The 57671-nt window shown below is 70.9% G+C and carries 46 protein-coding genes and 1 pseudogene (2 of these 47 running past the window's edge); 17 read left to right on the top strand and 30 right to left on the bottom strand.

Annotated features, from left to right (window positions below; translation table 11 throughout):
• The 4 genes in view from ACFWYW_RS01015 to ACFWYW_RS01000 are tightly spaced (each overlapping or abutting the next) and all read right to left on the bottom strand, a layout consistent with a single transcriptional unit that may run on beyond the window.
• Positions 1-414, bottom strand: the 5' end (the start) of a protein-coding gene (locus ACFWYW_RS01015; protein ID WP_379608955.1) for a mannitol dehydrogenase family protein. It extends 888 nt beyond the left edge of the window; only the first 414 of its 1302 coding nucleotides appear in the window; it begins with the start codon at positions 412-414; the stop codon falls past the left edge of the window.
• A complete protein-coding gene (gene manD, locus ACFWYW_RS01010) occupies positions 411-1619 on the bottom strand; it encodes a D-mannonate dehydratase ManD (protein WP_379608954.1) in 1209 nt (402 codons plus the stop codon). The genes ACFWYW_RS01015 and manD overlap by 4 nt, the downstream gene beginning before the upstream one ends.
• Positions 1616-2341, bottom strand: coding sequence for a 6-phosphogluconolactonase (locus ACFWYW_RS01005; RefSeq protein ID WP_379608953.1), 726 nt, complete (start codon positions 2339-2341; stop codon positions 1616-1618). The genes manD and ACFWYW_RS01005 overlap by 4 nt, the downstream gene beginning before the upstream one ends.
• Complete coding sequence (locus tag ACFWYW_RS01000; protein ID WP_379608952.1) at positions 2341-3540, bottom strand: AGE family epimerase/isomerase; 1200 nt, start codon at positions 3538-3540, stop codon at positions 2341-2343. Before ACFWYW_RS01000 ends, ACFWYW_RS01005 begins: the two co-directional genes overlap by 1 nt.
• Before the next feature lie 81 nt (positions 3541-3621).
• On the opposite strand from ACFWYW_RS01000, the gene ACFWYW_RS00995 reads away from it, so the two are divergent.
• The 3 genes from ACFWYW_RS00995 (at position 3622) to ACFWYW_RS00985 (ending at position 7418) form a co-directional block, all read left to right on the top strand.
• Complete coding sequence (locus ACFWYW_RS00995) at positions 3622-4605, top strand: LacI family DNA-binding transcriptional regulator (protein WP_379608951.1); 984 nt, start codon at positions 3622-3624, stop codon at positions 4603-4605.
• 539 nt (positions 4606-5144) lie between these two features.
• A complete protein-coding gene (locus ACFWYW_RS00990) occupies positions 5145-5909 on the top strand; it encodes a sugar isomerase domain-containing protein (protein ID WP_379608949.1) in 765 nt (254 codons plus the stop codon).
• 24 nt (positions 5910-5933) lie between these two features.
• A complete protein-coding gene (locus ACFWYW_RS00985) occupies positions 5934-7418 on the top strand; it encodes a sodium:solute symporter family protein (protein WP_379608948.1) in 1485 nt (494 codons plus the stop codon).
• Positions 7419-7462: 44 nt separating this feature from the next.
• Here ACFWYW_RS00985 and ACFWYW_RS00980 read toward each other — a convergent pair whose 3' ends face one another.
• Positions 7463-9439, bottom strand: coding sequence for a M14 family metallopeptidase (locus ACFWYW_RS00980; protein ID WP_379608947.1), 1977 nt, complete (start codon positions 9437-9439; stop codon positions 7463-7465).
• 141 nt (positions 9440-9580) lie between these two features.
• On the opposite strand from ACFWYW_RS00980, the gene ACFWYW_RS00975 reads away from it, so the two are divergent.
• Complete coding sequence (locus ACFWYW_RS00975) at positions 9581-10222, top strand: cupin domain-containing protein (RefSeq protein WP_379608945.1); 642 nt, start codon at positions 9581-9583, stop codon at positions 10220-10222.
• Positions 10223-10226: 4 nt separating this feature from the next.
• On the opposite strand, the gene ACFWYW_RS00970 is transcribed toward ACFWYW_RS00975, so the two are convergent.
• The 6 genes from ACFWYW_RS00970 to ACFWYW_RS00945 are packed head-to-tail and all read right to left on the bottom strand — an operon-like array spanning position 10227 to position 19805.
• Positions 10227-12161 carry a family 10 glycosylhydrolase gene (locus ACFWYW_RS00970; protein WP_379608944.1) on the bottom strand — a complete coding sequence of 645 codons (1935 nt, stop codon included), beginning with the start codon at positions 12159-12161 and terminating at the stop codon, positions 10227-10229.
• 22 nt (positions 12162-12183) lie between these two features.
• Complete coding sequence (locus tag ACFWYW_RS00965; protein WP_379608942.1) at positions 12184-13851, bottom strand: glycosyl hydrolase family 28-related protein; 1668 nt, start codon at positions 13849-13851, stop codon at positions 12184-12186.
• Between the two features lie 11 nt (positions 13852-13862).
• Entirely contained in the window at positions 13863-16694 is a 2832-nt protein-coding gene (locus tag ACFWYW_RS00960; protein ID WP_379608941.1) for an alpha-L-fucosidase, read from the bottom strand.
• A 50-nt stretch (positions 16695-16744) separates the two neighbouring features.
• Positions 16745-18103, bottom strand: coding sequence for a pyridoxal phosphate-dependent decarboxylase family protein (locus ACFWYW_RS00955; protein ID WP_379608940.1), 1359 nt, complete (start codon positions 18101-18103; stop codon positions 16745-16747).
• A gap of 16 nt (positions 18104-18119) precedes the next feature.
• Positions 18120-18896, bottom strand: coding sequence for an SDR family oxidoreductase (locus tag ACFWYW_RS00950; protein WP_379608938.1), 777 nt, complete (start codon positions 18894-18896; stop codon positions 18120-18122).
• 48 nt (positions 18897-18944) lie between these two features.
• Positions 18945-19805, bottom strand: coding sequence for a 3-methyladenine DNA glycosylase (locus tag ACFWYW_RS00945; RefSeq protein WP_379608937.1), 861 nt, complete (start codon positions 19803-19805; stop codon positions 18945-18947).
• A gap of 55 nt (positions 19806-19860) precedes the next feature.
• Between ACFWYW_RS00945 and ACFWYW_RS00940 the strand changes: the two genes are divergently transcribed.
• Positions 19861-21963, top strand: coding sequence for an ATP-dependent RecD-like DNA helicase (locus ACFWYW_RS00940; protein WP_379608936.1), 2103 nt, complete (start codon positions 19861-19863; stop codon positions 21961-21963).
• A 406-nt stretch (positions 21964-22369) separates the two neighbouring features.
• On the opposite strand, the gene ACFWYW_RS00935 is transcribed toward ACFWYW_RS00940, so the two are convergent.
• Positions 22370-23617, bottom strand: a complete 1248-nt coding sequence (locus ACFWYW_RS00935) for an FAD-dependent monooxygenase (protein WP_379608935.1) — start codon at positions 23615-23617, stop codon at positions 22370-22372.
• 81 nt (positions 23618-23698) lie between these two features.
• Here ACFWYW_RS00935 and ACFWYW_RS00930 point away from each other — a divergent pair, with 81 nt between their 5' ends.
• Together ACFWYW_RS00930 and ACFWYW_RS00925 are read left to right on the top strand one after the other, a co-directional pair.
• A complete protein-coding gene (locus tag ACFWYW_RS00930; protein WP_379608934.1) occupies positions 23699-24301 on the top strand; it encodes a TetR/AcrR family transcriptional regulator C-terminal domain-containing protein in 603 nt (200 codons plus the stop codon).
• A gap of 266 nt (positions 24302-24567) precedes the next feature.
• Complete coding sequence (locus ACFWYW_RS00925) at positions 24568-24966, top strand: hypothetical protein (RefSeq protein ID WP_379608933.1); 399 nt, start codon at positions 24568-24570, stop codon at positions 24964-24966.
• A gap of 230 nt (positions 24967-25196) precedes the next feature.
• On the opposite strand, the gene ACFWYW_RS00920 is transcribed toward ACFWYW_RS00925, so the two are convergent.
• From ACFWYW_RS00920 to ACFWYW_RS00890, 7 genes are all read right to left on the bottom strand, one after another.
• Positions 25197-25547, bottom strand: a complete 351-nt coding sequence (locus ACFWYW_RS00920; RefSeq protein WP_379608932.1) for a nucleotide pyrophosphohydrolase — start codon at positions 25545-25547, stop codon at positions 25197-25199.
• Complete coding sequence (locus ACFWYW_RS00915) at positions 25544-25996, bottom strand: hemerythrin domain-containing protein (RefSeq protein WP_379608931.1); 453 nt, start codon at positions 25994-25996, stop codon at positions 25544-25546. The genes ACFWYW_RS00920 and ACFWYW_RS00915 overlap by 4 nt, the downstream gene beginning before the upstream one ends.
• Positions 25997-26090: 94 nt before the next feature.
• A complete protein-coding gene (locus tag ACFWYW_RS00910; RefSeq protein WP_379608930.1) occupies positions 26091-27419 on the bottom strand; it encodes a family 2B encapsulin nanocompartment shell protein in 1329 nt (442 codons plus the stop codon).
• Positions 27416-29566 carry a germacradienol/geosmin synthase gene (locus ACFWYW_RS00905; RefSeq protein ID WP_379608929.1) on the bottom strand — a complete coding sequence of 717 codons (2151 nt, stop codon included), beginning with the start codon at positions 29564-29566 and terminating at the stop codon, positions 27416-27418. Before ACFWYW_RS00905 ends, ACFWYW_RS00910 begins: the two co-directional genes overlap by 4 nt.
• Positions 29566-30954 carry a family 2B encapsulin nanocompartment shell protein gene (locus ACFWYW_RS00900; protein WP_379608928.1) on the bottom strand — a complete coding sequence of 463 codons (1389 nt, stop codon included), beginning with the start codon at positions 30952-30954 and terminating at the stop codon, positions 29566-29568. Before ACFWYW_RS00900 ends, ACFWYW_RS00905 begins: the two co-directional genes overlap by 1 nt.
• Positions 30951-31904, bottom strand: a complete 954-nt coding sequence (locus tag ACFWYW_RS00895; protein ID WP_379608927.1) for a 4-hydroxy-3-methylbut-2-enyl diphosphate reductase — start codon at positions 31902-31904, stop codon at positions 30951-30953. The genes ACFWYW_RS00900 and ACFWYW_RS00895 overlap by 4 nt, the downstream gene beginning before the upstream one ends.
• Positions 31901-32956, bottom strand: a complete 1056-nt coding sequence (locus ACFWYW_RS00890) for a polyprenyl synthetase family protein (RefSeq protein WP_379608926.1) — start codon at positions 32954-32956, stop codon at positions 31901-31903. Before ACFWYW_RS00890 ends, ACFWYW_RS00895 begins: the two co-directional genes overlap by 4 nt.
• A gap of 164 nt (positions 32957-33120) precedes the next feature.
• On the opposite strand from ACFWYW_RS00890, the gene ACFWYW_RS00885 reads away from it, so the two are divergent.
• Both ACFWYW_RS00885 and ispG read left to right on the top strand, forming a co-directional pair.
• A complete protein-coding gene (locus ACFWYW_RS00885) occupies positions 33121-34857 on the top strand; it encodes a 1-deoxy-D-xylulose-5-phosphate synthase (RefSeq protein ID WP_379608925.1) in 1737 nt (578 codons plus the stop codon).
• Positions 34854-35948, top strand: coding sequence for a flavodoxin-dependent (E)-4-hydroxy-3-methylbut-2-enyl-diphosphate synthase (gene ispG, locus ACFWYW_RS00880; protein WP_379608924.1), 1095 nt, complete (start codon positions 34854-34856; stop codon positions 35946-35948). Before ACFWYW_RS00885 ends, ispG begins: the two co-directional genes overlap by 4 nt.
• 7 nt (positions 35949-35955) lie before the next feature.
• On the opposite strand, the gene ACFWYW_RS00875 is transcribed toward ispG, so the two are convergent.
• Both ACFWYW_RS00875 and ACFWYW_RS00870 read right to left on the bottom strand, forming a co-directional pair.
• A complete protein-coding gene (locus tag ACFWYW_RS00875) occupies positions 35956-36114 on the bottom strand; it encodes a hypothetical protein (protein WP_379608922.1) in 159 nt (52 codons plus the stop codon).
• Positions 36115-36181: 67 nt separating this feature from the next.
• Positions 36182-36979 (bottom strand): NAD(P)H-binding protein, encoded by a 798-nt coding sequence (locus ACFWYW_RS00870; protein ID WP_379608921.1) that lies wholly within the window; start codon positions 36977-36979, stop codon positions 36182-36184.
• A 105-nt stretch (positions 36980-37084) separates the two neighbouring features.
• Between ACFWYW_RS00870 and ACFWYW_RS00865 the strand changes: the two genes are divergently transcribed.
• Positions 37085-38377, top strand: coding sequence for a sulfatase (locus tag ACFWYW_RS00865; protein ID WP_379608920.1), 1293 nt, complete (start codon positions 37085-37087; stop codon positions 38375-38377).
• Here ACFWYW_RS00865 and ACFWYW_RS00860 read toward each other — a convergent pair.
• The 4 genes from ACFWYW_RS00860 to ACFWYW_RS00845 are packed head-to-tail and all read right to left on the bottom strand — an operon-like array spanning position 38354 to position 43853.
• The gene (locus tag ACFWYW_RS00860; protein ID WP_379608919.1) at positions 38354-38746 is read right to left on the bottom strand and encodes a VOC family protein; all 393 of its coding nucleotides are present in this window, start codon (positions 38744-38746) and stop codon (positions 38354-38356) included. The genes ACFWYW_RS00865 and ACFWYW_RS00860 overlap by 24 nt on opposite strands.
• On the bottom strand, positions 38730-40034 hold the full coding sequence (locus ACFWYW_RS00855) for an ATP-binding protein (RefSeq protein ID WP_379608918.1): 1305 nt from the start codon (positions 40032-40034) through the stop codon (positions 38730-38732). The genes ACFWYW_RS00860 and ACFWYW_RS00855 overlap by 17 nt, the downstream gene beginning before the upstream one ends.
• Positions 40031-40705, bottom strand: a complete 675-nt coding sequence (locus tag ACFWYW_RS00850) for a response regulator transcription factor (RefSeq protein ID WP_379608917.1) — start codon at positions 40703-40705, stop codon at positions 40031-40033. Before ACFWYW_RS00850 ends, ACFWYW_RS00855 begins: the two co-directional genes overlap by 4 nt.
• Positions 40706-40757: 52 nt before the next feature.
• Positions 40758-43853 (bottom strand): bifunctional cytochrome P450/NADPH--P450 reductase, encoded by a 3096-nt coding sequence (locus ACFWYW_RS00845; protein ID WP_379608916.1) that lies wholly within the window; start codon positions 43851-43853, stop codon positions 40758-40760.
• A gap of 530 nt (positions 43854-44383) precedes the next feature.
• Between ACFWYW_RS00845 and ACFWYW_RS00840 the strand changes: the two genes are divergently transcribed.
• The gene (locus ACFWYW_RS00840; RefSeq protein WP_379608915.1) at positions 44384-45034 is read left to right on the top strand and encodes a TetR/AcrR family transcriptional regulator; all 651 of its coding nucleotides are present in this window, start codon (positions 44384-44386) and stop codon (positions 45032-45034) included.
• Positions 45024-45473, top strand: coding sequence for an NUDIX hydrolase (locus tag ACFWYW_RS00835; RefSeq protein ID WP_379608914.1), 450 nt, complete (start codon positions 45024-45026; stop codon positions 45471-45473). Before ACFWYW_RS00840 ends, ACFWYW_RS00835 begins: the two co-directional genes overlap by 11 nt.
• On the opposite strand, the pseudogene ACFWYW_RS00830 reads toward ACFWYW_RS00835, so the two are convergent.
• A pseudogene (locus ACFWYW_RS00830) lies at positions 45458-46436 on the bottom strand (aldo/keto reductase). The gene ACFWYW_RS00835 and the pseudogene ACFWYW_RS00830 overlap by 16 nt on opposite strands.
• A 298-nt stretch (positions 46437-46734) precedes the next feature.
• Between ACFWYW_RS00830 and ACFWYW_RS00825 the strand changes: the two are divergent.
• Positions 46735-48003 (top strand): D-arabinono-1,4-lactone oxidase, encoded by a 1269-nt coding sequence (locus tag ACFWYW_RS00825; RefSeq protein ID WP_379609346.1) that lies wholly within the window; start codon positions 46735-46737, stop codon positions 48001-48003.
• An 11-nt stretch (positions 48004-48014) separates the two neighbouring features.
• Here the strand turns inward: ACFWYW_RS00825 and ACFWYW_RS00820 are convergent, their stop codons facing one another.
• Both ACFWYW_RS00820 and ACFWYW_RS00815 read right to left on the bottom strand, forming a co-directional pair.
• Entirely contained in the window at positions 48015-48197 is a 183-nt protein-coding gene (locus ACFWYW_RS00820; RefSeq protein ID WP_379608913.1) for a hypothetical protein, read from the bottom strand.
• A gap of 342 nt (positions 48198-48539) precedes the next feature.
• The gene (locus tag ACFWYW_RS00815) at positions 48540-49262 is read right to left on the bottom strand and encodes a helix-turn-helix domain-containing protein (RefSeq protein WP_379608912.1); all 723 of its coding nucleotides are present in this window, start codon (positions 49260-49262) and stop codon (positions 48540-48542) included.
• A gap of 200 nt (positions 49263-49462) precedes the next feature.
• Between ACFWYW_RS00815 and ACFWYW_RS00810 the strand changes: the two genes are divergently transcribed.
• The 4 genes from ACFWYW_RS00810 (at position 49463) to ACFWYW_RS00795 (ending at position 53744) form a co-directional block, all read left to right on the top strand.
• Entirely contained in the window at positions 49463-50596 is a 1134-nt protein-coding gene (locus tag ACFWYW_RS00810; RefSeq protein WP_379608911.1) for a serine hydrolase domain-containing protein, read from the top strand.
• A 556-nt stretch (positions 50597-51152) separates the two neighbouring features.
• Complete coding sequence (locus tag ACFWYW_RS00805) at positions 51153-52136, top strand: GlxA family transcriptional regulator (RefSeq protein ID WP_379608910.1); 984 nt, start codon at positions 51153-51155, stop codon at positions 52134-52136.
• 221 nt (positions 52137-52357) lie between these two features.
• Positions 52358-52966, top strand: coding sequence for a cysteine hydrolase family protein (locus tag ACFWYW_RS00800; RefSeq protein ID WP_379608909.1), 609 nt, complete (start codon positions 52358-52360; stop codon positions 52964-52966).
• Positions 52967-53141: 175 nt separating this feature from the next.
• Positions 53142-53744, top strand: coding sequence for a DUF6461 domain-containing protein (locus tag ACFWYW_RS00795; RefSeq protein ID WP_379608908.1), 603 nt, complete (start codon positions 53142-53144; stop codon positions 53742-53744).
• 398 nt (positions 53745-54142) lie between these two features.
• On the opposite strand, the gene ACFWYW_RS00790 is transcribed toward ACFWYW_RS00795, so the two are convergent.
• Positions 54143-56992 (bottom strand): BTAD domain-containing putative transcriptional regulator, encoded by a 2850-nt coding sequence (locus tag ACFWYW_RS00790; RefSeq protein WP_379608907.1) that lies wholly within the window; start codon positions 56990-56992, stop codon positions 54143-54145.
• Positions 56993-57240: 248 nt separating this feature from the next.
• On the bottom strand, positions 57241-57671 hold the final stretch of the coding sequence (locus tag ACFWYW_RS00785) for an amino acid adenylation domain-containing protein (RefSeq protein WP_379608906.1). 8110 nt of this gene lie beyond the right edge of the window; only the last 431 of its 8541 coding nucleotides appear in the window; its start codon lies beyond the right edge, outside the window; it ends in the stop codon at positions 57241-57243.

Here is a 57671-nt window from a genome sequence, read left to right as displayed (position 1 = left end):
CGCGTCCGCGGCGGCTCTGGCCCGCAGGCCGCGCACCAGCCGGTCGACGGCGGGCCCCGCGCGGTATCCCTTCTCGGTGATCGTCACCGTGACCACCTGGGTGCCCGGCGCGGCCAGCCGGTCGGTGAGCAGGTCGTCGCCGGGCCGTAGCACCTCGGTGACCGCGCCGACGACGCGCAGGTCGCCGCCGGCGCGCACGCTGTAGAGGCCGTCCTGCGGGCCGAGCTGCTCGGCCACGGCGGGACCGCGCATGGTGGCGCCGCAGATCCCCCACCGGTCGTCACCGGTGGCCGCCATCGCCTCCTCGGTGAAGACGGCCTGGTGCGCGCGGGCGAAGGCGCCGATCCCGAGATGCACGATCCCCGTCGCGCCCGGCCGGAAAGCCCCCTCGTACGAGGTACGGCTGAGCCTCACCAATGGTGCATGCTCCCGTCAAGCAGCCGGTTGACCGGCAGGTAGGCCGGGTCGTACGGGTAGCGCGCGGCGAGCTTCTCGTCGATCTCCACCCCGAGCCCCGGCTCCTCACCCGGATGCAGGTAACCGTCGGCGAAGCGGTAGCCGTGCGGGAAGACCTCGTCGGTCAGCTCGGTGTGGCGCATGTACTCCTGGATGCCGAAGTTCGGCACCGCCAGGTCCACGTGCAGCGCGGCCGACATGCACACCGGCGACAGGTCGGTGGCGCCGTGCGAGCCGGTCCTGACGTGGTAGAGGGCGGCCAGGTCGAAGATGCGGCGCAGATGAGTGATGCCGCCCGCGTGCACGACCGTGGCCCGGATGTAGTCGATGAGCTGCTCGGTGATGAGCTGCTGACAGTCCCAGATCGAGTTGAACACCTCGCCCACCGCGATCGGCGTCGTGGTGTGCTGCCTGATGAGCCGGAAGCCCTCCTGCAACTCGGCCGGGACCGGGTCCTCGATCCAGAACGGCGCGTACTCCTCCAGGCTCGCGCCCAGCCTGGCCGCCTCGATCGGGGTCAGCCGGTGATGAACGTCGTGGAGCAGGTGAAGGTCGGGGCCGAAGCGCTCACGCACGGCGGCGAACAGCTCCGGGACCATGCGCAGGTACCGCTCGCTCGACCAGGTCGCCTCCACCGGCCGTCTGGCGGCGGCGGGCTCGTAGAACATCTTGTCCTGGCTGACGCCGTAGGTGACGGGAAGACCGGGGACGCCGCACTGCACGCGCACCGCCTTGTAGCCGAGCTCGGTGTAGCGGGCCACCTCGTCCAGGACTTCCGGGACAGTCTCGCCGTTGGCGTGGCCGTACACCGTGACGCCCTCGCGGGAACGGCCGCCGAGCAGCTGGTACACCGGGAGCCCGGCCACCTTGCCCTTGATGTCCCAGAGGGCGGTGTCGACGGCGGCGATCGCCGTCATCGTGACCGGGCCGCGCCGCCAGTAGGCGCCCCGGTAGAGGTAGTTCCAGGTGTCCTCGATGCGGGCGGGGTCGCGGCCGATGAGCAGCGGGGCCACGTGGTCGCGCAGGTAGGAGGCGACCGCCAGCTCGCGGCCGTTGAGCGTGGCGTCACCGAGACCGGTCACCCCGTCGTCCGTGGTGATCTTCAGGGTGACGAAGTTGCGGCCCGGGCAGGTGACGATGACCCGCGCGTCGACGATCTTCATCCGTGTGCCTCCTGGTCGGCGAAGAGCGTACAGCGGGGGTGGGTGCGCAGGGCGGAGGCCGGGCAGGCGGTGGTGAGCGGGCCGTGCAGGGCGGCCTGGAGCGCGGCCTTCTTGCGCGCGCCCGGGACCGTGACCACCAGGCGGCGCGCCGCCAGCAGGGCGGGGACCGTCAGCGTGACCGCGCGGCGCGGCACCTCGCCCAGGGTGGCGAAGCAGCCGTCGCTCACCTGCTGCCTGCGGCACGGCTCGTCCAGTTCGACCACCTTCACGGCGAGCGGGTCGGCGAAGTCGGCGACGGGCGGATCGTTGAAGGCCAGGTGGCCGTTGTCGCCGATGCCGAGGAAGGCCAGGTCGAGCGGGGCCCGCGCGAGCAGTGCGGCGTAGCGCTCCGCCGCGGCGGCCGGGTCGGCGCCCGGCACGATCTCGTGCACGGCCCCGGGCCCGACGGCTCCCCAGATCTCCTCCCGCAAAAAGGCCGCGAAGCGCTGGGGCGCGTCCGCCGGCAGATCCACATACTCATCCAGATGGAACGCCACCACCCGCGACCAGTCGATGCCAGGGGCGGCACGCAGGCCGGCGAGCATCTCGCGCTGTGACGGCGCCGCCGCGAAGGCCACCCGCGCCTCGTCCTGTGCCGCCAGGACCTCGCGCAAGGCCTCGGCGGCCGCCCGAGCCGCCGCCGCGCCGGTGGCCGCACGGTCGGCGTGGACGCTGATCCGCATCAGCCCTCCCCCAGTTCGACGATCTGCATGAGATTCCTGGCGATGTGATACGGATCTTTGACGGGCAGCGCCACCACCTCGTCAAGCGGCCGCCCGTCCCGGTCACGGATCTGCACCCACTCCTCCCCGTCATCACGCCCGGGAAAGGTGTCCAGCGTGTAACCCCAGACCTCCCCGAACCACCTTTCCGCCGATTTATCGCCATATTTCACGGCGGCGAGGCGGGTGCTGTAGGCGGCCTCCGTATGCACCCACCACAACTTCGTCGTCCACGTCCTGAGAATCAGTTCCTCGTACGCCCCGCCGCCCCGCCGGCCCGTCACGTCGGTGTAGTGCAGCAGCCCGCCCCGCTCCACGTCCCAGCCGGTGGCGCAGAGCTTGGAGATGCTGTCCAGCACCTGCCCGTCCGCCCGGTGATCCCCGAGCAGTTCCCCGGCCTCCAGCACCATCCAGGCGCCTTCCAGGGCGTGGCCGGGGTTCCGATGCCTGGCCAGGACGGTGTCACGCTGCCCGGGATCACCGACCAGGACCTCGGCGAACAACCCGGTCTCCTCCCGATGCGCCATCACCCCCCGCAAGGCACCGGCCAACTCCCCCTTCAACCCCGCCGCCTCTCCCCCGGTGCGCTCGTGGGCGCGGACCTGGTCGAGGCGGGCGTTGAGCAGGATCATGCGGGCGCCGAAGCCCGAGTGGCCCGGTGGCAGTGGGTAGGGCGGGGTTGGTGGGTCGCCGTTGGTGATGTCGTCGGAGACTCTGGTGAGGATGGGGTCCACCACGTCCAGCCACTCGGGCGAGCCGGTCTGTCTTGACAGCTCGGACAGGCCCATAGCCACGAAGCAGTCGGCGTAGATGCTGCGTTCGGACGGTTTCTCGGTGCCCGTCTCGTCCAGGAGGTAGGCGCAGGTGCCGCCGGGCCGTACCGCGTGATCGACCAGGAAGCGGGCGCCGCGTTCGGCGTGGGACAGAAGTTCGGCGGGGTCCAGGGCGAGCAGGCCGCGCTCGGCGAGGCGGGCCGCGCGCGCCAGCAACCACACGAAGCGGCCCTGTGACCACGTGTACTTGTCGGTCGACAGCCGCGTCCTGCCGCGGTTGTCGAAGCAGGTGTAGTAGCCGCCGTTGACCTTGTCGATGCCGTTGGCCAGCCAGAACGGGAAGATGACGTCCTCGAGTTGCCGTCGTGCCGCGTGTTCCGGCCCCATGCTGCCCCTAGGATCGTGAAATGAAAGCGATTGCATGGATTCTGTCTTCGCTAGAGTTACCCGTCAAGAAGGGAGCGTGAGGTGGGCCGCGCGACGATCTACTCCATCGCCGCCATGTGCGGGGTGTCGGCGGCGACCGTGTCCCGCGCGTTCAACCGGCCGGAGCTGGTCAGCCCCGTCGTGCGTGAACGGGTGCTGCGGGCCGCCCGCGAGCTCGACTACCAGCCCAGCTCGGCCGCGCGCGGGCTGGTCACGGGGCGGGCCGGGATGGTCGGGCTCCTCGTGCCCGACATCACCAACCCGTTCTTCCCGCTGCTGGTACGGGCCGTGCAGCGCACCGCCGACCGGATCGGCAGCGCGCTCATGCTCATCGACGCCGAGGAGAGCGCGGCCACCGAGGTACGCCTGGTGAACCAGCTCCGCGGCAAGGTGGACGGGGTGATCGCCGCCTCGCCGCGCTCGCCCGCTGCCGCCCTGCGCGAGGCGGCGGGCGACCTGCCGATCGTGCTGGTGAACCGGACGTTGCGCGAGATGTCCTCGGTGGTGTGCGACAACACGGCCGCGCTGTTCGACGCCGGCGAGCACCTTTACGGGCTGGGCCATCGTTCGTTCGCGCTGCTCGCGGGGCCGAGCGCGTCGTGGGCGGCGGGGCGGCGCTCGCAGGCGGTACGCCGGTGGGCGCGCGGGCGGGGCGTGGACCTGGTGGAGCTGGGGCCGTTCCGCGCCACCTACAAGGGCGGGCGGCAGGCAGGTGCGGCCCTGATCGGCACCTCGGCCACGGCGGCGTTCGCCTTCGACGACCTGATGGCGTGCGGGGTGCTCGCCGAGCTGGCGGGGCGAGGGGTGTCGGTGCCCGGCGACCGCAGCGTGGTGGGCTGCGACGACGTCCTGCTCGCCCAGACGGTCACCCCTCGCCTGACCACGGTGTCGGCCCCCATGGACGACCTGGGCCAGACCGCCATGGAGGTCCTGACCAGACACATCGAGGCCCCCGACGCACCCCCGGAATCCCGCCGCCTGCCCGGCGTCTTCACCCCCCGCGACTCCACCGGCCCCACCCCCTGAGCAGCACACCGGTCCCCACCGCCTGAGCAGGACACCAGTCCTCACCCGGACCGGGCCACGACCGCACTGCGGAAGCCCCGACAACAACCGGCACAAGGCACCCCGACACGCACGTGGTGCACGAAGCCCGCGGCGCGGGCGCAGCGTGGGACAGCACAGCACGCGGCGTGGGGCAGCGGCGCGGCGCGGGGCAGCGCCCCGCGGGCAGCACACGCGGCGCGGGACGGCGCGGACGGCGCAGCCGCAGCGGGCACGGCACAGCGCCGGCGCAGCGCGGGCAGCGCGGGGGCAGCGCGGCGCGGCGCGGCACGCGGCGTGGGGCGAGCGGGGCGGCGTAGGGCGGCGCGGGGCAGTGCGGAGCGGGCGGCTGAGGTGGGTGGTGGCCAGGACGGGGTGAGGGTAGGCCAGCCGGGGGTGGTGGGTTGGCCGGGGTGGTGGTGTGGGTGAGGGTGGAGAGGGAGTGGGGGTTGACCTCGGGCGAGGGGGCGGCCTAGATTCCGTGCAATCGCTTTCATGCCCCGGCCGGAGGAGTCGAGCCCGTGACCGGACCCGCCGCGCTCATGCGCGCCTACTTCGAGACGATCACCGACCTGCTGGCCCGCATCGAGGCCGAGGAGACCGGCAACATCCAGGCCGCCGCCGCGCTGGTCGCCGACAATGCCGCGCGGGATCGGCTGATCTATGTGTACGGGCCCGGCGGCCATTCGAACCTCGCGGCGCAGGAGGTGTTCTTCAGGGCGGGCGGCCTGGTCAACGTCTCGGCCGTCCTGGACGAGGGCACCCTGCTGTCCGGCGGCGCCCTGCGCTCGATGGCCATGGAACGCACCCCCGGCTACGGCAGGCTCGTGGTCGAGGACAACCGGATCGGCGCCGATGACCTGCTCATCCTGGTCAACGCCTACGGGATCAACGCGGCGCTCATCGACGCGGCCCTGACGGCCGGGGAGCGGGGCGCCACGGTCGTCGGGGTGTCGTCGCGGGTCCATGCCGACTCCACCGACCCGGACCACCCGGCCCGCCATCCGTCCGGGAAGAACCTGCACGACCTCGTGGGCGTGCACGTGGACACGAAGGTGCCGGTCGGCGACGCCGTACTGGAAATCGAGGGGATCGCCGAGCGGGTCGGCGCGATCTCCACGTTCGCCAACGCGTACGCGCTCAACTGCCTGATGGCCGCGGCGATCGCGCTGCTGGCGGAGCGGGGCGCGAAGCCCGACATCTGGCGCAGCGGCAACGCCCCCGGCGGTGACGCGGCGAACGCCGTGTTCCTGCACCGCTTCCGTGGGCGCGTGCGCTGGTTGTGATCCTCAACCCCCCAAGGAGCCCCCATGGGCGTGCTCGACTGGTTGGTCATCTGCGGATATTTCCTCGTCATGCTGGCGATCGGATGGTGGGCCAAGTCCCGTGTCCACGACGCCAGGGACTTCTTCACCGCCGGCGGCCGGATGCCGTGGTGGTTGTCCGGCATCTCGCACCACATGTCCGGCTACAGCGCCGCGGTGTTCGTCGGCAACGCGGCCATCGCCTACACGGCCGGTTTCACCCTGTACGTCTGGTGGGCGCTGGGCATCACGATCGCGATGCTGATCGGGTCGGCGTTGTTCGCGCCCCGGTGGCCGAGGTTGCGGCGGCGGCTGGGCATCATCTCGCCGCTGGAGTACCTGTCCACGCGCTACAACGTGCCCACCCAGCAGGTGCTGGCGTGGAGCGGCACCGCGCTGAAGGTCTTCGACGTGGGCGCCAAGTGGGCGGCGACGGCGCTGCTGCTGCAGGTGTTCGCCGGGGTGCCGCTCGCGTGGGGCGTGCTGCTGACCGGCGGCGTGACGCTGATCTACTCGACGGTCGGCGGGTTGTGGGCGGACGCGCTGACCGATCTGGGGCAGTTCGTCATCCAGCTCGTCGCCGGGATCACGTTGTTCGTGGCGGTGCTGGCCAAGCTGGGCGGCGTACCGGCGATCTGGACGCTTTGGGACCGGCTGCCGGAGGGGCACGGTCAGCCGTTCAACGGCTCGTACACGATGGCGTTCGTCATGGTCTACCTGCTGATCAACACGCTGTCCTACAACGGCGGCACCTGGAACCTGGCCCAGCGCTTCATCGCCGCACCCGACGGGGCCTCGGCGCGCCGGGCGGCGCTGCTGTCGGCCGGGCTGTATTTGGTCTGGCCGCTGGTGCTGTTCTTCCCGATGTGGGCGGCGCCGGTGCTGCTGCCGGGGCTGGCGCAGCCTGACCAGTCGTACGCGCTGCTCACCCAGTCCTTGCTGCCCGGCGGCCTGATCGGGCTGGTGCTGGCCGGGATGTTCGCGCACACGATGGCCATGACCTCCTCCGACGCCAACGCGATCTCCTCCGTGGTGATCCGCGACATCGTCCCCGCGGTCTGGAAGCGCGCCAGTCACCTGTCCTCGGCCACGGAACTGCTTGCGGGGCGGGTCGCGACGTTCCTGTTCATCGCGTTGTCGATGGGCATCGCGCTGACCGCCGACAGCTTCGGCGGGGTGCTCGGACTGATCATCCTGTGGTTCGGCGCGCTGGTCGGGCCGATCGCGATCCCGATGCTGCTGGGCATGCTGCCGGCCTTCCGGCGCTGCGGGCCGTTCGCGGCGATCGCCTCGTGGGCCACGGGCTTGGTCGTGTTCGCGCTGGTCAAGTATGTCGTGGTGGTTCCGCGGTGGGTGGAGGTCGGCGGGCCGGTGCTGTGCTCGCTGGCGGTGTTCGTGCTCATCGGCCTCCTGCTGCCGTGGCGCGGTCAGGAGGCCGACGAGCTCGTGGACTCACTGGGTAGTGAGCCCGAGGTCAGCGCCCGGGCGTGATCAGTGCGCGGTGCCCGCCCCTCAACGGAGCGGGCACCCGTGCCTCAATCCTTGCGCCGGTAGTCGGCCGCGACGCCGATCAGGCTGATGAGCCCGGTGGCGAACTCCAGCGCCTCCTGATGCCCCTCCTCGAAGGGCGGCTGGAAGCCGACTCCCTGCCACGTCTTCGTGACCGGGTCCCAGATGTCGCTGCCGACCTCGAAGTCCCAGCCGTAGACGCCGTAGTCGTACCAGAGCTCGTCGGCGGAGTTGCCCGCCGCCGAGTACAGCACGTCGGTGACCGGACCCGTCTGCTGCGGCCAGGTCACGGTGCCGCGCGAGGAGGCGATGGCCTCCTCGATCGTCCGCGCCGACTTGAGGAAGTAGGCCTCCTCACTGGCGCTCGGCCGGGGCAGCGGGACCCGGCCGTCGAGCTTGTAGGCACCGGGCGGCCACATGAAGTAGCCGCCGTAGCTGTGGACGTTGAGCGCGAACTTGATGTTGCGGAAGGTCTTGGCCAGCCAGATCACGTTGCGGCTCTCGGCCTCGGAGTGCTCGGCGGGGCCCGCGAAATTGCCGCTCTGGCAGTTCGTGGAGGCACCGAAGTAGCCGTCGAACAGCGAGCCGGTGGCGTAGTTGCGGTTGATGTCCACGCCCCACGTGTTGCGCAGGGCCGGGTCGGCCTGCTGCGCGGGGCAGTGGTTGACCATGTTCTTCCGCTGCATGTTGAAGTCGTAGAAGCTGTAGTTGGCGCCGTCCGGGTTGACCGTCGGCACGATGAAGATGTCCGTGCGGTTCAGCAGCCTGCGGGTGGCCGGGTCGCGATGGTAGTTGCGCAGCAGCCGCTCGGCCGCCTCGATCGTGACCAGCGGGGTCACCCATTCACGCGCGTGTTCCTGGGCGTAGGCGAGCACGCCGGTGCGCGAGCCGTCCCGCCGCTCGCCGACGCGCAGCGCCAGCACCGTCGCGGGCTTGCGCGAGACGCTCGCGGGCGCCTTCAGGAAGTCGGTCAGCTGGGTGAGCGCCGCGGCCGCCACCACGCCGGTCCCCGGGTCGTTGCGGTACGGCGCCGCCTTGACCAGCGTCCCGGCGCCCGCGTTGATCGCGGCGATGACCTGGGCCGCGGTACTGGTGAGCGCACCGGTGGGCCCGGTGGCGAGGCTCACCGAGATGATCTTGCCGTTGACGGTCACCCGCAGCGGACGGTCGGGCGCGCCCGGGTCCACCAGCTCCACGGCCAGGTCGTTGCCGCCCTCGGAGCCGTAGGCGAGCGAGCTGACCACCACGGTCCCGAACTGGGCCTGGGCGTGGCGGCGGTAGCCGTTCGTCTTGTTGGGCAGGGCGATGATGTCGGTCAGGCGGGGATAACGCCGGTGCAGCGCCCGCACGCGCTCGTTGAGCTGGTCGGGCGTCATGTACTGGGTGACGAAGTCCTTCTGGTATCCGGGCACGTTGCGGTCGGGCCGCTCGCCGTCCGGCCATTCCCTGACCCGGGCCTGCGCGGTGCCGCCACCGGCGGAGGTGACGGTGACCCACTGCGGGCGGCTCGCGACCGGGGACGGCGTCGCGAACTGGTGCCCGAGATAGGCGCCCGCGTCCACGTACGCCACCATCGGCACCTGGCCGCCGCTACCTCTGGAACCACGCCAGGCGGCGGTCAGCACGGCGGGCCCGCCCGCGCTGCTGGTCGCCTCGACCGACAGGAAGTAGCCGTCGCGCGTCTTCCATTGGACGGCGCGCTCGATCACGATCTGGTCGGCGACGGCGGCGCCCTTGCCCTGGGGCGGGGCCGGCGCTGGGGCGGCCGGGTCGGTCTTGGCGACGCCGAGCGGCCGGAGTTCCGCCAGCTGGCTCGGGGTGAGGACGGCGTCGACCTGGATGCTGCCGTCCGCTTGCGGGCGTACCCGCTCGGTGAGGTCGGTGCCCTGGGCGACCAGCCGTTCGAGGGTCGCGCGGTCGGGCACCGAGAGGGTCATGAGGGAGGCGGGTTCCGGTTCCGCCGGGGGCGCCGCCGTCACGGCGGCGGGCACGGCAGGGGTCACGGACAGGACGGCTAACAGGGTTAACGCGAGGACACTTGCTGACGCACGTAAGCCACGCACGGCTCCTCCTAGATCAGCCTAGGAGATCATTGAAAGCCGCGGCGGCACGCCCGGCAAGGCTCGCGTGCTTGGATGGACGCCATGGAAAACGGTTTCCCGGGCGCGGTCGGCCTTTCCCACCTGCGCCCTTACGACTGTGGCGGCTCCCCTCATCTCCACACCGCGTCCACCGAGGGCTACGTGGTGCTGAAGGGCGAGGGCACGCTCGCCACCCTCAGCGGCCAGGGGTACGGCGAGCACCCACTGGAGCCGGGCACGGTGGTGTGGTTCACGCCGGGCACCGTCCACCGGGTGCTCGGTGAGCTGGAGATCCTCGTCGTCATGGAGAACGCCGGGCTGCCCGAGGCCGGTGACGCCGTCATGATCTTCCCCGAGGAGATCCTGGCCTCGCGGGAGGCCTACGCGCGGGCCGCCGCGCTGCCGCCGGACCCCGACCGCCGGGATCTGGCGGTCCGGGGCTTCGAGGTCTGGCGCGAGCGGGTGCTGGCCGAAGGCCCGCGGGCGCTGGCCGGCCTGCACGCCCTCGCCGTACATCTGGTGGCGCCGAAGGTGGCGCGCTGGCGTGAGCTGTGGGAGTCGCGCATCCTCGCGCAGACCGAGCAGACCGCCGTGCGGCTCGACCACCTCGCCCGCGGCGAGAGCACGCTGCTCGCCGCGGCCGGGGTGTCGGCCGCCGTGCCGGAGCCGCGCCTGGGCATGTGCGGCCACCTGCGCGCCTACTGAGGGGTCAGACCTTGGTGATCCGCACCGCGTCCGCGATCACGTAGCCGGTGGTGGAGGTCCACCTGCTGACGCCGACGACGTTCGCGGTGCCCGCGGGCAGCGTGAAGGTGCCGAGTCCGCGCCACGTCCCGCCGCCCGTCCGCTGGTCGACCCTGATGGTCTGCCCCGCCACAAGGTACGGCGTGGCGCTGTTGTACCCCGGATCGGCCGGATACCAGACCTCGACCCGGTAGCTGCCCGCCGCCGGGATAGCCGCGCTGAACCACGCCGGGTCGCTGGCCGCCACCGGCGGGGCGTAGCGGTAGTCGGCCCCGTGACGCTGCGCGGAGAAGGTGGAGGTGCCCCAGTTCGCCCCGGCGGTGAACCCGGCGCCCGCGTTGTCGACGATGACGCTGAACGTGCCGCCGTCGCCCCCGGTCACCACCCGGCCCGCGCTCTGGCCGCTCTCCTGGTGGGTCCGGTTGAGCGCGCTCACGTAATAGGTGTACGTGCTGCCCGCGGCGGCGGTCGGGTCGGTGAACGTGGTGGCGCGGGTGGTGGTCAGCAGGTTGCGCGCGTCGGCGAAGAAGCAGGGGTCGGCGGCGGGCGAGCCGTTCACCCGGTAGACGGCGTAGGCGGTGCCGCCGCCCTGCCAGGCGAGAGCCACGCCACCACTGCCGCGGGTGGCCGAGGTGATCGACGGTGCGCCCGGCGCCGCCGCCGAACCGTGCTCGGGCAGAAGTGCGGGCTTGGTGTAGTGGGCGGCGGTCATCGTGGAGACGCTGTTGATCCGGTTCGCCTTGACGTCGTTGGCGCTGAAGAAGACGTCGCCGCGTACCTCGGGATGCTGGCGGTTGTAGGTGAGGTGGTCCGACAGCTCGGCGGTGCGTTGCCAGGCGGGATCGACGCCGGCGCGGTAGGCGGCCTGGCCCACGTAGAGCTGCACGTCCGTGCCCCTGACGACGCCGGCCCACCAGGCGGTCAGCACCTTGTAGTCGGCGACGTTGTAGCCGATGTGCCAGTAGAGCTGGGGCGTGATGTAGTCGAGCCAGCCTTCCTTCACCCACCGCCGCGAGTCCGCATAAATCGCGTCATAGGACTGCAGGCCGGAGGTGTTGGAGCCGAGCGGATCCGTCCCCGCGTTCCGCCAGATGCCGAACGGGCTGACGCCGAACCGCACGTGCGCCTTGGCCGCGTGGATGCGCCGGCCAAACTCCTTGATCAGCAGGTTGACGTTGTCGCGCCGCCAGTCGTTGATGTTGGTGAACCCGTTGGGGTACTGCGCGAACGTGCCCGAGTCCGGGATCGCCTGCCCGCTGACCGGATACGGATAGAAGTAGTCGTCCAGGTGCACGCCGTCCACGTCGTACTTGGTGACCGCGTCCATCATCGCGTCCTGGATGAAGGACCGTACGGCGGGGATGCCGGGGTTGTAGTAGAGCTTGCCGCCGTACGCGAAGCGCCAGCCGGGGTTCTTCCTGGCCGGATGGGTGGAGATGAGGCGGTTCGGGTCGGCGTGGTTGGCGATCCGGTACGGGTTGAACCAGGCGTGGAACTCCAGGTTCCTGGCATGCGCCTCGGCCACCATGAACGCCATGGGGTCGTAGCCGGGATTGCCCCCCTGCGTCCCGGTCAGCCAGTTCGACCACGGCTCGAACGGCGACGGCCAGAACGCGTCGGCCGTCGGCCTGACCTGCACCACGACGGCGTTCATCCGCTTCTGCACCGCCAGGTCCAGCCATGAGCGGAACTCGGCCTGCTGCGCCGCCACGCTCAGCCCGGTGGCGCTGGGCCAGTCGATGTTGGCGACGCTGGCCACCCACATCGCGCGGAACTGCCGCTTGGGCGTGGCCGGATCCACGGCGCAGGCCACGGCTGCCGCCGCTGTGGCCGGCGCCGGGTTGAGGAGGGACGTGAGAAGGAGGGCTAGGACGGCTAAGACACCACGACCTGTCGTCACGAAAGAAAGCTTCTTCTCCCTATCAGTCCCTGTCAATAATCTCCCGCTGCGCCTGGTACAGGTCCTGGACGCGTGGCCGTACCCCGTGATCGCCCTGGAAGGTCTCCAGGTCACCGGTGAAGTCGGGGGTGAGCTCGCTGCCGCCGTTCGCGCCCTGGATGCCGATCGACACGCTGCGCGGGGCCACGTCGGCGATGGTCAGGGCGTACGGGCTGCCGCCGGTGATGCGGACGTTCCAGTGGGCGATGCGCGCGCCGAACAACGGCCCCGAGGCGCCGGAACCGCCGACCCGGCCGTTGTTGACCAGGGTGATGTCGGTCCTGACGTTCTCGAACGGCAGGCCGCGGTGGGTGTCGAAGGTGCCCTCTGCCATGGTGCCGCGCCGCCAGACGTTGCCGGAGGACAGCCCCTCCAGGTTGAGGCCGTGGTGCACGGCGCCGGCGGGCACGGGGACGGTGAAGGCCTCGATCTCGAAGTCCTCGACCAGGTTGTCGTGCGACTGCATCCGGCAGGCGAAGCTGTGGTGCGCGGCCCGGCCGCCCACGGCCACGCGGCTGAGCGTGTTCGACTTGGCCGTGGTGAAGCCGAAGCCGAGGTCGCAGTTCTCCACCCGGACGTCGTAGGCCCAGCAGTCGTGCACCGCCTGGAAGCAGACGCCGTTGGAGCCGGGGTGCCGGTTGTGGGCGGTCATCGGGACGACGGCGTTGCGTACGGTCAGGCGCTCGACGCCGCTGTCGTGCACGGTCGGGCCCAGGGCGCGCAGCCGGGCCGGCCATTCCGGGCGCAGGTCGTAGCGGATCGGCTCGGCCAGCCTGACCAGGCGCGGGCCCAGGACGGCCGCCACCCTGACCGGCCACTGGAAGGACGAATACTGCACGTACTGCCCGCCGGATCCGGTCACGAGCTGCGGGGCGCGGCGCGGCCAGTCATAGGTCCGGGTGCCCGGGATGTCACCGGCCACGTGCTTCAGCAGTCCCGCGTCGGGCCGGTTCTCGGTCTCCAGCAGCACCATGTCGCCCGCGCGGAGCTTGGTGGTCCCGGAGACCATGAGCGTGCGCGCGCCGCGGGTGGCCGCCGACACCTCGGCGAGCGTCTCGCCCATCAGCCAGTTCTCGGTGCCGGCGAAGTCCTCCGACTCCGACAGCGCCCGGCGTTCCGGCGAGATGAACCACACCTGACCGCCCGTCCACGACCAGCGGCTGTTGCCGTTCGACTGGCGGGCGGGCCGGTAGCCGTCGTCGAGACTCCTGGCGAAGTGCAGGATCGTCCGGTCCCGGCCCGAGCCGCGCAGGACCACGTTCGACCAGTGCACGAAGACCGGGGAGTTCAGCAGGTACGTGCCCGGCGGCACCAGCACGACGCCGCCGCCCCGCTCCCCCGCCGCCTTGAGCGCGGCGTTGAAGGCCGGGGCGCAGTCGGTGACGCCGTCGGCCTTGGCGCCGTGGTCGGTCACCTTCGTCACCACGCGCCCGTGTCTGGGCAGCCTGGATCCGAGGCGGTAACCGGCGCGGGAGACGTCGGGGACGAGCGGGTGGGCGCCGGGCGCCAGCGCCCACTGCTCCAGGAGGGCGGCCGAGTCGTCCTTGGGCCCTCGGTCATTCTCGGATAAGGCCGGGGCGGCGAGCGCGGGGACCGCCGCGGCGGCCACCGCCGCGCCCAGCAGGGCGCGGCGGGTGACGGTGTCGTGCATGGTGACGCTCCTCAGCCGAGTGAGAGCCGGTCCAGGTCGGGTGCGGAACCGGTGTCGTTGTGGATCTTGATGGTGTTCTGCCCGGCGCCGAGGGTCACCGGGACCCGGGTGGTGTAGGGCGTGTTGTTGCCGACGCCGTCCACCTGGACCTCGACCGGCGTGCCGCCGTTGACGGTGACGAAGAACGACCGGGGGCCGTTGACCGTGTAGTCGGCGAACAGCGTGTAGGTCCCGGCCGAGGGCACGCTCACGTTCTCGAACAGCACGTACGCGTCGGGTCCTCCGCCCAGGTTGCGCACCTTCTGCCCACCGGAACACGGGCCGCAGCCGGTAATGCCGGCGCTGCCGAGCTGGTTGGCCGAGTCCTCGGCCTCGCGCATCCACACCCGGTCGGCGGGGCGGGGCCGTACCCGGACCTGCTTGGACGCCTGGGCGGGGCGGCCGAGCACCTGGAAGGCCGCGGTGATCGGGATGTCGGCCGGGGTGACGTCCTGGCCGGGCGGCGAGGTGAGCGTCCAGGTCGCGGCGAGCGTCTGGCCGAGCCGCAGCGTGGCCGCGGTCGCCGGGTCGCCCTGGACCGTCCAGCCCTGCGGGGCCGCCGGCGCCAGCCTGACCTGGTCGAGCTGGTCGTCGGCGTCCAGGCGCAGCGTGGCCGAGACCTTGATCGCCTGCTGACCCGGGCCCGCCCACTGCAGCCCGCCCGGCTCGACGGTCAGCGTCGTGGTCGGGACCTGGGAGGCGGGCGGCAGGGGCGCGACCGCGATCCGGTCGATCCCGGCCGCGCTCGCCGACAGCACGATCGTGTTCGCGCCCTTCTTGAGCGGTACGGCCAGCGCCGTGGAGACCGGCACGTCCTTGGCGTCGGCCTTGACCGGGACCTCGACGGGCGTGGCGCCGTTCACCGCGACCTTCACCGAGGTGTCCGTGCCGGAGGTGTGGTCGAGCTGCAGCCGGTAGGTCCCGTCCTCGGGCGCCGGCACGTCGTCGAAGGTCAGCGTGCCGTGTCGCAGGCCGGTGACCCGGAGATGGCCGGAGCAGGTGCGGCACAGGTCGGGCCGGGCGCCGCGAGCGCGGTCGGCGTGCTCGGCCTCCAGCGGCGCGGCTGGGCCGGCGGAGAACGGGTGCGCGTAGGCGACCTTGATCTCGTCGATCTGGAGCTGGCGGTGGTAGCGCGGGGCCTGCGGGCCGCCCCAGGTGTTGAGCACCTCCAGCTTGACGTAGCGGGCGCTCTGCTCGCCGAGGTCGATGAACCGCACCCCGCGGGCGCTGGGCAGGGCGCCGGTGCGTACCGGCCTGCCCCAGTCCTTGCCGTCGGAGCTCAGGAAGACGCGGTAGTCCTTGACGCGGGCGGAGTCCTCGGGGCGGCCGAAGCTCTCGCGGGCGTAGGTGGGCGACCATTCGCGCTGGTTGACCGCCAGCGAGGTGAGGACGCGGCGGCGGCCCAGGTCGAGGGTGGTGGAGATGGGGAGCTGGCCCTTGTTATCCCAGTAAGTCGAGAAATTTCCGTCTACGAGTTCTGGGGCGGTGGCGCGGATCTTGTCGTGGTAGAAGCGCTGGCCCGCCGTCTCGACCTTGAAGACGGTGTCGTACGGGTCCCAGTCCGTGATGCCCAGGATCGTCAGGTGTCCGGCCGACTGGTGGAAGCGCAGGCTCTTGCCGGTGCGCAGGTCGCTGACGCGGGTGACCCAGTAGCCGTTGTCGCGCAGCCGTACGTGGCCGGTGCGGGGGCGGGTCACCACGTGGACATACTGGGTGCGCGCGCCCGGCTCCACCGTGATCACCCCGTGGGCGCCGTCGTTCCAGAAGCCGGGCTGCATTCCGCCGTACATGTAGCCGCCGCCCTCGGTGCCGTAGAGGGCGGCGCGGATGGGCGGGACCCAACCGGCCATGAAGTTGTTGAACGCCTCCTGCTGCGGCGGGAACCTCCCGTTGACCATGGGGGTCTCGGCCATGAGCGACTTCATGGACGAGCCCGCGTTGGTGATGTACCGGCCGGTGCTGAGCCGGGTGTCGACGGGGTGGTTGCCGCCGTCGTACCACCACTGGCCGGTGGTCGGCAGCTTGTAGTCGGCCTCGACCAGGCGCGGCATCGGCGTCCACGCGGCCTGCGGGTAGTCGTAGGACGGGGTCATGCCGGTCTTCTGCTCGTTGCTGACCGTGTCCATGATCGGCGTGTCCTCGTTGTTGTTGCTCAGCAACCAGGACGGGCGCCGTTCCCTGATCTGCTCGTAGAGGCGGTTGCGCTCCCAGTAGGCGTTGTCGTTGTCGATCCAGAAGCCGGCCAGGTCCGCGTAGTTCTCCATGACCTCGAAGAACAGGTCGTAGGAGTACATGCCGAAGCCGTCGCGCGTGGTCAGGTCCACCTGCCGGCCCTTGTAGGCGGAGTAGGCGGCCGAGTCGAGGGTCTGTACTCCCTGCTCGCTGTGCCACTGCGGGTCGTCGGTCATGTAGAGGATGATCCGCACGTCCTTGGCCTTGCCGGCCGCCACCAGCTCGCCGAGCAGGTCGCGCTCCGTGGCGCAGCTTCCGGGGATCTTGGACGGCCACGGGCGGGCGTACCCGAGCCTGCTGTGAAAGGTCGCGAGCACGATGTACGAGGCGCCGAGCTTGCGCGCCTCGTCCACCCAGTAGCCGGCGGTCCAGCCGCCTTCGGTGACGTCGCGCTCCCAGGCCGCGCAGTCGAGGTGACGGGGGGCGGTGAACATGCCCCAGTGCAGGAAGAGCCCGGCGGTGGAGTCGCGCATCCACTTCTGACGTGGATGCTCGACCTCCGCACGGGCAGGTGGGGCCCAGAGCAGGCCGGATAACAGGACCAGGATGACGGCGAGCGCGCGAGATCGCATGGCACCTCCAGACATCCGATGATTACAAGCGGTTGCAACGCGGTCAAGCGTTACACCGAGGCGCGGATGATCGCGGCGATCGAGCGGTCCACGTCGGCCTCGGTGGTGGTCGCGTTCGCCACCGAGATCCGCATCAACCGCCGTCCCCGCCAGGTCGTGCCGCCCACCCAGCAGGTGCCGTCCGCCTGGACCGCCGCCACCACCCGGTCCGTACGCGCGTCGTCGCCGAACCCGACCAGGACCTGGTTGAGCACCACGTCGTTGACCACCTCGAACCCGGCCGCCCCCAGCCCGTCGGCGAACCTGCGGGCCAGCGCGCAGCAGCGCTCGACCAGCGCCGCGACCCCGTCGCGCCCCAGCTCCCGCAGCCCGGCCCACACCGCGAACCCGCGGGCCCGCCGCGAGGACTCCGCGGTGAGGTCCGCGCCCTCCGGCACACCCCCCGACCCGACCAGGTACGCGGCCGCGTAGGACATCGCCGCCCCGTGTACCTCGGGCCGCGCGCAGAACGCGAACCCCGAGTCATAGGGAAGGTTCAGCCACTTGTGCCCGTCGCAGGACCAGGAATCGGCCAGCTCCATGCCGTCCACCAGGTGCCGGGTGGCGGGGGCGGCCGCCGCCCACAACCCGAAGGCCCCGTCCACGTGCGCCCACCCGCCGTACCGGTGGACCAGCTCGCACGCCTCCCCGAGCCGGTCGCAGGCGCCGGTGTTCACGTTGCCCGCCTGAAGACAGACGATGAGGGGCCCCGCGCGCAACTTTTCCCGCAGTGACCCGAGGTCTATGGCGCCGTTGTGGTCGGCCGGCACCGGTTCCAGCACGTCGGTCCCGAGGCCGAGCAGCCGCAGCGACCGGTCGATCGTCCCGTGCCGCTCCGCTCCGGCGAGCACCCGGACCGGCGGCGCGCCGGGCAGGCCGCGCCGTTCCACGTCCCAGCCCGCCTCCGCGAGCACCTGGTGCCGCGCGGCGGCCAGGCCGACGGTGTTGGCCGCCTGACATCCCGTGACGAACCCCACCGAGGCCGACGCCGGAATCCCCAGCAGTTCCTTCAGCCAGCCCCCGGCGACGGCCTCGGCCGCGAGCGCCGCGGGCGAGGAGACGGCGTTGGTCGCCATCTGGTCCCAGCCGGTGGCGAGGATGTCGGCCGCGCTCGCCGCCGGCAGGGCGCCGCCGACCACGAACCCGAAGTACTGCGGCCCCGCGCTCACGACCAGGCCGGGCGCGGCGGCGGCGAGCAACTCGGCCAGCACCTGCTCCGGCGGCGTGGGTCCGTCGGGCAACGCCCCGGAGAACGCCTCGACCAGCGCGTCCTGGTCGACGGGCACGCCGACGGGCCGGTCGGGCAGTGAACGGCGGTAGCCGGCCCCATGCTCGGCAGCCAGGCGGAACAGACGGCTCAGTTCCTCCACCCGCGCACCATATCCGCTACAACGACTCCACGAACCGCGACATCCCGGCCAGCCACCGGTCGGGGTCGTCGGCCTTGCGCCGCACGTACTCGGGTACTTCGGGGTGCGGGAAGATGAAGAACCGCTCGGCCTCGACGCCCGCGACGACGGCGGCCGCGACCTCCTCCGGCTCCAGGATCGGGCCGGAGGCGCCGACCGCCCGCGCGGTGAGGTGGTCCTCCTCGACGCCGCGCCTGAGCATCCCGGTCCGCACGCCCTGCGGGCACAGGACGCTGACCTTGACGCCCTTGCCGGCGTAGTGGATGGAGACCCACTCGGCGAAGGAGATCGCCGCCGCCTTGGTGACCGCGTAGGGGGCGTCGCCCGGGCAGCTGATCAGCCCGGCCGCCGAGCAGGTGTTGACCAGGTAGCCGCCGCCCCGCTCGACCATGCCGGGCACCACGGCGCGAGCGGCGTACACGTGCGCCATGACGTTGACCCCGAACAACGTGCCCCACTCCGCGTCGCTCGCGTCCAGGCCGTGACCGGCGATGACGCCGGCATTGGAGCAGAAGAGGTCGACGGGTCCGAAGGGCGTGCTCGCCAGCGCCGCCACCTCGCTCTCGACGGACACATCCGCCTGTACGGCCGCCGCCCGCTCGCCGATCTCCTTGGCCACGGCGGCGGCGCCGTCACCGTCCAGGTCGGCGACGACGACCCCGGCGGCGCCCTCGGCGGCGAAGCGCAATGCCATCGCCCGCCCGATCCCGCCCGCCGCCCCGGTGACCACGGCGACCTTGCCCCTGATGTGCATACACCACGCTCCTGTACCGACCAGCCGGTATCCAGAACCTAGTTCTCCTCACGCCGGGGCGTCAATCGCCATCAGCTCCTCGCACACCCGCAGCAGCCGGCCGCGCAGCGGCGCCGCCCGCTCCGCGAACCCCCGCTGCAGCGCGGCGTACTCGGTCCGCCCCGCCACCGTCTCGATCGGGATCGGCCGGTAGCCCAGCGCGCCCAGGTCGTACGGGCTGGCGCGCATGTCCACCTCGCGGATCTCCCGCGCCAGCGCGAAGCAGTCGGCGATCAGCTCGCTCGGCACCAGCGGCGACAGCTTGTAGGCCCACTTGTAGAGGTCCATGTTCGCGTGCAGGCAGCCGGGTTGTTCCATCTCGGCCTGCCGTTCGCGGGTGGGTTCCAGCACGTTGAGCGGCCGGGCCGCCTCGGTGAAGAACCGGAACGCGTCGAAGTGGCTGCAGCGCACCCCGCGCGCCTCCACCACCGCCGCGATCTCCTTGGGCGCCATCCTGAGGGGCTGTTTCGCGTGCCGTACCGCATCGGTGCGATAGACCATCGCCCACTCGTGCATCCCGAAACACCCGAACTGTCCGGTACGGCCGGCCGTCGCACCCAGCAGCCGCGCCGTCCACTCGACCATGGCCAGCCGCTTGTCCAGCAGGCTCCTCGTGTCCAGTCGCTGCCCGCCCTCGACGTCCACGTACTCGGCCCCGAGCCCCTCGGCCCCCAGCAGCACGACCCCGGCGCCCGGATGCCAGCGGCGCAGCCTCGCCGGACGGAAACTGTAGTAGCTGAACAGGAAGTCCTCGACCGGATGCGTCTCGCGCTCCTGCCGCCTGCGCAGATGCGGCCCGACCCAGGCGTCGACCCGGCGCTCGTGCGCCTCGGCCCGCCGCCGCCACTCCCGCTCCTCCAGCGTCTCCACCGCATCATGGTAGGCGTGCGTTTCTCTGTCGGTGCCATGGCCTAATGTTCGAGAGGTGGAAGCGTCCGTCGAGCAGCTCGTGTTCGTGCGTGACGACGCCTACACCGTCGCCCGCATGAGCAACGACGGCCGGTCCGGGTTCGTGGCGGCCGGGCGGGCGCTGGGCGGGGTGCAGCCCGGCGAAACGGTCAGGCTTCTGGGCGCCTGGGAGGACCATCCGCGCCACGGCCGGCGCTTCGCGGTCACCGGCTGCGAGCGGATCACCCCGTCGACGATCCGCGCGATCCAGCTCTACCTCGGATCCGGCCTGATCAGAGGCATCGGGCCGAGGCTGGCGCAGGCCATCGTCGGGCACTTCGGCGAGCGGAGCCTCACCGTCATCGACGCCGAGCCCGGCCGCCTGCGCGAGGTCATCAACATCGGCCCCGTCCGCCAGGCCCAGATCGTCGAGGCCTGGCGGGAGCAGAAGGCGGTCGCCGAGCTGATGGTCGTTCTCCAGGGCTTCGGGGTCAGCCCGCTGCTCGCGGCCAAGATCTACCAGGTGTTCGGCGCCGAGTCAGGCGAGGTGCTGGCCAAGGATCCCTACCAGTTGATCGACCGGGTCAGGGGCATCGCGTTCGCCACCGCCGACCGGATCGCGTTGCGGTCCGGCGTACCCGAGAGCAGTCCCCAGCGGATCCAGGCGGCGCTGCTCGACCGGCTCGACGCCGCCGCCAGCGGCGGCGGCCACTGCTTCCTGTCCCCCACCGCGCTCGTCACCCAGACCATCGACCTCATCGAGCAGGACGAGGACCTCATCCGGCAGGGCCTCGACGCGCTGACCGCCGAGCGCCGCGTCGTGCGCGAGGCCGACGCCGTCTACCCCAAGGAGCTCCACAGCCGCGAACTCAGGCTCACCACCGAACTCGCCCGGCTGGCCCGCGCCCGCTCCACGCTGACCCTGCGCTCCTACCAGGAGGACGAAAGCCTCGACGACGACCAGCGCGCCGCCGTCACCATGGCCCTGACCAGCACCCTCTCGATCCTCACCGGCGGGCCGGGCTGCGGAAAGAGCCACACGATCAAGGCCCTGGCGGCGACCGTACGCGCGATGGGCGGCGCCGTCACGCTCTGCGCCCCCACCGGAAAGGCGGCCAAACGCCTGTCGGAGCTGGCCGGGCTGCCCGCGATGACCATCCACCGCGTGCTCGCCCACGAACCCGACCCCGACGCGCTGTTCGACGAGACGCCCGTGCGGGCCGACCTCGTCGTGGTCGACGAGGTCTCCATGCTCGACCTGGGCCTGGCCACCAGACTCGCCGCCGCGCTGCCGTCCGGCACGCACCTGCTGCTCGTGGGTGACAGCGACCAGTTGCCCAGCGTGGGTCCCGGCAGCGTACTCGCCGACCTGCTCGCCGTGGAAGGCATTCCCCGGGTACGCCTGACCCGCGTCTTCCGCCAGGCCGAGGGCAGCGCCATCATCAAGGCCGCCCACCGCATCCGGGCCGGAGACCTGCCCGCGCTGCCGGGTGGCGGCGGCTTCTGGTTCGAGGAACTCGACGACCCGGAGGCGATCGCCGACCGGGTGGTCCACCTGGCCACGGTGGCGATCCCCCGCAAACAGCAGATCACCCCGGCCCAGGTGCAGGTGCTCTCCCCCATGCGCAAAGGCACGACCGGCACCGCCGAACTGGGCCGCCGCCTCCAGGAAGTCCGCAACCCCGCCGCCGACGACAAGCCGGAACACTGGTCCGGCGCCACCCTCTTCCGCGTGGGCGACCGGGTCATGCCCATCCGCAACAACTACGACAAAGGCGTCTTCAACGGCGAGACGGGCACCTTGACTCGCCTGGTCCCGGAGGAACGCCAGGCCGACGTCCAGATCGACGACGGCGACCTCGTCACCTACACCTTCGACGAACTCGACGACCTCACCCACGCCTACGCGATCAGCGTGCACCGGGCACAGGGCAGCGAGTACCCGTTCGTGGTCGCCCCGATGGTGGCCGAGTCGGGCGGCATCATGCTGCGGCGGCGGCTGCTGTACACGCTGGTGACGCGGGCACGTTCCTGGGTGGTCCTGGTGGGCCAGCGCAACGCCCTCGACCTCGCCGTCCACCGCCTGGGCCACCGCCGCAACACCACCCTGACAGCCCGGCTGGAGGCTGCGGGCCTCTGAACAGCATGGTGCTCCGCTTCGCTCCGCGCGTTTCCTGGGGAAAAGGGCCTCCCATCGGTCGGATGCTCTTTTGGGGTCCCACCCGTTGCCCAGCCAAGTGGTTAGGCAGTTGGATCCCGCCCTGGTCAATGGACCTCGCTCCGCTCGGACGCCCTCAATCGTGCGCCTCCGGCGCGGCTCGCGCGTACAGCCGGGCGGTTCCCCACCGAAACAGTCGCCCGCGTTGCTCCAGCCATCCGGAACCCAGACCACCGGCCTGCCAGAGATCGTCCTCCAGACGGCAGGCGGGCGGCGCCCCCGCCGTACCCCCGACCTGCGGCATTGCCGAACGCGAGACACACCCGGTCCAGCAGCGCAGTTAGGGCCACGGTCTCCTAACCTTCTCATCCCGACGCCTCGCGGGCGGCTAGGCGGCCTGGAGTTGTGGGTAGTCCGGGAGTCGCCAGTCTCCACCGCGGTCCTCCTTGGAGAAACGTGCCACAAGGTCGGGGAGGTGTAGCGCGGTGGCCAGCCCGGTGACGGTGAGGAAGGCGTCGATCGCGCGCTGGGTCATGGGCATGCCCAACCGTAGGAGGCGCGGGTTGACGTGGCCTTGGATCTCCTCGGCGAAGGGTCGCAGCATCGTGTCATAGTTCGCCAGCGCCGCCGGCAGGTCGTCGGGGTGCTGGTTGATCTCTCCGGCCAGGACGTAGGCGCCCACCAGGCCGCCGGAGACGCCCATGCCGCTGTAGGGGGAGGCGCAGTGGGCGGCGTCACCGACCAGGACCACGCGGTCCTTGGACCAGGTGTCGATGCGGACCTGGACGATCTCCTGGGAGTAGAAGAACGGGCTGGTCTTCATACCGTCGATGAAGCGCTCGGTCTGCCATCCGGCGCCGGCGAACCTGCCGGCCCAGAACTCCTGCTGGCGCTCGATGGGCTCGCGGTGAATCGCCGAAGCCTCCTCGGAGTCTTCCCTCATCACGAAGTAGACCTGCGTCTCGGTCGGGTTGTGGCTGCGGCGCATGATCTGGCGCCCGCCCGGGACCATGTAGGTGTCGCGGATGTTGCTGTCGGAAGCGACGCGCGGGACGAACCAGTAGGCCATGTGGATGCCGACCCGCCAATACGGGTCGAATCCCTCAGGAAGGATCGCCCGCCGCAGTCGCGATCCCTGCCCGTCCGCGCCGACCAGGAGATCGAACTCCTCCGATGATCCGTCGGAAAGGTGCGCGACGACCTGGTGTTCATCCTGATCGAAGCCGTCCACGCTCTTGCCGAAGACGTATTCCACATTGTCCTTCGTCGCGTCGTTGAGAATGCGCACCAGGTCGCCGCGCATGATCTCGTACTCCGACGTCAGGGTCTGGCGGCCCCGCCCGGAGGTGTTGGCCCTGATCGTCGCCCTGGCCTTGCCGCGGGCGTTCACGAACGCGACGCCCGCCTCGTCCACGAGCTTGTTCCGGACGGCGCCCATGAGCCCCATGCGCTCGATCGCCTCGATTCCCTGGCCGCGCAGGTCGACCTGGGCGCCCGTGGCCCGCAGCGCCGGGAAGCGCTCGATGACCTTCACCCGGTGACCGCCGTGGGCAAGCCAGTAGGCCAGCGCCTGCCCGGCGATCCCGCCGCCGCAGATGAGGATCTTCAAGGTGCGGGTTCCTGATGCGAGAGCCATGTCATCGACCTTCTTATCTATCACTGATAGGTTCATCCATCAGGGAACTCTATCGGTGATAGTTTGTCAAAGGTGGTGAAAGTGAATCGTGAGACCGTCATCGCCCAGGCGCTGGACCTCCTCGACGAGGTCGGCCTGGACGCCATCAGCACCAGGCAGCTGGCCAGACGCCTGGGCGTGGAGCAGCCGTCGCTCTACTGGCACTTCAGGAACAAGAAGGAACTCCTCAGCGCCATGGCCGAGACCGCCATGGCACCGCACGCCACAGCACCGCTACCGGCCCCCGGCCAGGACTGGCGGGAATGGTTCCTGGACAACACGCGCAGCTTCCGGCGCACCCTGCTGATGCGCCGTGACGGCGCACGCCTGCACTCCGGATCCAGCCCCGGTCCGGCCGACCTCGACCGGATCGCCCACAAGATGGCCTTCCTGACCGCCTCCGGCCTGCCCGAGAAGGACGCCCAGATGGCCATGATGGCCGCCAGCCGCTTCACCGTCGGCAGTGTCCTGGAAGAACAAGCCGACACCGACCCCAGTACGGCCCGCGCGGCCAACGTCCCGACGATCGACCACCAAGCGGCTTTCGAGGCCGGACTGGCCCTCATCCTCGATGGCCTGGCCCATCGCGCCGAGCACGCTCGGGAACCGGCCAGGACCCTTCCCGATCCCGACCGGATCAACTGACGGACTCTGGCACACACTTTGGGGCTGAGGACACGTTCGGGAGCGGGGAGCCGAGACCGGCCGCGCTGCCGTACCTCATCGAAGCGATGACGCCGAGCCGCAACCCAAGCCCGTCATCCACACCGGTGACGGCGGTGGAGGAACACGCCGCACGTCACCGCTCCGACCCACCCAGTGCCACGCTCCTCAAAGGCCGAACCACCGAGTTCGCAGGGCTGCCGTCATCCCCTGGCCCCCTGTGGATGAGTCTCATAGCCTGTGCGCTCATGGCTGATGATCCGAAGGCGCGCCCGGCACGACGTGACCTCGGCCGGGGGTATGCCGGGACCGCCGACCTCCATGAGCGTTTCTGCCCCGGGAACCCTGCCTGGGGTCATCCTCCGCTGGAGGACGATGTATGCGCCACCGACGAGAGCTGGGGTCTGGTCGACGATCCCGGCGGCTTGTTCGGCCCGGACATCGTGCGGTGGTATCCGACCGTTCAGTGGTTCGACGGGGACGGCTTTGCCGATCTCCTTCGCTCGACGTCGTTGTACCGCAAGCTCGACCGCGACGTCCGTGAGCCCCTGCTCGACGCCATCGCCGAGCGCATCCGCACGCGGATGGGCGACCGAGTATCTCGCCGTTATCTGAGCGTCCTCCGGGTCGGGCAGCGCGCCGGGTGAGTCCTGGACGGTCGCCAGTGGCTTGTTGTGCGGCCTTGGCTGGGTAGTCGGTTCCCTGATCGGATCGGTGCTCCCTTTGGGCCGTGGGCCGGGGCCGCGGGCCGAGGAGCCGGTAACCGCAGGGCGGAAGACCAAGGGGCGAGGACCTAGGCGTACGGGCAACCCGGAGGTCGGAAGGCTGGAGGCCCCAGGGCAGGAGCTCGCGGGGGCCAGGGGCAGATGGCCGGAGGTCAGGGGGGTAGGGGTGGGGCTTTGCGGGCTGAGCCTCGGTAGGTGTCGGGGTCGTATCGCTTTTCGCTCTGGTCCAGTTTGGCGTGGGCGTCAGCGATCAGGTCCACCCCGAGCACATCCGCCAACCGCACCAAATACCCGGTCACATCCCCAAGCTCAGCCCGCACCCGCCTCATGGCAGCCTCATCCAACGGCTCGCCGGGCGCCAGCCACTGGAACTCGGCGACCAACTCCCCCACTTCACCGGCCAGCGCCATCACCAGGTTCTTCGGGGTGTGGAACTGCTCCCAGTCCCGGGCCTCCACGAACGCGCGGAACCGGGCGGCCAGCTCCTCGATCTCGGTGCTCACGAGTCGTCCCGCACCAGGTAGTCAGGCCGATGGTCCCGCCATTCAGGCAGGTCTAGGGCATCGAGCGCGGCCACGATCTTGCGTTCCTCGAAGGTGAAGTGCGATTCCAGGATGGCGGTCAGGCCGTCGAGCTCGGACAGGGCGGCCTCGGGGTCGCTGCCGTCCAGGGATTCGATGCGTTCGAGGAGGTGTGCCACCAGCTGGTGGTCCTCCTCCAGTTGTGCGATGACGGGCCGCAGCTCGGGGTGGCGTTCGGCGAGTGCGGGGAAGGCCACGCCGTCCTCGCCGGTGTGGTGCCGGGTGACCGCCGTACAGAATGCCAGGCAGTGGGCGCGCAGGTCGGCCGGGCGTCCGCCGGAGGCGAGGTCCTCACGCAACCGTACGAGTTCCCCTCTCAGCCAGTCGTGGACCTCGATGAGCTGGGTTCCGAACGCGGCGATCTGATTCACGGGCCCCGATCCTAGAGGGTCACCCCGGGTGCCCAGCACAGCGCCCGGAGGGTCGGCCGGACGGCCGACCCCGGACGTCATCCCGCCGTCGTACTCAGACCTCGACGTTCTCCAGTACGCCGAGCGCGTCGGGCACCAGCACGGCCGCCGAGTAGTAGGTGGTCACCAGGTAGCTGATGAGCGCCTTGTCGTCGATGCCCAGCTTGCGCACCGACAGTCCGGGCTCGTACTCGTCGGGCAGCCCGGTGCGGGTCAGCCCGATGACACCCTGTTTCTCCGTCCCCGTACGCATGACGATGATCGAGCTCAGCCCCTGCTCGCTGATCGGGATCTTGTCGGTGGGCAGGATCGGGACCCCGCGCCAGGCCATCACCTTGGCGCCGTTGACCTCGGTGACGTCCGGCTGGATGCGGCGGGCGGTGCACTGCCTGCCGAGGGCGGCGATCGTCCGGGGGTGGGCGAAGAAGTAGTGGGAGCTGCGGCGGCGCGACAGCAGTTCGTCCATGTCGTGCGGGGTGGGCGGGCCGGTGCGGGTCTGGAAGCGCTGCTTGAGGTCGACGTTGTGCAGCAGCCCGAACTCGCGGTTGTTGACGAGCTCGTGCTCCTCCCGTTCGCGCACCGCCTCGATGGTCAGGCGCAACTGCTGCTCCGTCTGGTCCATCGGCCCGTTGTAGAGGTCGGCGACCCGCGTGTGCACCCGCAGCACGGTCTGGGCCACGCTCAGCTCGTACTCGCGGGGCCCGCGGTCGTAGTCGACGTACGTGCCGGGCAGCGTCGGCTCGCCCCGGTGGCCGGCGGACATGGCGATCTCGGCCTCGCCGTGCTTGTTGCTCGGGCCGCTCCTGGCCGGGCGGTCGAGGTGTTCGCGCAGGCTGTCGGAGCGCTCGCGCAGGCGGCCGGCGTCCTCCCGGGAGAGCACCAGCACCGTGCAGGCCGTCATCGCCCTGGCGGGCTGGGCGCCTTCGCCGGTCAGGTCGCCCAGGTGGTCGCCGTCGGCCAGCATGCCGACGACGGTGGCGCGGCCGTACCCGCCGATGCCGGTTTTGGCGACCTTGCCGTGCGCGACCAGCACGATCTGCCCGTCGGGTACCTCCTGCCCCTCGACCAGGTCGTGCTGGACGAAGCGCTCGGCGAGCGCCTGCAACTCGGCCGGGTCCTCGAAGTCGTGCAGCGACGGCAGCTCGCGTAGTTCATCCGGAATCACCTGTACGGCGGCGCCGACCGAGGTGAAGCTCACCCGCCCGTCGCCCACGGTGTAGTTGAGCCGCCGGTTCACCCGGTACACGCCGCCGACCGCCTCCACCCACGGCAGCACGTGCAGCAGGTGGCGTGGCGTGATCTCCCGCATCTGCGGGACGGTCTTGGTGGTCGTGGCGAGCTTGCGCGCCGCCGCGGTCCCGAGGCTGAGCAGGGATTCTGTCATGGCGCGCCCATCGGTAGCAGGGAGTGGATCCGGCGGACCGCCGTGCCCAGGCCGGTGGGGCCCTGGGTCCAGCGGACGGCGGAGCGGCGGCGTAGCTCGGTCTCGGGGTAGCGGGTGGTCTGCGCGTGCCAGCGCATGACGGAGGCCATCCAGTCCTGCAGCCCGGTCACGTACAGGGCGACCGCGCCGCGCGTCTCGTCGTCGGCGCCGCGGGCGTCGAGCATGGCGGGCAGGTCGGTGCCGGCGACGTGCTCGAACTGGGTGATCCTGGCGGTCAGGAGCTTGTTGACGATGGTGACGGCCCCGTCCAGGTCGCAGTCGAAGAAGTTCCGCATGACCAGCACGGCGTTGTGCAGGTCGCCCTCGAACTGGATCTCCTTCTGGCAGGAGAAGAGGTCGTTGAGCAGGGCGCCGAAGTCGGCCGCCGCGTTGGCCAGGGCGAGGAGCTCGCGGGTGCGGAAGAGCTCGTCGGGCGGGCGCCGCGGGAGATGGATCAGGGCGAGGTTGAACGTGAGGTCGGCGCCGAACGTCAGGCGGCGCATCTCGAGGTAGTCGACCGGGTCGGGCACCCGGTTCTGGATGAGGTTGGCGATCTCCCATTCCCAGCTGTCGAGCATGACCTCGACACTTCGGCGGAAGGCGCGCCGGTCCTCCTCGCAGAGCAGGGCCGCGGTGCGTGCCCACAGGTCGGCCAGCCCCCGCTCCACGGCGTTGACGGCCGGGGTGAGCGGAAGCCGGTCGAGTGGCATGAGCTCGCGCAGCCGCCGGTTGGACAGCTTGGCCCCGGTCAGGTCGTGGCTGGCGCCGAAGACCTGCGGATAGTAGTCGTCGGCGTAGGTGCCCCAGGCCAGCCAGTGGGTCGCCCGGTCGAGGGCTTCCGCGCAGGCGTCGGGGGCCAGGCCGGAGGCGCACAGCGCGAAGTCGAAGCTGGTCAGCTGCCGTTCGCTCCACAGCGCTGTGGACGGCAGGCCGGGCAGGCCGTCGCCGAAGCCCATCTCCCTGCACCAGCGCACGCCGTTCGCGCGAGCCTGTTCCAGGTGCGGGTTGTCGCGGACGGTGAACGGCATGTAGATCTGCGGCAGCCGTACCGTGGTCTCGGTGTAGGGGCGGTGGGAGAAGTTGCGCAGGCCGCTCTTCACGTGCGCGGGTGAGACGTTGAGCGGGCCGTGCTCGCGTCTGGCCTTGGTGTAGCGGCTGGAGGCCAGGTGCCAGGCGTGGCCGCCGGCCTGCCAGTCCTGCAGGCCCTTGACGTAACGCAGCACCCGTTCCTGCTCGTGCGGCGCCACCGCGTGCTCGGCGAACAGCGCCGGCAGTTCGGTGAGCGTCGTGTGCTCGAACTGGTGCAGCCGCGAGGTGATCATGTCGTTGGTGATCTCGACGCCGCGCTGGGTGTCGCAGCCGAAGAAGTTCTCGCAGACCAGCACGGAGTTGGACAGCTCGCCTTCCGCCACCACCTCCCGCTGGTAGGAGAACAGGTCGTTGCGCAGGTGCACGGCGTCGGCGAACGTCTCGGTCAGCACCCGGATCGGCCGGGTGGACGCGAGGCGGTCGGGCAGTTCGGCGGCGACCGCGTGCTCGACCAGGCAGGCCGACCAGGGGGCGCCGCCGACCTTCCTGCGCGCCTCGATGTACTCGATGGGGTTGGAGACCAGGCCCGAGTCGATGTGGAACAGCTCCCACATCGACTCCTGGGTGAGGTCGCGGGTGACGGTGACGAAGCGGCGCCGCCACCCGTCCGTCATCGCCGGTACCGTCCTGGCCCACAGGTCCTTCAGGCCCAGCTCGACCGGGTTGGTCGGCTCGGGCGGGTCGTCGGCCATGAACAGGTCGATGCGGTCCAGGTAGGCCTGGGCGCCCTTGAGGTCCTTGGTGCGCTTGAAGGCGTGCAGGAAGTGGTCGTCGAAGAAGAACACCCAGACGTACCAGTCGGTGACGAGATCGAGCTCCTGTGCCGGGCAGTCGGGGTGGGCGTAGGCGCACATCAGGCCGTAGTCGTGCGCCTCCAGGTCGGCGGGGCCCCAGATGTCGGGGTCGTCGAAGAAGCCCATCCGGGCCGCCCACGCGCGGGTGTGCGCGCGGGCGGCCTCCAGATGAGGGTTCAGTCTGGGCGGATACGGCAGGTAGAAATCAGGCAGCTCATACGCCATCAGCCCACCTCAACGCTCTCCAGGATGCCGAGAGCGTCCGGCACGAGCACCGCCGCGGAGTAGTAGGTCGTGACCAGGTAGGAGATGACGGCCTTGTCGTTGATGCCCATGAAGCGCACCGACAGGCCGGGCTCGTACTCGTCCGGCAGCCCGGTGCGGGTCAGGCCGATGACGCCCTGGGCCGCCTCGCCCACCCGCATCGCCATGATCGAGCTGAGGCCGGAGTCGCTGACCGGGATCTTGTTGCACGGCAGGATCGGCACCCCGCGCCACGACGGCGCCTTCTGCCCGTTGACCTCCACGCTCTGCGGGTAGATGCCCCGCTCGGTGCACTGGCGGGCGAACGCGGCGATCGCCCGCGGGTGCGCGATCAGGACGGCCGGGTTCTTCCAGACCAGGGCGAGCAGTTCGTCGAAGTCGTCCGGGGTGGGCGGGCCGGTCAGCGTGTGGATGCGCTGCTTGAGGTCGGCGTTGTGCAGCAGCCCGAACTCGCGGTTGTTGACCAGCTCGTTCTCCTGGCGCTCGCGCAGCGCCTCCACCGTCAGCCGCAACTGCTGCTGCGTCTGGTTCATCGGCTCGTTGTACAGGTCGGCCACGCGGGTGTGCACCCGCAGGATCGTCTGGGCGACGCTCAGCTCGTACTCGCGCGGCGCCGCGTCGTAGTCGACGAACGTGCCGGGCAGCGTCGGCTCGCCGGTGTGGCCGGAGGCCAGGGCGATCTCCGCCTCGCCGTGGGCGTTCAGCGACCGGTCGGGGTCGGCGGCCCACGCCTCGACGTGCTCGCGCAGGCCGTCGGTCTGGTCGGCGACCTCGTCGAAGGCCGCCCTGGGCAGCGCGAGCACGGTGCACGCGGTGACCGCCTGGACGGTCAGGTCGTAGGTGCCCGCCTCGCCGGCCAGCGACCTGTCGCCGAAGTAGTCGCCGTCGGCCAGCACGCCGCGCACGGTCTGCTTGCCGTACGCGCCCTCGCCGAGCAGGCTGACCTTGCCGTGCGCCACCAGCACGACCTCGGTCGCCGGGGTGCCGGCCTCGACGATCACCGATCCGGCCTCGTACTCGCGCTGCGTGAACCGGTCGGCCAGGGCGGTCAGTACGTCTATATCGTCATAGCCGCGCAGCGCGGGCAGCTCGCACAACTCCGCGGGAATCACCCGCACAGCCGCTCCGGTGTTGGTGAAGGTGACCCTTCCGTCCCCGACCGTGTAGGTGAGCCGGCGGTTGACCCGGTACGCACCGCCGACGACCTCGACCCACGGCAGCGCCTTGAGCAGGTGCCGGGAGGTGATCTCCTGCATCTGCGGCTGCGTCTTGGTCGTGGTCGCCAGATTGCGCGCGGCCTTCGTACCGAGGCTGAGGGGGCTCTCGTTGTTCAGGACGGATTCGGTCACAGGACACCACCTATCGGGGAGCGGAGCTCACGGAGCTCGGGCGGGAGGGAGAAGATCAGGCTTTCTTCGGCCAGCGTCACGGTCTGGACGTCGGCGAAGCCGCGCTCGGCGAGCCAGCCGAGCAGTTCGGCCACGAGGTGCTCGGGGACGGAGGCGCCGGAGCTGACGCCGACGGTCTCCACGCCGTCGAGCCAGCTCTCCTCGGCCTCGGCCACGCCGTCCACGAGGTGGCCGGCACGGGCGCCGGCGGCGAGCGCGACCTCGACCAGGCGCCGGGAGTTGGAGGAGTTGGCCGAGCCGACCACGATCACCAGGTCGCACTCGGGGGCGATGGCGGTGACCGCTTCCTGACGGTTCTGGCTGGCATAGCAGATGTCGTCGCTGGGCGGGTCGACGAGGCCGGGGTAGCGCTCGCGCAGGCGTTCGACCGCGCCCATGGTCTCGTCCACCGAGAGCGTGGTCTGCGACAGCCAGCTGATCGGCCGGTCGGCCGGCAGATCGAGCTCGTCGGGGCGGGACGGGTCGACCACGTGCATGCGGTCGGGGGCCTCGCCGAGCGTGCCTTCGACCTCCTCGTGCTCCGCGTGGCCGATGAGCACGATGTCGTAGCCGGACTCGGCGAACCTGACCGCCTCCTTGTGCACCTTGGTGACCAGTGGGCAGGTGGCGTCGATGCTGCGCAGGCCGCGGCCGGCCGCGGTGTCCTTGACCGCGGGCGAGACCCCGTGGGCGGAGAAGACGACCAGGCAGCCGTCGGGCACCTCGTCGAGTTCCTCCACGAAGACCGCGCCCCGCGTGGTGAGGTCGGCGACCACGAAGGTGTTGTGGACGATCTGTTTACGGACGTAGACCGGCGGGCCGTACCTTTTCAGGGCCTCCTCGACGGTGCGGATGGCACGTTCCACCCCGGCGCAGTAGCCGCGCGGGGCGGCGAGCAGGACCCGCTTCACGCGTTGCGGTGCGTGAGCCGGTCGGCCATCAGGGTCAGCCCCTGCCGGGCGTGCTGGTCGATCGCGCATGTCCGCAACTCCTCAAGTCCGGTTCGGACCCGGCCGTCGATCATCGTCTCGACGCGGGCGAGTGCTCGGGTGTCGACGATGATCTGCCGCAGGTCGGCGGCGCGTTTCTCGTCGAGGTCGGGGTTGCCGTGCCAGGCGCGCAGCAGGCGCTGCGCGGGCCCGGTGGCCTCGGCGAAGGCGTGCGCGATGAGGACGGTGGCCTTGCCCTCGCGCAGGTCGTCGAGGACGGGTTTGCCGGTGACGCCCGGGTCGCCGAACACGCCCAGGACGTCGTCACGCAGCTGGAACGCCTCACCGAGCGGCAGCCCGAAGCGTGAGTAGGACTCCAGGAGCGGCCGGGAGGCGCCGGCCAGCGCGCCGCCGATCTGCAGGGGCCGCTCGACCGTGTACTTGGCGGTCTTGTAGCGGATGACGGTGAGCGCGCGCTCGGCGTCCGGGTCGAGGTGCGACTGGATGTCGAGGTACTGGCCGGCGATCACCTCGGCGCGCATCCGGTTGAACAGCCGCCTGGGCGCGCCGCCCGTGTCGCCGAAGAGCTCGTCCGCCCAGGCCTGGGCGAGCACCCCGAGGAGAACGGCTGCGCTGTGGCCGAAGGGCTCGGCGCCCGGATGGCGCGGCGGGCGCGCCAGGCTCCGGTGCAATGTGGGCCGGCCTCTGCGCAGGGCGCTGCCGTCCATGATGTCGTCGTGGATGAGCAGGCCCGCGTGGTAGAGCTCCAGCGCGGCGCCCGCGGCGACGGGGGCCGTCTCGTCCGTGCCGCCGGCGCCGCGCGCTCCCCAGTAGCAGAGCAGGGGCCTGATCCGCTTGCCGCCCTTGACCACGAACTCGCGCAGGAGCCGGTGGCCCTCGGCCAGTTCCGGGTCGGCGACGGGAGCGGGATGGGTGTCGATGAACTCGCCCAGCAGGTCGTCGACCGCTGTCCTGACCCTGTGGATGGTCGTGTCGACCGGCTCCACGGGGGGTTCCGCAACCTCCGCCGTCATGATCCGTTCTCCTCTTTCGAGATCGTCGGACACACACGAGAAGCTAGGTCACGAATACCCAGAGTGAAATCGGTCGTTCCATTGACCGGAACACCCGGTTCACGGACGTCCCCCGGCGGAGCCAGTATTCGACCACGACCGCAGCCGACCCTTGTGGAGCAACCATGGCGGCCCCTCCTGGACTGGACGAATCTCTGCTCCAAACCATCTCCGGCCCCCGCGACCTGCGCCTTCTCCCAGCCGCGCACCTGGGGACACTGGCTGGGGAAATCCGCGAGTTCCTCATCGCGAAGGTCATGGCGAGGGGCGGGCATCTCGGCTCGAACCTCGGCATGGTCGAGATCACGATTGCTTTGCACCGCGTCTTCCATTCCCCGGAGGACACACTTCTGTTTGACACCGGACATCAGGCATACGTCCACAAACTGCTCACCGGGCGGCGGGCCGACTTCGACAGCCTGCGCGCCCACGGCGGCCTCAGCGGCTACCCCTCGCGCGAGGAGTCGCCGCACGACCACATCGACAACTCCCATGCCTCCACCGCGCTCGCCTACGCCGACGGCATCGCCAAGGCCCGCAGGCTCAAGGGCGAGGAAAACCGCGCGGTGGTGGCCGTGGTCGGCGACGGCGCGCTGACCGGCGGGCTGGCCTGGGAGTCGCTCAACAACCTGAGCGACGGCGAGGGCCGCCCGGTCGTCATCGTGCTCAACGACAACGGCCGCTCCTACGCCCCCACCCACGGCGGCTGCGCCCGCAACCTCGGCACGCTGCTGGAGAACCTCGGCTTCGTCTACCTCGGCCCCGTCGACGGCCACGACGTCGCCGCCGTCGAGCGCGCGCTGCGCACCGCGCGCACGCTGCCGAGCCCCAGCGTCGTGCACTGCAAGACCCGCAAGGGGTACGGCTACCGCCCCGCCGAGCTGGATCTGGGCGAGCACATGCACGCCATCCCGGCCAGCGACCCGCGTACCGGGAAACCGCTGTCAGCCGGGGGCCGGACCTGGACCCACGTTTTCTCCGAGCAGTTGTGCGCGCTCGGCGAGGCCAGGCCCGACCTGGTCGCGATCACCGCGGCGATGGCCGGACCCACCGGGCTGGAGGCGTTCGGCCGGCGGTTTCCGGGGCGGATGTTCGACGTGGGCATCGCCGAGCAGCACGCGATGGTGTCGGCGGCCGGGCTGGCACTTGAGGGCTTCCACCCGGTGGTGGCCGTCTACGCCACGTTCCTCAACCGCGCCTTCGACCAGGTGCTCCTGGACGTGGCCATGCAGCGATTGCCGGTCACGATCGTCCTTGACCGGGCGGGCATCACCGGTCCCGACGGCCCCAGCCACCACGGCATGTGGGACCTGGCGATCCTGTCGGCGATCCCGGGCCTGCGGGTGGCCGCGCCGCGCGACGGCCGGCGGCTGCGCGAACTGCTCGCCGAGGCCGTGGCGGTGGCGGGCCCGACCGTGCTGCGCTTCCCCAAGGCCGGGGCGGGCGCGGAGCTCGCCGCCGTGGAACGTTCCGACGACCTGGACGTGCTGTGGAGCACCGGCGGCGACGTGCTGATCGTCGCGGTCGGCGCGACGGCCGAGGCGTGCGTGGAGGCGGCGGCGACGCTGGCGGAGGACGGCGTGGGGGTTCGGGTGGTCGACCCGCGCTGGGTGCTGCCCGTCGCGCCCGGCCTGGTCCGGGCGGCGGCCGCGCACCACCTGGTCGTCACCGTCGAGGACGGCGTGGTGGCCGGTGGGGTGGGCGCGGCGATCGGGCAGGCGTGCGCGGGCGGGACCCGGGTGCGCCATCTCGGGCTGCCGCACACGTTCATCCCGCACGGCTCGCGCGAGCGGTTATTGGCCGACGCGGGACTGACCGGTTCGGGGATCGCGCACGCCGTACGGAAGGAGCTGGCCCGATGATCGAGCTTGGAATGCCGACGAGGAGGCCGAGGGTCTCGCGGCAGGTGATGGTGGGCGGCGTGCCGGTCGGTGGCGGCGCGCCGGTGAGCGTGCAGTCGATGACCACCACGCCCACCCACGACGTCAACGCGACGCTGCAGCAGATCGCGGAGCTGACCGCGGCGGGCTGCCAGATCGTCCGGGTGGCGGTGCCGACGCAGGACGACGCCGACGCGCTCCCCGACATCGCCCGCAAGTCGCAGATCCCGGTGATAGCCGACATCCACTTCCAGCCGCGCTACGTCTTCGCCGCCATCGACGCCGGGTGCGCGGCGGTGCGGGTGAACCCGGGCAACATCAAGAAGTTCGACGACAGGGTGGGTGAGATCGCGCGGGCGGCGGCGGACGCGGGCGTCCCGATCAGGATCGGGGTCAACGCCGGCTCCCTGGACCCCCGGCTGCTGGAGAAGTACGGCAAGGCGACGCCGGAGGCGCTGGTGGAGTCGGCGCTGTGGGAGTGCTCCCTGTTCGAGGAGCACGGGTTCCGCGACATCAAGATCTCGGTCAAGCACCACGACCCGGTGGTGATGATCGCCGCCTACCGCCGCCTCGCCGCGCGCTGCGACTACCCGCTGCACCTCGGCGTGACCGAGGCGGGGCCGCTCATGCAGGGGACGGTCAAGTCGGCGGTGGCCTTCGGGGTACTGCTGGCCGAGGGCGTCGGCGACACGATCCGGGTCTCGCTGTCGGCGCCTCCGGTGGAGGAGGTCAAGGTCGGCATCGGCATCCTCGAATCTCTGGGGTTGCGGCAGCGCAAGCTGGAGATCGTCTCGTGCCCGTCCTGCGGACGGGCACAGGTGGACGTCTACCGCCTGGCCGAGGAGGTGTCGGCCGGGCTGGAGGGCTTCCCGTTCCCGCTACGTGTGGCGGTCATGGGCTGCGTGGTGAACGGGCCGGGCGAGGCCCGCGAAGCGGACCTGGGCGTGGCCTCGGGCAACGGCAAGGGACAGATCTTCGTGAAGGGCAAGGTGATCAAGACCGTTCCCGAGTCGCGGATCGTGGAGACCCTGATCGAGGAGGCGCTGCGCCTCGCGGAGGAGCAACCCCAGTAGGAGCGGCTCAGTAGGAGCTCCTGCGCGGGGCGGCGGTGGGCCGGCGGGACAGGTTGGCGCGGCCGGTGGGCTGGATGTCGCGGACCGCGTGCTCGCGCTTGGCGGCCCGGCCATTGGCCTGCTCGGTGGTGGTGCCGGTGATGGAGCTGGGGAGCTTGATTCGCATCTGGTTCCTTTGTTTGAGACCACTTCGTTTGAAGTGCTGTCAACGTAGTACTACAAGCGAAGTGGTGTCAACCCCAGATCGCGTCGGCCGCGAAATCCTCGAAGGACTTGGGCGGCCGGCCCGTCACCTGCCGCACCACGTCGGTCGGTACGGCGTCGCCCTCGGCACGTAGCGCGGCGAACGCCTCGATCTCCGCCCGCACATCCGGCTCCGGCAGCCCGAACCCGGTCATGACCGCCAGGTAGTCCGCCTCCGAGCCCAGATAGCGGACGGTCCGCCCCGAGGCCCGGCTGATGATCTCCACCACCTCGGCGAAGGTCAGCGCGCGCGGCCCGGTCACCTCGTACGAGCGCCCCGCGTGCCCGTCCTCGACCAGGGCCGCCACCGCCACGGCCGCGATGTCGCCGGCGTCCACGAAGGCCTGGCGGGCCTCGCCCAGCGGGACCGCGACCTCGCCGGCCAGCACCGCCTCGCGCATCACGCCCTCGTCGAAGTTCTGGTCGAACCACGACGGCCGCAGGATCGTCCACTCCACCCCGGAGCCGCGCACCACCCGCTCGGCGGCCATCAGCCGCTCGTCGCCCATCACCTCGATGCCGCCGCTGGACAGCAGCACGACGCGGCGCACACCCGCCTCGACCGCCGCCGCCACGAACTCCGGGGCGACCGGCAGGTCGTCCGGCGCCATCACGTACATGCGGTCGGCTCCGGCCAGCGCGGGCCGCCAGGTGGCTCGGTCGTTCCAGTCGAAGCGCACCTCGCCGTGCCTTGACGCCGGCCGTACCGGATGGCCGGAGGACCGCAGAAGGTCCGTCACGCGACGCCCCGTCGAGCCCGTCGCACCCAGAACCAGGATCTCGTTCATGCCACACCCCTTCTTAAGGAAAGCTGGGAATGCCCCATTCGACGGGAAATCAACCCACAAGAGCGGCCAATAATTGCGGACCACCGCTTTCTGGAGGTCAGCGACGTGAGTCAACTCAGCAGACGAACCTTCATCGCAGGTACGGCTGCCGCAGCCGCGGTCACCAGCGCCCCCGCCGCCGCGGCCAAGCCGAAACGCCCCAACATCCTGCTGATCGTCACCGACGACCACAGGAGGGAGACCGAGTGGGCGATCCCGTCGATCGTCGACCTGATCGGCGGGCAGGGAGTCGCGTTCTCCCAGGGCTGCGTCACCACGCCGCTCTGCTCGCCCTCACGCGCGTCGATCATGTCCGGCCGCTACGCCCGCAACCACGGCGTCGTCGACAACACCGCCCCCGGCCGGCTCGACCAGGACACCACGGTGCAGAGCCACCTGCGCGCGGGCGGCTACCGGACCGGCCTGTTCGGCAAGTACCTCAACGCCTGGGACCTGAACCAGGCCCCGCCGAACTTCGACGACTTCGCGATCATGCGCCCCGCCTACCGCCGCGCCCAGTGGAACGTCAACGGCACCGTGGGCCGCCGCCCCGGCTACACGACCACGCTCGTCAGGCGGCACGCGCTGGAGTTCATCAAGGCCAACCGGGACCAGCCGTGGTTCCTGTACCTGTCGCCGTACGCCTCCCACGGGCCGAACACCCCCGAGGACAAGTACGCCAACCTGCCCGTGCCCGCCTGGGACGGCAACCCCGCCGTGGCCGAGACCGACAAGAGCGACAAGCCCCCCTACATCCAGAACGCTTCCCAGGACCTGGGCGCGGGACAGAAGGTCCGCCAGGCCCAGCTCCGCACGCTGAAGTCGGTGGACGACCTGTTCAAGGCGGTCAGGGCGGAGCTCGTGGCGCAGGGCAAGCTCGACGACACGCTGATCATCTTCATCGGCGACAACGGCTTCAGCTGGGCCGACCACGGCCACATCGGCAAGAGCGTGCCCTACCAGCCGGCCTTCCGCGTGCCGTTCTACCTGTCGTGGCCGGCGGGCGGCTTCGGCAAGGGCACGGACGACGACCGCCTGGCCGCCAACATCGACGTCGCCCCGACCATCCTGGACGCCGCCGGGATCCGGCCGCGTACCCGGATGGACGGCAGGTCGCTGCTGCGCGGCGGCAGGCGGAGCCACCTGTTCCTGGAGTACCACGGCCAGCCCGACGGGACCGGCCCAGGCGTCTGGGCCTCGGTCTACACCGGCTCCCGCATCTACACCGAGTATTACGACGGCGGCGGCGGGGTGAAGTTCCGCGAGTACTACGACCTGCGCAAGGACCCCCACCAGCTGGAGAACCGGGTACGCGCCGACGACCTGGCCAAACAGCTAGCCACTGCGCGCGGGCTGTAGGCAGAACTCGTTGCCCTCGGGGTCGGCCAGCACGATCCAGTCCTCGTGCCTGGCCGCCTCGACGGCCCCGAGCGCCCGCAGGCGCTCCAGTTCGGCCTCGACGTCGGCGGCCCGGACGTCGAGGTGCACCCGGTTCTTCACCGTCTTGGGCTCGGGCACCAGGAGGAACCACAACCTCGGCGCCCCCGGCGGCCCCTCGACCAGCACCGTCGGGTCCTCCTCCGGGCCGGACAGGCCACGGGCGCGCAGGCGCTCCAGCTCCGCCTCGTCGTACGGCGCCACGGCGTAGTCGTCGAGCAGTTCCGCCCAGAACCTCGCCTGCGCGGCGGGGTGACGGCAGTCGAACACGATGTCATGAAGCAGAGCCATCCGCCCATGCTGGCAGGCGGAGGCGGAACACCGCACCCGACGGCGACCCCTCGCAGGTCAGCGTGCCGCCGTGGGCAAGAGCCAGGCCGCGGGCGATCGGCAGGCCGAGCCCGGCGCCGCCCGAGGTGGTGTCCCGGCGGACGAACCGGTGGAAGATCAGGTCGCGCGCCGACGGCGGCACCCCGGGGCCGGTGTCGGCCACGTCCACGATCGCCTCACCGGCCTCGCCCTTGACCGTCACGGTGACCAGGCCGTCCGGCGGGGTGTGTCGGCGGGCGTTGTCGAGCAGGTTGGCGATGATCTGGCCGAGCCGCTGGGCGTCGCCGATCACCGCGGCCTCCTCCCCCTCGACCGCCACGGTGATCTCCGGCGCGCGCAGCATGACCCGGTCGGCCTCGGCCTCGCACAGCGCCCGCAACTGGACGGGCTCGCGGTGCAGGCCGAGCCCGGCGTCGATCCTGGCCAGCGCGAGCAGGTCGTCGACCAGGCGTCCGGCCCGCCGCGTCTCACGCACGAGCAGCAGTTGCATGCGCTCGCGCTCCTCGGCCGGCATCGCCGCGGGCGCCTGGAGCACCGCCTCTGCCGTCGCCTGGATGCCCGCCAGCGGCGTACGCAGCTCGTGCGCGACGTCGGCGAGAAACTGCCGGGATCGGTTCTCCGACTCGCGGGCCTGCTGCTCCGCACCCTCCAGCGAGTCGAGCATCGAGTCGAACGCGGCGGCCGTGCGGCCCAGTTCGGTGTCGGTACGCTCCGGCGCCAGCCGCTTGCCCCGCTGCCCCTGGGCGATCTGCCTGGCCAGCCCCGCCAGGTCGTCCATCGGCCGGGTCGCGCGCCGCAGCGCGACGGGCAGCACGAAGCCGAGCGCGGCCAGCGCCGCCAGGCCGGCGACCAGCATCAGCATGCGCAGGGTGGTGCGCGGCCCGTCGATCGTCTCGGTGTCGGCGTAGAGCGTGAGCAGCCCGCCGCCGGGCAGCCGCCTGGTCAGGGTCAGGTCGCCGAGATCGGCCGCGAAGCCGCCCAGCGTGTGGCGGCGCCCGGCCAGGTCCACGAGCACCGCCTCGATACCGGCGCCGCTGACCCGGCGCACCAGCCGGTCCGGCATGACCTTGCGCCGGTCGAGCTGGACGGCGAACTGGGCGCGGTCCACGAGCCTGTCCTGCGCCTGGTTCCTGGCCAGCAGGCCGAACAGCGCGTCCACGGCCACCAGCAGCACGACCAGCGTGACGGCGACGACCAGCAGGGTCGCCCCGGCCACCCGGCCGCGCAGGGAGCCCGCGGGCCGTCTCATCGGGGACCGTCCAGGACGTAGCCGAGCCCGCGCACGGTGTGCAGGACCCGCTCGCCCGAGCTTTCGAGCTTGCGGCGCAGCGCGCTGACGTGCACCTCGACCAGGTTGGGGTCGTAGGCGTCGTAGCCCCAGACGCTGGTGAGCAGCTGCGTCTTGCTCAGCACCTGGCCGCGGTGGAGCGCCAGGTGGCCGAGCAGCCGCAGCTCGGTCATGGTCAGCTCGACCGGCCGGCCGTCACGCAGGACCAGTCCCTTGTCCACGTCGATGATCAGGCTGCCGATCTGCAGCGTCGACGGCGTACGGCGCAGCCGCCTGAGCACCGCGCCGACCCGCGCGGTCAGCTCGGACAGCTCGAACGGCTTGACCACGTAGTCGTCGGCGCCCGCCTGCAGCCCGCGCAGCCGGTCGGAGACGCCGTCCCTGGCCGTGAGCACGATGACCCCGGCGTCGCTGCGCCCGCGCACCACCTCCAGCAGCGCGAACCCGTCCCGGCCCGGCAGCATGAGATCGAGCACGACCAGGTCGGGCTGGAAGGTGTTGAGCTCCTGCTCGAAGCCGGTGCCGTCGGGCACGCCGCGGGCCACGTACCCCGCCGACCCCAGCCCGGACAGCACGGCGAGCCGGATCGCCTCCGCGTCCTCGACCACCATCACCCGCGCCGAACTGGTCATCCGCCCATTATGCGAACCCACCGGACCGGACAAAACGCCCCTCAGGCAATCTTCAGCCTTCCCAGACGTCCTCGTTGTAGCGTTCTGCGGCGCGCAGGTCCTCCAGCCAGGCGTCGCTCGCGGCCCGGTCGGCGCCGGTGCGTTCGCCGTGGACGCGGGCCAGGGCCGCCCGCACCGCTGGGGCCATGCGGCTGCCGTCGCCGCAGACGTAGACGCGGCCGCCGTCCTCCAGCACGCGCCATACCTCGTCCGCCTCGTGCAGGAGCCGGTCCTGCACGTAGCGCAGGCCGTTCTCCGGAGCCTCGCTGAACGTCGGGCGCAGGCTGACCACGCCCGCCGCCTCGGCCTCCTCCAGCTCCGCGCGGTGCAGGTAGTCGAGGTCGGGGGCGTCGCAGCCGAAGTAGCACAGCAGCGTGCCGCGGGCGCGGCGGTGCAGGCGCTCCATGACGACGGCGCGGAACGGGGCCAGGCCGGTGCCCGCGCTGACCAGGATCGCCGGAACCTGCTCGTCGGCCAGACCGTGGAAGGCGGCCGGGCCCGGCACCACCCGCGCCTGTACGACGGCGCCCGGCTCGACGCCGGCCAAGTGGCTGGACGCCACGCCGTGGAACCATCCGGCGCCCGTCCGATTCGGGCCGCTCAGCTGCGAGACCATCAGGTCCACCGCGCCGGGACTGGCCAGCGGGGAGGTGGAGATCGAGTAGTTGCGCGGGCGCAGGGCCGGCATGAGCTCCAGGAACACCTCGAACGGCAGCTCGCACGCCGGGTACTCGTCCAGCAGGGCCAGGACCGTGGTCCCCGCCGGGTCCGCGGCTTCCAGACCGGCCCTGGTGTGGGGGCAGCGGGTGTGGGCGGCCAGCGTTTGTACCTGGTGGGCGGTGGCCGGGCGCTGGAGCTCCAGGAAGCCTGACAGGAGTTCGCGCACGGTCACCGGGGTGTCGAGGGGGAGCTGGGTGCGGGTACGGCGGGCCTGGCGCAGCCGTACGGGCTGGGCGGGGTCGAGGCCGAAACGGGCGGCGGCGCGCTCGACCAGGTGCGGCGGGTTCTCCGGCAGGACCGCGAGGTGGTCGCCGGTGCGGTAGGTGGCGCCTTGCGGCAGTTCCAGGCGGAGGTGGCGCTTCGGGCGGCCGTCGGGGTGGGTGAGCGGCTCGGCGAGCAGCACGCGCAGGGGACGCACGCCGTGGTGCTCGGCGCGCTCCTCGGCGGGCGACCTGATCACGGATTCCAGGCGGAACGCGGGCCCCTCCGGGGCGGTCTTCTCCGAGCCGTCCAGGGCGTGCCACAGCTTGGCGGACCAGGCGTCGATGGCACCCTCCAGGTCGCCGGAGGCGTCCACCACGCCCCGCTCGGCCAGGCGGATCGCGCCCGTTTCTGCCAGCCGTTCGTCGATCAGCTTCGGGACGCGCTGGAACGTGGCCGCCCAGTTGCGGTCGCCCACCCCCAGCACCGCGTACGGCGTGCCGGGCACCGTGTCCGCCGCGGCCAGCCAGTCCACGAACCGGGTCGCGTCGTCGGTCGGGCGGCCGTTGTAGGAGGCGGCCACGATGACGACCGGGGTGTCGGCCAGCGTGCCCGCCGCCTCGTCGAGAGAGGAGACCTTGGCCGCGAAGCCGCGTTCCTCCGCCTCGGCGGCCAGGTCGTGGGCGATGGCCGAGCAGGTGCCCATGTTGGAGCCGTACAGGATGGAGAGCGCTTCGCCCGGCCCGGCCCGCTTCACCTGCGGCTTCGGCTGCGGCTCCGGCGTTTTGGCCGCGGGGCGGACGCGGCGGTCGGCGGCGGTGCGGGGTTCGACCTGGAGCGTGAAGCCGTCGGGCTTCAGCGTGAGGGTCTCCTTGACCGCCAGGTCGTAGTCCGGCTCGCCGGTCAGGTGGAAGCGGTGCGCCAGCAGTCCCAGCACCAGCGTCGCCTCGTGCAGCGCGAACTGCCTGCCGATGCAGGCCCGCTCACCGCTGCCGAACGCCTTGAACGCGTGCGGCGGCCGCGCGTCCTGCGCCTCGGGGGCGAAGCGGTCGGGGTCGAACAACTCCACGTTCCTGCCCCAGGCCGGGTCGCGGTGCAGGCGCGGCGTCAGCACGAACAGCGACTCGCCCGCCTTGATCTCGTACCGGCCACCGATCACCGTGTCGGCCAGCGCCTCCACCGCGAAGCCCGGCGCCGTCGGCCACAGCCGCAGGCTCTCCATCAGCACCTGGCGGGTGTTGCTCAACCTGCCCACGTCGGCGTACGACGGGTCGGGCTCGGCCACGTCGCCCCACAGCGTGTCCACCTCCTCCTGGACCCTGGCCAGCACCGCGGGGTTCCTCGCCAGGTAGTACAGGGCGAACGAGAGCGCGCCCGAGGTGGTCTCGTGCCCGGCGATCAGGAACGTGATCACCTGGTAGCGGATGTTGAGGTCGTCGAGCGGCTGGCCGGTCTCGGGGTCGCGGCTGTGGAGCATGCGGCCGAGCAGGTCGCCGGTGCTCTGGTCGCCCGACTCCCTGCGCTGCCTGATCACCTCGTCGACGAGTGCTTCCATGGCGCGCACGTCCTCGTGGAAGCGCCGGGTGCGCTTGCGGTAGAGGACGTCGAGGCCGGGGATGAAGGCGCCCTTGGCCTGGGCGTACTTGAGCGCGCCGACGAGGGAGCCGATGAACGGGTGCGGCTCCGCGCTCTCGAACGAGGCGAAGTCGTAGCCGAATCCGCACAGGCCGATGGTGTCGAGCGTCAGCCGGGTCATGTCCGCGCTGACCTCCACGCGCTCCTGCCCCTTTCGCGACCAGGAATCCACCAGCTTCCTGGCGACGCCGAGCATGGTCGCGTGGTAGCCGCGCATGGCGGAGACGGAGAAGGCCGGCAGCAGGATGTCGTGCGCCTTGCGCCAGTTGGGCTCGTCGCCATAGGCGGTGAACAGCCCGTCGCCCGCCAGGGGCCGCAGGTTGACCAGGTCGGGGTGGACGTTCTTGCGGAAGCGGGTCTCGTCGCAGAGTTCGGTGACGAGGTCGAGACCGGTGACGATCACGGACTCCTCCCCGAAGGCGCCCAGCTTGAAGATCGGGCCCCAGGTGCCGGCCAGCTCGACCAGGTAGGCGACCTGCCGGTCGACCGGCGTGCTCAGGGCATGGCCGACGATCGGCAGGGCGGGCGGCGACGGAATCTCGGCTGTGGACACGCGAACGTTCCCTTCTGCAGGTGTACGTCTTCGTTGTCAGGCTAGCACGAGACTTTGTCACTCGACTAAGTCACTCGAACAGACCCTCTCACAACCCCGCCACCCACACCCACCCGACAACCAGAAGCCCGATGGCCGATGGCCGATGGCCGATGGCCGATGGCCGATGGCCGATGGCCGATGGCCGATGGCCGATGGCCGATGGCCGATGGCCGATGGCCGATGACTCCCGTGGGTCCCGGGGGGCCGGGGCCCGGAGAGTCCGGTGGGCCGGGGGCCCGGCTGGTCCCGTGGGTCCAGGAGCCGACGGTCCGGACGGGCCCGGGAGCTCCGGGAAGGTCCAAGGTCCTGGGAGGCCCGGAGGCTCCCGGCTCCCCGGTCCCGGGAGGTCCGGGGTCCGGGGGTCCGGGGGTCCGGGAGTTCGGGGGTCCGGGAACGGGGTTTGTTCTCTTTCTTGTGGTGTGGGCGGGGGGATCGGGGCCGTTGGGGGAGCGGAACTTCGTGCAGGTCACAGCCGATAGGGTGCGGGCATGGCTCATGTTCCCGCCGCCGAGCGGCGCCCGCAGATCGTGGAGGCGGCGATCGGGCTCATGGCCCGCGAAGGCGTCGCGGCCGGGAGCACCAGGGCCATCGCCGCCGAAGCGGGCGTCGCGCAGGCGATGGTGCACTACACGTTCGGCTCCAAGCAGGAGCTCTACCGGTCGGTGCTGGAGGACCTCGGCACGTCGCTGGTCACCCGGGTCCGGGCGGCCATGCCCGCCGACGCCGACTTCGGCGAGACGGTATCGGCGCTCGTCAACGAGCTGTGGCGGACAGTCACCGAGGAGCGTGAGCGCTACCGGCTGCTGGTGGAGCTGATCATGCTGTCCCTGCGCGACCCGGTGTTGCGCCAGGTGGCCTCCGAGTTCACCCACGACCTCGACGCCACCGCGGCGCGCCTGCTCTCCGACGCCGCCACGCGCGCCGGGCAGGATCTCGCGCTGCCCGCCGAGGAGATCGCCCGCTTCTTCCTCAGCGGGTTCGACGGGATCGTGACCCGGTACCTGACCGACGACTACGACCTCGCCGCCTGCGAGTCGACCCTGCGCCTCATGCTCGACGCCACGCTCGCGCTCGCCGTACCAGATGCTCGCCTTGGGTCGGACGCTCGCCTTGGGTCGGACGCTCGCCTTGAACGGTGAGGTACGCACGCGCGTCTCCGCGTACGCGATCGTCACCTCGGCCGGGCGGCTGCTGCTGACCCGGCTGTCGGAGAGTTCCCCGATCTTCCCGCCCGGCGCGTGGCACCTGCCGGGCGGCGGGATCGACCCCGGCGAGCAGCCCGAACAGGCGCTGGCCCGCGAACTGCGCGAGGAGACCGGCCTCGACCTCACCGGCGCGCGCCTGGTCGCCGCCAGGACGTACGCGGTGACCCGGCTCGGGGTGAGCTGGCATCTGACCGGTCTGTTCTACGCCGCCGAGGTGGCGCCGGGCTCTCCGGCGGTGACCGAGGCGGACGGCACCACGGACGCGGTGACCTGGCTGCCGATCGCGGACCTGGGGGACGCTTCTGGCCCGGCGCTTTCGCCCGCCGCGGCCGACGCCCTACGCCTGCTCGGCGAGGGCTACCAGCGGTGGTGAACCTGGGCGCGGATGCGGCGGTCGTAGAGGTCCTCGATGGCGGTCAGCGTCTCGGGCGGCAGTTCGGGCAGGGCGGCGGCAGCGGCGTTGGCTCTGGCCTGGTCCACCGTGCTGGCGCCCGGGATCACCGTGGTCATCCCAGGCTGCTGGATCACCCAGCGCAGGGCCGTCTGGGCGGGGGTGGCCCCGTCCGGGGCGAGCGCGGCGAACTCGGCCGCCGCCTCCAGGCCGGTCTCGTAGTCGACGCCGGAGAACGTCTCCCCCACGTCGAACGCCGCGCCGTGCCGGTTGTAGGCGCGATGGTCGTCGGCGGCGAAGACGGTGTCGCGGCGGAAGCGCCCCGACAGCAGGCCTGACGCCAGCGGCACCCGGGCGATGATCGCGACCCCGGCCGCCCGCGCCGCCGGGAGCACGCGTTCGAGCGGCTTACGGCGGAAGGGCGTTGAGGATGATCTGCACACTGGCCACCCCCGGGCGGGCGATCGCGGCCAGCGCCTCGTCGCAGGTCTCGACGCTCACTCCGTAGGCGGCGATCCGGTCCTCGTGTACGAGCGTGTCGAGCGCGTCGTAGACCTCGCCGGTGTCGAACACCGGGGTCGGCGGGCAGTGCAGTTGTACCAGGTCGAGCCGGTCGACGCCGAGGTTGGCGCGCGAGCGGTCGGTCCACTCCACGAAGTTCTTCAGGGTGAACTCGGCCGGGTCCTGCGGGCCGCGACGGCCCATCTTGGTGGCGACCGTGAGGCCGTCGTGTTCGCGCAGGAACCGGCCGATGAGGCGTTCGCTGCGGCCGTCGCCGTACACGTCGGCGGTGTCGAGGAAGGTCACGCCGGACGTGACGGCGGCGTCGAGGATGGCGAGCGCGTCGCGCTCGTCCACGGTCCCCCAGTCGGCACCGAGTTGCCAGGTGCCGAGGCCGACGACCGACGCGGATTGTCCTGTCCTGCCGAATGCTCGCTGCTCCACGGGCTCCACCCTAGAATGGACAGCATGATTGCCAGAATGGCACAATGTTTGGCACTTTATTGCCTCCCCCGGCATGTTCATGTCAATCTGGGAGCATGAAGGTTTCCGCGCAGGAGTGCCGCACACACCCGAGCTGAACTCGCCGTTCGATAGGCGGGCTCCCTACGACGTGCTGCCGCGCGTCGACGAGTGCCGTATTCTGCCGCCCATCCAGCGGCCGAGCGAGCGCTTCCAGGACACGTCTCCCGCACGCTCGTCGCACCCGCGGTGGACGAGCGACGCCAGACCAGGAGCCGACATGCCGATCACGAACTGGGCGGGCAACGTCACCTTCGGCGCGGCCCGGGTGCACCGGCCGGAATCCCTCGACGAGCTGCGCCGCGTGGTGGCGGCGGGGTCGCGCGTACGGGCCCTGGGCAGCGGCCACTCCTTCAGCCTGGTCGCCGACACCAGCCACGACCTGGTCCGCCTCGACGGCCTGCCGCCCACGGTGGAGATCGACGCCGGCCGCTCGACCGCCACCGTCGCCGCCGGACTGCGTTACGCCGAGGTCGCCGAGCACCTGCATCGCGCCGGATTCGCGCTGGCCAACATGGCCTCGCTCCCCCACATCTCGGTCGCCGGATCGTGCGCGACCGGCACCCACGGCTCCGGCGACAGCCGCCGCTGCCTGGCCGCCGCCGTCGTCGCGCTGCAGCTCGTCGGCCCTGACGGCGACCTGGTCGAGCTGAGCCGCGAGCGCGACCCCGGCGTCTTCCCCGGCGCCGTCGTCGCGCTCGGCGCGCTCGGCGTCGTCACCCGGCTGACGCTGGAGATCGAGCCCGCCTTCGACGTGGCGCAGCGGGTCCGGCTCGACGTGCCGCTTGAGGAGGTGTCCGCGCGTTTCGACGAGGTGTACGGCGCGGCCTACAGCGTCAGCACGTTCACCGACTGGCGCGCCGGCAAGGCCGAGGTATGGCTCAAGCACCGCCTCGACGAGGAGAGCTCCGGCCTCGGCGACGGATGGTCGGAAAGCGGCTGGGCGGGAGGCCGGGCCGCCGAGCGGCAGGTGCACCCGGTGCCCGGCATGCCGCCCGAGTCCTGCACGGAACAGCTCGGGGTCCCGGGCCCGTGGCACGAACGGCTGCCGCACTTCCGCCCCGAGTTCGTGCCAGGCGCGGGCGAGGAACTGCAGTCGGAGTACTACCTGCCCCGCGAGGCCGCGACCAAGGCTTTCGAGGCGGTCAGGGAGATCGGCCCGCTGGTGGCGCCCGTGCTACACGTCTCGGAGGTGCGTACCGTCTGCGGCGACGACCTCTGGCTCAGCCCCGCCTACGGCCGCGACACCGTCACCCTGCACTTCACCTGGATCCGCGACGCTGCGGCGGTCATGCCCGCACTGGCCGAGGTCGAGGAGCGGCTCATGCCGCTGGGCGCCCGCCCGCACTGGGGCAAGCTCACCACGACCAAACCCCGGCAGATCAGCGCGATGTACGAGCGGGCGGCCGAGTTCGGGCGGCTGGCCCGCGACCTGGACCCGTCCGGCAAGTTCCGCAACTCCTATGTGGACGCCCTCTTCCCCGCCTGACCCTGCGCCCTTCACGTCAGCAAAGCCTTCAGCTCGTACGGCACGGCCACCGAGACGACGAGACGCCCCGCCGCCCCGGACTCCACCACCAGGCGCACCCGCTCCACCCCCGACGCCACCACCACGCACACCCGCTCCACCCCCGACGCCACCACCACGCACACCTGCCCCACCCCGACGCCACCACCACGCACACCTGCCCCACCCCGACGCCACCACCAGGCGCGCCCGCTCCACGTCGAACATCACGGTCCGCTCGATCGCGCCCGGCGGCCGAGCACCTGGTGTCCGGCTCCCGGCTGAGGCGGGTGAACCCGGTCACCGGGTCAGGGCGCCCGTTCCAGTGGTCGGCGCGGCGGGCGACAGCGGCTGTGCCTTGCCATGCGTGCCATGCGCCATGCGTGCCATGCCATGCGTGCCATGCGTCATGCGTGCCATGCGTCGAGTTCGCAGTGCTCAGGACGTAGCCGCGCACCAAGCCGCATGCTCTCATCCGGCACCCTATTGGCACCCTATTGGCAACATATTGCCAGCGCCTATTGCCTATCCTGCGGCTCGGGCGCGTAGATGTGCCGCCAGTGTTCCGCCGAGTTGCGCAGGTCGTCGCTGACCAGGAAGAGGAACTGGCCAAGTTTGTCCAGCCGGGTTCCGGCGGGCGTGTCCACGCCGAGCGCCTGGGCGCTGCTGCGCGAGGCCTCGGCGATCAGGGTGTTGATCCGGGCGCTGGCCAGCATGGCCTGGTACCACACGTCGTCGTCCATGACGTAGCGCTCGGCTCGGCCGCGGGGGTCGCGCTCGCGCTTGATGATCTCCATTTCCTCCAGGTAGGCGACCGCCTTGGAGATCGAGGCGGGGCTGACGCCCAGGCGTCGCACGAGTTCGGCCGAAGTGAGGCTACCTCCGTCGGTGGTGAACAGCGCGGCGAGCACCCTGGCCATCATCTGCGGCAGCCCGCTCTGGATCAGCAGTTCGGTGAGGTGCGTGGACACCCGCTCCACGACCCGGGGATCGCGGGCACCGAGGTCGGCGGCCCTGGCCGACGCCGACCGGCCGGAGCCCTGGGGGCGCAGGGACTGCCTGCTCGCCCGGTGGGCCTGGTCGGGGCGGTAGTCGTTCGGGCCGCCGTTGCGCATGACCTCGCGGGTGATGGTCGAGGTGGGCCGTTCGAGGGCGCGGGCGATGGCGGCGTACGTCATTCCGTCACGCAGTCCCACGGCGATCTGACGGCGGTCCTGCTGGGTGAGCCTCTGTCCGGGCATCGGGCTCCTTGCTTCAAGCGATCGGGACTCAGCTTAGCGTAGTGCAAACGCGAGTTGCATTAACTGTCAGCTTCTATGCAACGATTCTAAGTACTTGAACTGTATTTTTGCATCATGTTTCGCAGTATCGTGATTGACGATTTCGTGTATGCAACGTAACTTTCGAGATGTCGCGAAGACTTATCAGGCAAGGACACGACATGACGCACACCGAGATCCAGAACACCCTCGACCGCGCCGTCACCGAACACGGCGTGCCCGGCATCGTCGCCGAAATCCGCGACGGCGACCGGACCTGGTTCGGCACCGCCGGAGTCGCCGACCTCACCACCGGCACCCGCCGCGTCCCCGGCGAACACCTGCACACCGGCAGCTCCGGCAAGGCCTTCACCGCCGCCGCGCTACTGACGCTGGAGGCCGAAGGCCGGCTGAACATCGACGACACCGTCGAACAACACCTGCCCGGCCTCCTCACCAACGGCTACGACGGCAACAAAATCACCATCCGGCACCTGCTCAGCAACAGCAGCGGCCTGTACTCCACCGGCCTGGCACCCGAAGCCACCCACCGCTACGCCACCCGCTCCGGCTTCGCCCAGCACCACCTCGACCAGTGGGCCAAGGAGGACCTGCTGAAGCTGGCCGTCTCCCAGCCGCCCGTCTTCGAACCCGGCGCCGCCTTCACGTACTCCAACGGCGGCTTCTACATCGCCGGCGCCATCATCGAGAAGGTCACCGGCAACAGCTACGCCGACGAGGTCGACCGTACGGTCATCCAGCCCCTCGCGTTGACCCACACCCACGTACGACGGCAGGACGAGTCGAGCTACGCCGACCCGCACCCGCGCGCCTACTCCTCGCTGTTCATGAAGGACGGCACCGACCCCGCCGCCATCACCGCCGAAAACTGGCAGACGGTGATGGAGGAGCCCGGCACCCCGCCGTTGGACGTCACCGAGTTCAACACCTCGCTCGGCTGGTCGGCCGGCGACGTCGTCTCCACCACCAGCGACATGATCCGACTCATCAGCGCCCTGGCCTCCGGCAGCCTGCTACCCGAGGAGCAGCACCGCAAGATGTGGACGACCATTTCCACCGAAGGCGGCTACTGGATGCCGCATGCCCGCTACGGCCTCGGCGTCTTCGAATTCGACCGGGAGATCACCAACGGCCTCGTCCTGCGTGGCGCCGGCGGCAGCCTGTGGGGCTCCTACATCTGCACCGTCGGCACCCCCGACGGCGACCACGTGCTCTCCCTGCACACCAACACCGAATGGAAGACCTGGGACATCGTCTTCGACCTCGTCAAGGCGGAGTTCGGCAAGGGGCTGTGACACGTTTCCCGGCGATTCAGCGCCGGGGCGGGCCCAATTCCGCGATTTCGCTGCTGTCGTGTCGCTCGAGCAGGGCCTCGGCGCCGTTTTCGAGGGTCCGGGCGGTGTCCGCCGCACGGGGCAGCACGGTCTTTCGTAGGTGACGACGGCGTCGGCGACCGTGGGGGGACCGGCCAGCGCGAGGGCGAGTTCGCAGCCGTCGAGCATGGCCAGGTTGGCGCCGACGCCATGCGGAGACATGAGGTGGGCGGCGTCACGGTCGGTGCGGGTTCCCAGGTGTGGGACCGGCAGGGCGAACCAAGGACGATCGACGTACGGCCCGTCGTGGTCGGTGATCATCTGGAGCATGGGCGGCGAGCAGCCGGGCGCGGAGCCCCGGCGGTGTCGCCGGCGCGCAGGCGTCCCTCTCTTCCTGTGCCCTCGGCCTTGTTCCGTGAGCTGCCGGCCCGATGGCCGTTCGGCCGTGGGGCTTGCGGAGGGCCTCCCCGGGGCGATGGCCGTATGTGACAGATAACTGTCGTTGCGGCCACTCGGCACACTCGGTGACAATCAGGACATGTCCACCGCACACCGCGTTGTGATCGCGCTCTTCCCGAACGTCGACCTGCTCGACGTCACCGGCCCGGCCGAGGTGTTCGCCCTGGCCAACCGGGTCAGCGGCCGCGTCCTGTACGAGGTGCTGCTGGCCGGACCCCAAGGCGGGCACGTCACCACGTCCGCAGGGGTGAGGCTGGTCGCCGACCTGGCGTTCGACGAGGTCGGCGACCGGGTGGACACCCTGCTGGTACCCGGCGCCGTGGACGTCACCCCCGAAGGCCCGCTGGCCCTGACGGACCCCGGAGTAGTGGCATGGGTCCGGCGAACCGCTCCCATCGCCCGCCGCGTGGCATCGGTGTGCGTAGGCGCGCACATCCTGGCGGAGGCCGGACTGCTGGAAGGCCTCACGGCCACCACCCACTGGTCCACCGCCGCACAACTGGCCGCCGACCACCCGGACATCACCATCGACCCCGACCCGATCTTCGTACGATCCAGCGGCCAGGTGTGGACGGGCGCGGGCATCAGCGCCTGCCTGGACCTGACCCTCGCGCTCGTCGCCGACGACCACGGCGAGGAGACCGCGCTGGCGGTGGCCCGCGAACTGGTCATGTACCTCAAACGGCAGGGCGGTCAGAGCCAGTTCAGCGTCCCGATGGCCCACGCCGCCACCGGCCGCCGCGACATCGACGACCTGCGCCTGTGGATCGCCGAACACCTGGCCGAGGAACTCACCGCCGTCGAAATGGCGGCCCGGATGGGGTTGAGCCAGCGCCAGTTCACGCGCGTGTTCCGGCAACGTACCGGCACCACACCCGGCGCCTACATCGAGGCCGCCCGCGTGGAGGCGGCCCGGCGCCTCCTGGAAACCACCGACCTGCCCTTGCCCCGGGTGGCGGCCGACAGCGGCTTCGGCTCAGTGGAAACCCTGCACCGCGCCTTCCGCCGCCGCCTGGGCACCGGCCCCGGCTCCTACCGCCGCCGCTTCCGCACCGTCGCCTGACCCACCCACCTACCGACCTCACCCGCCGCGTACCTGCGCCCTTGCCGCGTACCTGTGCCCTTGCCGCGTACCTGTGCGGGCACAAGCCCGCGCCCGTACCGACGCCTTCACCTGTACCGGCCCAAGCCCGCACCTCTGCCGGCGCGAGCCTGCCCGAAATCCCGAGGCCCCCAGATATCCCGAGGCGCAAGCCTGCCAGTCAACCCGAAAGGAACCCAACGATGAGCACCACCGCTTCGCCCACCCTCCGCGAGGTCTCCGGTCTGCCCACCGACCCGGCCCGCCTGACCGACGCGACCCTGATCATGATCGACTACCAGAACACCTACACCACCGGCGTCATGGCCCTCACCGCCGCCGACCAGGCCCTCACCGCAGGAGCCCGCCTGCTCGAACGCGCTCGCGCCACCGGCACGAAGGTCATCCACATCATCAACGACGGCGGCCCCGACACCCCCTACGACATCCGGGCCGAGATCGGCGCCATCAACCCGCTGGTGGCACCGCGCGACGGTGAGCCGGTGGTGGTCAAGACGTTCCCCAACGCCTTCCACGAGACCGACCTCCAGCAGGTCCTGACCGGCCTGAACGCGGGCCCCGACCTCATCCTGGCGGGCTTCATGACGCACATGTGCGTCACGTTCACCGCGCAGGGAGCCTTCAACCTGGGCTACCGCCCCACCATCGTCGCCGACGCCTGCGCCACCCGCCCACTCCCCGCCCCGGACAACACGGCGGTGCCCGCCACCACCCTGCACACCGCCGCCCTGTCCACGATCGGCGACCTGTTCGGCGTGGTGGTCCCCAACGCCGACGCCCTCCCGATCTGACATCCCCCATCCAAGCGACACCGCCCGATCCTCCGGCGGTACGTGCCGCCCGTCTCAAGCGTCCCTGGTTGGGCCCGCGCGAAGTGGTCGCAGGGGCCCATGCCCTAAGGGGTGTGCTCAGTGCGGCGAAATCGGCGTGAACCTCGCCTTGGAGTATGTCTGGTAAGGAGGACTCATGCCCAAGCTGCGGGATCTTTACGATCTGCTACAAGAGCACCTCCAGGTCCATGAAGAAGATCCCTCCGTACTGTTTCACTTGGTGTGGGCGGAAGGGTTGCTGCTGGATGAGTTCGCTCGCAAGCTCGGGGCAGAAGCCGACAGCGCGTACCAGACGCGATACTCCCAACTCGTGGACACCACTCCCGGTCCCTGCCTCTGGGGTGACCGTATAGGCAACTGGGTCCAGGCGTTCCTGGAGTGGGACGTTCCAGACGACTCCCATCTACGGGCGCTGTCGCGCGGCGGCAGGCGGGCGTTCAGCATCAAGAGCGGATACAACAACTATCGCCTCCTGGAGTGGGCGGTCGATGGCGAGATCGTCACCTCCTTCCCGGTCGACTGGCCGGACCCGAAGGGCGGTTCTGATCCGCACGCTCTCGACCACCTGATGGAAGGACTGCACTTCCAGTTGGAGGAGCCCGGCCCCACGCCCGACCCTGTGACCGTCGAGGTGAGCCTCACCTCGGCGCTCCGTCTGGCAGGCCGGATCACGGGCCACGAGCTCACAGAGGCATGGCTTGCCGACGTCCACACCTGTTATCCCTTGCGTAGCGGTTGAGCGGTGCCGACGGAGGGCCGGGAGCGCCCCGGCCCTCCGTCCTGGATGTGCATCTACGGGCTCGACATCGTCGTCCTGTGAAGCACCGCCGCTAAAACGGCAGATCCGTTCGCCCAAGGAGACCCGGCTATCCCGGGCAACCACAGAGGTGAGCCCTGGCGCAAGCGGGGAGTCGGGCTCCGCCCGACGGAAAACGCGCGGAGCGAAGCGGAGCACCTTTGTCCCGGGCGGGGTCCAACCGCCCAACCACCCAGCCGGGCAAACGGGTGGGCCCCAACAGAACGCGCGGAGCGAAGCGGAGCACCTTTGTTCTGGGTGGGGTCCAACTGCCCAACCACTTAGCCGGGCAACGGGTGGGCCCCAACAGAACGCGTGAAGCGCAGCGGAGCACCTTGCCCTTAGAACTTGCTGCGGAGCTCGTCCACTCGGGCGCGCCATACCTTTGCCTCGCTGTCCGTGAAGATGGCTTCCGCCCGTTCCAACCGGACCGTCGCCATCTCCGGCTCGTCGCGGGCCAGTGCCAGTTCCGCCAACGCCAGCAGCGACTGTCCCTCGCACTGCTGGCTGCCGCCCAAGCACGCCGCCATCAGGGCGTCGCCCAGCAACGGCCGTGCCCCCGTCAGGTCGCCCTGTGCCAGCCGCACCCGTCCGATGCCCAGCAGCGCGAACGCCTCGCCGATGGAGTCGTTCATGCTGGTCGCCGTGTGTAGGGCGGCGTCGAACGACTCCTCGGCCGCCTCCAGCCGCCCCCTCGTGAGCAGCGCCTCACCCAGCCGGAACCGGACCTGCGCCTCGATCCGGCTGGATCCGGTACGCACGCAGATGGCCAGCGATTCCCGCAGGTACGGCTCCGCCTCCTCCGCCCGCCCCGACTCCAGGTGGATCTGGGCGATGTTGCGCAGGACATGCGCCTCCCCCACCGGATCGCCCACGGACCGCAGGTCTTCGAGCGCCTGCTCGTACCATTCCTGAGCGACGGTGTACTGCCCCTTGGTGCGCTCGATGAAGGCCAGGTGCCGCAACACCAGCCCCCGCCCGTGCACGTCCCCGCTCGCCTCGAACCAGGCGCGGGCGGCTTCGAGGTTCTGCTGCGCCTCGGCCAGCCGCTGCTCGACGAGTTCCAGCCCGCTGAGCGAGTACCGGACGACGGCTTCGCCGCGTTTGTCGCCGGCCCGCCGTACCGCACCCCAGGCCACTTCGTGTGTCTCTCGCCAGGCCTGCCGGTAGGAGCGGGTCTCGAAGAGCGTGACCGAGGTGACGGCCAGGTCCCAGCACAGCTCGTGGAGCCCGAGCCGGGCGGCCTGGTGCACGCTGGACACGAGGTTGGTGAGCTCGATCTGGAACCATTCGATCGGGTCGGCGATCAGGCTCTCCACCAGCTCTTCGGGCAGCGTCCACGGCTCGGTGCCGGAGTGCAGGATGGTGTAGTCGCCGCCGTAGGCCTGCCGGTGGGCCCGGCCGGCCAGGTGGAGCCAGCACCGCAGCAGCCGGTGCAGCGCTTCTTCCTGCTCCTGCGCCGGAATCTCCCTGGCCAGCAGTTCACGCACGTAGGTCCTGGTGAGGTCGTGCAGCCGGTACCGGACCTGCTGGTCGTCCCGGACGACCAGGTCGACGAGGCGTTCCTCGACCAGGGTCTCCAGGATGTCGGTGGCGGCGTAGGGGTCCATGTCGAGGAGTGGTCCGGCGATCCAGCCGCCGAAGTCGACCTCGTCCAGCGCCCCGAGCAGCAACACCAGCCGGGCGGCGGGCGGGTCGAGTTCCTGGCAGGAGATGGAGATGGTCGCCCGGACGCTGGCGTCGCCGAGGATCAGCTCGTCGAGGCGGCGGCGTTCGTCGGCGAGCCTGCGTACCATCTGGTCGATCTGCCAGTGCTGGCGCATGGAGAGTTTGGCCGCGACGATGCCGAGGCCGAGGGGCAGGTGGCCGCAGGCTTCCGCCAGGCGTCTGGCGGCGGCGTGCTGGGTCATGACCCGGCCCTGGCCGATCACCTGGGAGAGCAGTTCGAGGCTGGTGGACTCGTCGAAGACGTCGAGGTCGACATGGTGGGCGCCGTGCAGGCCGATGACGGAGCGGCGGCTGGTGACCAGGAGGGCGCAGCGCGGCTCGGCGGGCACCAGCGGCAGGATCTGGCGGGCGCTGGCGGCGTCGTCGAGCACGACGAGGACCCGGCGGTTGGCCATGACGCTGCGGTACATGGTGCCGAGCTCGACGATGCCGCTCGGGAGCACGGAGGGGGCGACGCCGAGGGAGCGCAGCAGGCGTTCGAGCACCTGCTCGGCGGGGACGGGGTGGCCGTCGGCGTCGCGCAGGTGGGCGTAGAGCTGTCCGTCGGGGAAGGCCTCGCGTGCTTTGTGTGCGGCGTGTACGGCCAGCGCCGTCTTGCCCACCCCGCCGGGCCCGGTGACCATGACCACGGCGGCCCGGTGCAACTGCCGCGAGTTGACCAGGTGGTCGCGCACGTCGGCGATGACCTCGTCGCGGCCGACGAAGTTGGACGGCCCGGCGGGCAGCTGGTGCGGCACGATCTTCGCCGGTTCGGTGACGGGCGCGGCGGCCAGGGCGGGGTCCTGCGACAGGATGGCCTGTTCGAGCTGGCGCAGTTCCTCGCCGGGGCTGAGCCCGTGCTCCTCGACCAGCGTGTACTGCACGTTCCTGAGCACTTCGAGCGCCTCGACCTGCCGGTCGGCGCGGTAGAGGGCGAGGGCGAGCTGCATGTGCAGCTCTTCGCGCAGCGGGTGGACGGCGACGAGTTCCTTGAGCTCGCCGAGCAGCTCATGGTGGCGTTGCAGGCGCAGTTCGAGGTCGATGCACTCCTGGAGCGCCACGAAGCGTTCCTCGTTGTGCCGGGTGGCGGCGGCCTGGACGCGGCGGCTGTTGATGCCCTCCAGCGCCTCGCCCCGCCACAGGGCCAGGCCGGAGCGGAACTCGCTGACCGCGCCTTCGAGGTCCTGGGAGCGTGCGGCCTCGCGGCCGCGGGTGACGTGGCGGCGGAAGCGGGTGAGGTCGAGGCAGTCTTCGGGGACCCGGATGAGGTATCCGGCGGAGTGGGTGACGATGACCTCGGTGTCGGTGTACTTGCCGAACCAGCCGCGTAGCTGGGAGATGCAGATCTGGACCTGGGCGTCGGCGGTCTTCGGGGGCTCCTCGCCGTAGAGCGCCTCGACGAGGCGGCCGGTGGTGACCACGCGGCCGGGTTCGAGTAACAGCATCACCAGCACGATCTGGCGGCGGCGGCCCTCGATATTCACCTTGCTTCCGGCGAATACTTCGAGCGGCCCAAGCACCCGAAACTCGAGGATCAACGCCCACCTACTCACTTGACAACGAGTTACCGTTGATCTGCAGAGGTCACTATATGCGTGAAATATGACGTTGGGGAGAACCCCGATTCGGGGGCAGGGTTTCGGCCAGCACAAATGCCAACATACGAGTTAATCTTCATAACAGCACGGGTGCCACCCGCTGAAATCGGCAGGTGGCACCCGGCAAAGTCTGACTACTGTTCCGCCCAGGCGTGGAATCCCGCGTCGAGTTCCACGAGCAGGTCGATGGCGAAGTCCGTTCCCGATTCTCCGTTCGACATCAGGACCACTCCGGCCCCCGATTCCAGGCCGATACCCGAATAGCAGCGGTACCCGGCGGCCACCCCGGTGTGCCCGAACCAGCGGATCCCGTCGACCTCCCTGACGACGGTCCCCAGCCCGTACGCGGCCCCGGCGCCCGGGGTGAGCAACTGCTCGGCGGCCCACCGGTCGAGCAGCCGGCCGGTGCCCGTGTGCGCCCGCTGGATCTCCGCGGCCACCCTGGCCAGGTCGGCGGCGCTGGTCCACAGCCCGCCGGTGGCGCTCGGGTAGACCCGCCAGCCGCCGTCGAGCGGCCGGCCGTCCTGGTCGTGCCCGACCGCCGCGCGCTCGCCGAGCGAACGGG

Origin of the sequence: Nonomuraea sp. NPDC059023 (genome assembly GCF_042740095.1) — a bacterium.
Classification (GTDB): Bacteria; Actinomycetota; Actinomycetes; order Streptosporangiales; family Streptosporangiaceae; genus Nonomuraea.
Note: the sequence above shows the minus strand (reverse complement) of the source record. Positions and strands in the feature narration are given on the sequence as shown.

Excerpts from the sequence above, each read along its gene's own strand:
- ACFWYW_RS00985 (WP_379608948.1), top strand. The coding sequence starts at position 5,934 with ATGGGCGTGCTCGACTGGTTGGTCATCTGCGGATATTTCCTCGTCATG.
- ACFWYW_RS00935 (WP_379608935.1), bottom strand. The coding sequence starts at position 23,617 with ATGGCTCTCGCATCAGGAACCCGCACCTTGAAGATCCTCATCTGCGGC.
- ispG (WP_379608924.1), top strand. The coding sequence starts at position 34,854 with ATGATCGAGCTTGGAATGCCGACGAGGAGGCCGAGGGTCTCGCGGCAG.
- ACFWYW_RS01005 (WP_379608953.1), bottom strand. The coding sequence starts at position 2,341 with ATGCGGATCAGCGTCCACGCCGACCGTGCGGCCACCGGCGCGGCGGCG.
- ACFWYW_RS00795 (WP_379608908.1), top strand. The coding sequence starts at position 53,142 with ATGCCCAAGCTGCGGGATCTTTACGATCTGCTACAAGAGCACCTCCAG.
- ACFWYW_RS00905 (WP_379608929.1), bottom strand. The coding sequence starts at position 29,566 with ATGGCGTATGAGCTGCCTGATTTCTACCTGCCGTATCCGCCCAGACTG.
- ACFWYW_RS00885 (WP_379608925.1), top strand. The coding sequence starts at position 33,121 with ATGGCGGCCCCTCCTGGACTGGACGAATCTCTGCTCCAAACCATCTCC.
- ACFWYW_RS00965 (WP_379608942.1), bottom strand. The coding sequence starts at position 13,851 with ATGCACGACACCGTCACCCGCCGCGCCCTGCTGGGCGCGGCGGTGGCC.
- ACFWYW_RS00805 (WP_379608910.1), top strand. The coding sequence starts at position 51,153 with ATGTCCACCGCACACCGCGTTGTGATCGCGCTCTTCCCGAACGTCGAC.
- ACFWYW_RS00925 (WP_379608933.1), top strand. The coding sequence starts at position 24,568 with ATGGCTGATGATCCGAAGGCGCGCCCGGCACGACGTGACCTCGGCCGG.
- ACFWYW_RS00850 (WP_379608917.1), bottom strand. The coding sequence starts at position 40,705 with ATGACCAGTTCGGCGCGGGTGATGGTGGTCGAGGACGCGGAGGCGATC.
- ACFWYW_RS00890 (WP_379608926.1), bottom strand. The coding sequence starts at position 32,956 with ATGACGGCGGAGGTTGCGGAACCCCCCGTGGAGCCGGTCGACACGACC.
- ACFWYW_RS00825 (WP_379609346.1), top strand. The coding sequence starts at position 46,735 with ATGCCGATCACGAACTGGGCGGGCAACGTCACCTTCGGCGCGGCCCGG.
- manD (WP_379608954.1), bottom strand. The coding sequence starts at position 1,619 with ATGAAGATCGTCGACGCGCGGGTCATCGTCACCTGCCCGGGCCGCAAC.
- ACFWYW_RS00950 (WP_379608938.1), bottom strand. The coding sequence starts at position 18,896 with ATGCACATCAGGGGCAAGGTCGCCGTGGTCACCGGGGCGGCGGGCGGG.
- ACFWYW_RS00840 (WP_379608915.1), top strand. The coding sequence starts at position 44,384 with ATGGCTCATGTTCCCGCCGCCGAGCGGCGCCCGCAGATCGTGGAGGCG.
- ACFWYW_RS00855 (WP_379608918.1), bottom strand. The coding sequence starts at position 40,034 with ATGAGACGGCCCGCGGGCTCCCTGCGCGGCCGGGTGGCCGGGGCGACC.
- ACFWYW_RS00910 (WP_379608930.1), bottom strand. The coding sequence starts at position 27,419 with ATGACAGAATCCCTGCTCAGCCTCGGGACCGCGGCGGCGCGCAAGCTC.
- ACFWYW_RS00860 (WP_379608919.1), bottom strand. The coding sequence starts at position 38,746 with ATGGCTCTGCTTCATGACATCGTGTTCGACTGCCGTCACCCCGCCGCG.
- ACFWYW_RS00875 (WP_379608922.1), bottom strand. The coding sequence starts at position 36,114 with ATGCGAATCAAGCTCCCCAGCTCCATCACCGGCACCACCACCGAGCAG.
- ACFWYW_RS00870 (WP_379608921.1), bottom strand. The coding sequence starts at position 36,979 with ATGAACGAGATCCTGGTTCTGGGTGCGACGGGCTCGACGGGGCGTCGC.
- ACFWYW_RS00810 (WP_379608911.1), top strand. The coding sequence starts at position 49,463 with ATGACGCACACCGAGATCCAGAACACCCTCGACCGCGCCGTCACCGAA.
- ACFWYW_RS00960 (WP_379608941.1), bottom strand. The coding sequence starts at position 16,694 with ATGCGATCTCGCGCGCTCGCCGTCATCCTGGTCCTGTTATCCGGCCTG.
- ACFWYW_RS00815 (WP_379608912.1), bottom strand. The coding sequence starts at position 49,262 with ATGCCCGGACAGAGGCTCACCCAGCAGGACCGCCGTCAGATCGCCGTG.
- ACFWYW_RS00975 (WP_379608945.1), top strand. The coding sequence starts at position 9,581 with ATGGAAAACGGTTTCCCGGGCGCGGTCGGCCTTTCCCACCTGCGCCCT.
- ACFWYW_RS01000 (WP_379608952.1), bottom strand. The coding sequence starts at position 3,540 with ATGGGGCCGGAACACGCGGCACGACGGCAACTCGAGGACGTCATCTTC.
- ACFWYW_RS00800 (WP_379608909.1), top strand. The coding sequence starts at position 52,358 with ATGAGCACCACCGCTTCGCCCACCCTCCGCGAGGTCTCCGGTCTGCCC.